General features: G+C 48.1%; 59 protein-coding genes and 1 riboswitch (2 of these 60 only partly in view). Of the genes, 11 read left to right on the top strand and 48 right to left on the bottom strand.

The window, feature by feature from the left end:
- From ribD to AUL54_RS19090, 5 genes are all read right to left on the bottom strand, one after another.
- Nucleotides 1-1,015: the 5' portion of a bifunctional diaminohydroxyphosphoribosylaminopyrimidine deaminase/5-amino-6-(5-phosphoribosylamino)uracil reductase RibD gene (gene ribD / locus AUL54_RS19110; protein ID WP_060964864.1), read on the bottom strand. Its footprint begins 101 nt before the window's first position; only the first 1,015 of its 1,116 coding nucleotides appear in the window; it begins with the start codon at nucleotides 1,013-1,015; its stop codon lies beyond the left edge, outside the window.
- Nucleotides 1,016-1,146: 131 nt separating this feature from the next.
- Nucleotides 1,147-1,293: riboswitch (FMN riboswitch) on the bottom strand.
- A gap of 119 nt (nucleotides 1,294-1,412) precedes the next feature.
- Entirely contained in the window at nucleotides 1,413-1,757 is a 345-nt protein-coding gene (locus AUL54_RS19105; protein ID WP_060964863.1) for a hypothetical protein, read from the bottom strand.
- 246 nt (nucleotides 1,758-2,003) lie between these two features.
- Entirely contained in the window at nucleotides 2,004-2,579 is a 576-nt protein-coding gene (gene lepB / locus AUL54_RS19100) for a signal peptidase I (RefSeq protein WP_045925495.1), read from the bottom strand.
- Between the two features lie 80 nt (nucleotides 2,580-2,659).
- Entirely contained in the window at nucleotides 2,660-3,151 is a 492-nt protein-coding gene (locus AUL54_RS19095; protein WP_060964862.1) for a CcdC protein domain-containing protein, read from the bottom strand.
- 150 nt (nucleotides 3,152-3,301) lie between these two features.
- Nucleotides 3,302-3,733, bottom strand: coding sequence for a peptidylprolyl isomerase (locus AUL54_RS19090; protein ID WP_038463262.1), 432 nt, complete (start codon nucleotides 3,731-3,733; stop codon nucleotides 3,302-3,304).
- Between the two features lie 283 nt (nucleotides 3,734-4,016).
- Between AUL54_RS19090 and AUL54_RS19085 the strand changes: the two genes are divergently transcribed.
- Nucleotides 4,017-4,919, top strand: coding sequence for a DUF1002 domain-containing protein (locus AUL54_RS19085; protein WP_060964861.1), 903 nt, complete (start codon nucleotides 4,017-4,019; stop codon nucleotides 4,917-4,919).
- 45 nt (nucleotides 4,920-4,964) lie between these two features.
- On the opposite strand, the gene lysA is transcribed toward AUL54_RS19085, so the two are convergent.
- The 24 genes from lysA to AUL54_RS18965 form a co-directional block, all read right to left on the bottom strand.
- On the bottom strand, nucleotides 4,965-6,284 hold the full coding sequence (gene lysA / locus AUL54_RS19080; RefSeq protein ID WP_060964860.1) for a diaminopimelate decarboxylase: 1,320 nt from the start codon (nucleotides 6,282-6,284) through the stop codon (nucleotides 4,965-4,967).
- Between the two features lie 124 nt (nucleotides 6,285-6,408).
- Complete coding sequence (locus tag AUL54_RS19075) at nucleotides 6,409-7,890, bottom strand: spore germination protein (protein WP_045925497.1); 1,482 nt, start codon at nucleotides 7,888-7,890, stop codon at nucleotides 6,409-6,411.
- On the bottom strand, nucleotides 7,844-8,452 hold the full coding sequence (locus AUL54_RS19070) for a stage V sporulation protein SpoVABEA (protein WP_101605449.1): 609 nt from the start codon (nucleotides 8,450-8,452) through the stop codon (nucleotides 7,844-7,846). The genes AUL54_RS19075 and AUL54_RS19070 overlap by 47 nt, the downstream gene beginning before the upstream one ends.
- Nucleotides 8,453-8,455: 3 nt before the next feature.
- Nucleotides 8,456-8,806 (bottom strand): stage V sporulation protein AE, encoded by a 351-nt coding sequence (spoVAE, locus tag AUL54_RS19065; protein WP_045510891.1) that lies wholly within the window; start codon nucleotides 8,804-8,806, stop codon nucleotides 8,456-8,458.
- A complete protein-coding gene (spoVAD, locus tag AUL54_RS19060; RefSeq protein ID WP_016939156.1) occupies nucleotides 8,807-9,823 on the bottom strand; it encodes a stage V sporulation protein AD in 1,017 nt (338 codons plus the stop codon).
- A gap of 11 nt (nucleotides 9,824-9,834) precedes the next feature.
- Nucleotides 9,835-10,287, bottom strand: a complete 453-nt coding sequence (gene spoVAC / locus AUL54_RS19055) for a stage V sporulation protein AC (RefSeq protein WP_007612334.1) — start codon at nucleotides 10,285-10,287, stop codon at nucleotides 9,835-9,837.
- A gap of 12 nt (nucleotides 10,288-10,299) precedes the next feature.
- A complete protein-coding gene (locus tag AUL54_RS19050) occupies nucleotides 10,300-10,725 on the bottom strand; it encodes a stage V sporulation protein AB (protein ID WP_007409413.1) in 426 nt (141 codons plus the stop codon).
- Nucleotides 10,715-11,335, bottom strand: coding sequence for a stage V sporulation protein AA (locus AUL54_RS19045; RefSeq protein ID WP_016939157.1), 621 nt, complete (start codon nucleotides 11,333-11,335; stop codon nucleotides 10,715-10,717). Before AUL54_RS19045 ends, AUL54_RS19050 begins: the two co-directional genes overlap by 11 nt.
- Before the next feature lie 126 nt (nucleotides 11,336-11,461).
- Nucleotides 11,462-12,229: an RNA polymerase sporulation sigma factor SigF gene (gene sigF, locus AUL54_RS19040; RefSeq protein WP_003153348.1), complete on the bottom strand. Its 768-nt coding sequence runs from the start codon at nucleotides 12,227-12,229 to the stop codon at nucleotides 11,462-11,464.
- An 11-nt stretch (nucleotides 12,230-12,240) separates the two neighbouring features.
- Complete coding sequence (gene spoIIAB, locus AUL54_RS19035; RefSeq protein ID WP_060964858.1) at nucleotides 12,241-12,681, bottom strand: anti-sigma F factor; 441 nt, start codon at nucleotides 12,679-12,681, stop codon at nucleotides 12,241-12,243.
- The gene (gene spoIIAA, locus AUL54_RS19030; RefSeq protein ID WP_016939160.1) at nucleotides 12,678-13,031 is read right to left on the bottom strand and encodes an anti-sigma F factor antagonist; all 354 of its coding nucleotides are present in this window, start codon (nucleotides 13,029-13,031) and stop codon (nucleotides 12,678-12,680) included. Before spoIIAA ends, spoIIAB begins: the two co-directional genes overlap by 4 nt.
- 95 nt (nucleotides 13,032-13,126) lie before the next feature.
- Complete coding sequence (locus AUL54_RS19025) at nucleotides 13,127-14,296, bottom strand: D-alanyl-D-alanine carboxypeptidase family protein (RefSeq protein ID WP_045925499.1); 1,170 nt, start codon at nucleotides 14,294-14,296, stop codon at nucleotides 13,127-13,129.
- A 136-nt stretch (nucleotides 14,297-14,432) separates the two neighbouring features.
- Nucleotides 14,433-15,251, bottom strand: a complete 819-nt coding sequence (locus AUL54_RS19020; protein ID WP_060964857.1) for a purine-nucleoside phosphorylase — start codon at nucleotides 15,249-15,251, stop codon at nucleotides 14,433-14,435.
- An 11-nt stretch (nucleotides 15,252-15,262) separates the two neighbouring features.
- Nucleotides 15,263-16,447 carry a phosphopentomutase gene (gene deoB, locus AUL54_RS19015; protein WP_016939163.1) on the bottom strand — a complete coding sequence of 395 codons (1,185 nt, stop codon included), beginning with the start codon at nucleotides 16,445-16,447 and terminating at the stop codon, nucleotides 15,263-15,265.
- 169 nt (nucleotides 16,448-16,616) lie between these two features.
- Entirely contained in the window at nucleotides 16,617-17,507 is an 891-nt protein-coding gene (gene xerD, locus AUL54_RS19010; protein ID WP_045925501.1) for a site-specific tyrosine recombinase XerD, read from the bottom strand.
- A 7-nt stretch (nucleotides 17,508-17,514) separates the two neighbouring features.
- Nucleotides 17,515-17,742: a YqzK family protein gene (locus AUL54_RS19005; protein ID WP_003153331.1), complete on the bottom strand. Its 228-nt coding sequence runs from the start codon at nucleotides 17,740-17,742 to the stop codon at nucleotides 17,515-17,517.
- A 114-nt stretch (nucleotides 17,743-17,856) separates the two neighbouring features.
- Nucleotides 17,857-18,306, bottom strand: a complete 450-nt coding sequence (gene fur, locus AUL54_RS19000) for a ferric iron uptake transcriptional regulator (RefSeq protein ID WP_016939165.1) — start codon at nucleotides 18,304-18,306, stop codon at nucleotides 17,857-17,859.
- A 112-nt stretch (nucleotides 18,307-18,418) separates the two neighbouring features.
- A complete protein-coding gene (gene spoIIM, locus AUL54_RS18995; RefSeq protein WP_016939166.1) occupies nucleotides 18,419-19,063 on the bottom strand; it encodes a stage II sporulation protein M in 645 nt (214 codons plus the stop codon).
- 76 nt (nucleotides 19,064-19,139) lie between these two features.
- Nucleotides 19,140-19,367, bottom strand: coding sequence for a hypothetical protein (locus AUL54_RS18990; protein ID WP_060964856.1), 228 nt, complete (start codon nucleotides 19,365-19,367; stop codon nucleotides 19,140-19,142).
- A gap of 56 nt (nucleotides 19,368-19,423) precedes the next feature.
- Nucleotides 19,424-19,714, bottom strand: coding sequence for a hypothetical protein (locus AUL54_RS18985; protein ID WP_060964855.1), 291 nt, complete (start codon nucleotides 19,712-19,714; stop codon nucleotides 19,424-19,426).
- Between the two features lie 111 nt (nucleotides 19,715-19,825).
- Complete coding sequence (locus tag AUL54_RS18980) at nucleotides 19,826-21,139, bottom strand: NAD-dependent malic enzyme (protein WP_060964854.1); 1,314 nt, start codon at nucleotides 21,137-21,139, stop codon at nucleotides 19,826-19,828.
- Nucleotides 21,140-21,151: 12 nt separating this feature from the next.
- A complete protein-coding gene (gene nhaC / locus AUL54_RS18975; protein WP_060964853.1) occupies nucleotides 21,152-22,558 on the bottom strand; it encodes a Na+/H+ antiporter NhaC in 1,407 nt (468 codons plus the stop codon).
- A 140-nt stretch (nucleotides 22,559-22,698) separates the two neighbouring features.
- A complete protein-coding gene (gene aspA, locus AUL54_RS18970; RefSeq protein WP_003153322.1) occupies nucleotides 22,699-24,126 on the bottom strand; it encodes an aspartate ammonia-lyase in 1,428 nt (475 codons plus the stop codon).
- A gap of 36 nt (nucleotides 24,127-24,162) precedes the next feature.
- On the bottom strand, nucleotides 24,163-25,152 hold the full coding sequence (locus AUL54_RS18965) for a type I asparaginase (protein WP_016939171.1): 990 nt from the start codon (nucleotides 25,150-25,152) through the stop codon (nucleotides 24,163-24,165).
- Nucleotides 25,153-25,327: 175 nt separating this feature from the next.
- On the opposite strand from AUL54_RS18965, the gene AUL54_RS18960 reads away from it, so the two are divergent.
- Nucleotides 25,328-25,681, top strand: coding sequence for a helix-turn-helix domain-containing protein (locus tag AUL54_RS18960; RefSeq protein ID WP_016939172.1), 354 nt, complete (start codon nucleotides 25,328-25,330; stop codon nucleotides 25,679-25,681).
- An 8-nt stretch (nucleotides 25,682-25,689) separates the two neighbouring features.
- Here AUL54_RS18960 and AUL54_RS18955 read toward each other — a convergent pair whose 3' ends face one another.
- Both AUL54_RS18955 and AUL54_RS18950 read right to left on the bottom strand, forming a co-directional pair.
- Entirely contained in the window at nucleotides 25,690-26,853 is a 1,164-nt protein-coding gene (locus tag AUL54_RS18955; protein ID WP_060964852.1) for a TIGR00375 family protein, read from the bottom strand.
- Complete coding sequence (locus tag AUL54_RS18950; protein ID WP_060964851.1) at nucleotides 26,853-27,407, bottom strand: NUDIX hydrolase; 555 nt, start codon at nucleotides 27,405-27,407, stop codon at nucleotides 26,853-26,855. Before AUL54_RS18950 ends, AUL54_RS18955 begins: the two co-directional genes overlap by 1 nt.
- Nucleotides 27,408-27,485: 78 nt before the next feature.
- Between AUL54_RS18950 and mciZ the strand changes: the two genes are divergently transcribed.
- Together mciZ and AUL54_RS18940 are read left to right on the top strand one after the other, a co-directional pair.
- Complete coding sequence (mciZ, locus tag AUL54_RS18945; RefSeq protein ID WP_003153315.1) at nucleotides 27,486-27,608, top strand: Z-ring formation inhibitor MciZ; 123 nt, start codon at nucleotides 27,486-27,488, stop codon at nucleotides 27,606-27,608.
- 62 nt (nucleotides 27,609-27,670) lie between these two features.
- Nucleotides 27,671-28,591 carry an aldo/keto reductase gene (locus tag AUL54_RS18940; RefSeq protein ID WP_060964850.1) on the top strand — a complete coding sequence of 307 codons (921 nt, stop codon included), beginning with the start codon at nucleotides 27,671-27,673 and terminating at the stop codon, nucleotides 28,589-28,591.
- 32 nt (nucleotides 28,592-28,623) lie between these two features.
- Here the strand turns inward: AUL54_RS18940 and AUL54_RS18935 are convergent, their stop codons facing one another.
- The gene (locus AUL54_RS18935) at nucleotides 28,624-28,848 is read right to left on the bottom strand and encodes a YqkE family protein (RefSeq protein ID WP_016939176.1); all 225 of its coding nucleotides are present in this window, start codon (nucleotides 28,846-28,848) and stop codon (nucleotides 28,624-28,626) included.
- 109 nt (nucleotides 28,849-28,957) lie between these two features.
- Here AUL54_RS18935 and AUL54_RS18930 point away from each other — a divergent pair, with 109 nt between their 5' ends.
- The gene (locus AUL54_RS18930; RefSeq protein WP_060964849.1) at nucleotides 28,958-29,872 is read left to right on the top strand and encodes an alpha/beta hydrolase; all 915 of its coding nucleotides are present in this window, start codon (nucleotides 28,958-28,960) and stop codon (nucleotides 29,870-29,872) included.
- A 39-nt stretch (nucleotides 29,873-29,911) separates the two neighbouring features.
- Here AUL54_RS18930 and AUL54_RS18925 read toward each other — a convergent pair whose 3' ends face one another.
- From AUL54_RS18925 to AUL54_RS18905, 5 genes are all read right to left on the bottom strand, one after another.
- On the bottom strand, nucleotides 29,912-30,151 hold the full coding sequence (locus AUL54_RS18925; RefSeq protein WP_003153307.1) for a DUF2552 family protein: 240 nt from the start codon (nucleotides 30,149-30,151) through the stop codon (nucleotides 29,912-29,914).
- Nucleotides 30,126-30,488, bottom strand: a complete 363-nt coding sequence (locus AUL54_RS18920; protein WP_047475681.1) for an iron-sulfur cluster biosynthesis family protein — start codon at nucleotides 30,486-30,488, stop codon at nucleotides 30,126-30,128. The genes AUL54_RS18925 and AUL54_RS18920 overlap by 26 nt, the downstream gene beginning before the upstream one ends.
- Nucleotides 30,489-30,578: 90 nt before the next feature.
- Nucleotides 30,579-31,529 carry a GNAT family N-acetyltransferase gene (locus tag AUL54_RS18915; RefSeq protein WP_060964848.1) on the bottom strand — a complete coding sequence of 317 codons (951 nt, stop codon included), beginning with the start codon at nucleotides 31,527-31,529 and terminating at the stop codon, nucleotides 30,579-30,581.
- Nucleotides 31,526-31,786, bottom strand: coding sequence for a hypothetical protein (locus tag AUL54_RS18910; protein WP_060964847.1), 261 nt, complete (start codon nucleotides 31,784-31,786; stop codon nucleotides 31,526-31,528). Before AUL54_RS18910 ends, AUL54_RS18915 begins: the two co-directional genes overlap by 4 nt.
- Nucleotides 31,787-31,798: 12 nt before the next feature.
- A complete protein-coding gene (locus tag AUL54_RS18905; protein WP_060964846.1) occupies nucleotides 31,799-32,269 on the bottom strand; it encodes a GNAT family N-acetyltransferase in 471 nt (156 codons plus the stop codon).
- 215 nt (nucleotides 32,270-32,484) lie between these two features.
- On the opposite strand from AUL54_RS18905, the gene AUL54_RS18900 reads away from it, so the two are divergent.
- The 5 genes from AUL54_RS18900 to AUL54_RS18880 all read left to right on the top strand — a co-directional run bounded on the left by AUL54_RS18900 (nucleotide 32,485) and on the right by AUL54_RS18880 (nucleotide 35,750).
- Nucleotides 32,485-33,711 (top strand): DNA polymerase IV, encoded by a 1,227-nt coding sequence (locus AUL54_RS18900; protein ID WP_060964845.1) that lies wholly within the window; start codon nucleotides 32,485-32,487, stop codon nucleotides 33,709-33,711.
- Nucleotides 33,712-33,725: 14 nt separating this feature from the next.
- The gene (locus AUL54_RS18895; RefSeq protein WP_060964844.1) at nucleotides 33,726-34,070 is read left to right on the top strand and encodes a YolD-like family protein; all 345 of its coding nucleotides are present in this window, start codon (nucleotides 33,726-33,728) and stop codon (nucleotides 34,068-34,070) included.
- A gap of 101 nt (nucleotides 34,071-34,171) precedes the next feature.
- Nucleotides 34,172-34,378: a YqzH family protein gene (locus tag AUL54_RS18890; protein WP_003153294.1), complete on the top strand. Its 207-nt coding sequence runs from the start codon at nucleotides 34,172-34,174 to the stop codon at nucleotides 34,376-34,378.
- A 73-nt stretch (nucleotides 34,379-34,451) separates the two neighbouring features.
- On the top strand, nucleotides 34,452-35,522 hold the full coding sequence (locus AUL54_RS18885; RefSeq protein WP_060964843.1) for an AI-2E family transporter: 1,071 nt from the start codon (nucleotides 34,452-34,454) through the stop codon (nucleotides 35,520-35,522).
- Nucleotides 35,523-35,582: 60 nt separating this feature from the next.
- Entirely contained in the window at nucleotides 35,583-35,750 is a 168-nt protein-coding gene (locus AUL54_RS18880; protein ID WP_101605606.1) for a DUF4083 family protein, read from the top strand.
- Nucleotide 35,751: 1 nt separating this feature from the next.
- Here AUL54_RS18880 and AUL54_RS18875 read toward each other — a convergent pair whose 3' ends face one another.
- The 5 genes from AUL54_RS18875 to AUL54_RS18855 form a co-directional block, all read right to left on the bottom strand.
- Nucleotides 35,752-36,147 carry a VOC family protein gene (locus AUL54_RS18875; RefSeq protein WP_101605605.1) on the bottom strand — a complete coding sequence of 132 codons (396 nt, stop codon included), beginning with the start codon at nucleotides 36,145-36,147 and terminating at the stop codon, nucleotides 35,752-35,754.
- Nucleotides 36,148-36,171: 24 nt separating this feature from the next.
- Complete coding sequence (gene coaA / locus AUL54_RS18870; protein WP_060964841.1) at nucleotides 36,172-37,131, bottom strand: type I pantothenate kinase; 960 nt, start codon at nucleotides 37,129-37,131, stop codon at nucleotides 36,172-36,174.
- Between the two features lie 75 nt (nucleotides 37,132-37,206).
- Nucleotides 37,207-38,556, bottom strand: coding sequence for a D-serine ammonia-lyase (dsdA, locus tag AUL54_RS18865; RefSeq protein ID WP_060964840.1), 1,350 nt, complete (start codon nucleotides 38,554-38,556; stop codon nucleotides 37,207-37,209).
- 17 nt (nucleotides 38,557-38,573) lie between these two features.
- Complete coding sequence (locus tag AUL54_RS18860; RefSeq protein ID WP_060964839.1) at nucleotides 38,574-39,350, bottom strand: SDR family NAD(P)-dependent oxidoreductase; 777 nt, start codon at nucleotides 39,348-39,350, stop codon at nucleotides 38,574-38,576.
- A gap of 5 nt (nucleotides 39,351-39,355) precedes the next feature.
- Entirely contained in the window at nucleotides 39,356-40,315 is a 960-nt protein-coding gene (locus AUL54_RS18855; protein WP_060964838.1) for an MBL fold metallo-hydrolase, read from the bottom strand.
- A 396-nt stretch (nucleotides 40,316-40,711) separates the two neighbouring features.
- On the opposite strand from AUL54_RS18855, the gene proC reads away from it, so the two are divergent.
- The gene (gene proC / locus AUL54_RS18850; RefSeq protein ID WP_060964837.1) at nucleotides 40,712-41,554 is read left to right on the top strand and encodes a pyrroline-5-carboxylate reductase; all 843 of its coding nucleotides are present in this window, start codon (nucleotides 40,712-40,714) and stop codon (nucleotides 41,552-41,554) included.
- Between the two features lie 33 nt (nucleotides 41,555-41,587).
- Here the strand turns inward: proC and AUL54_RS18845 are convergent, their stop codons facing one another.
- From AUL54_RS18845 to AUL54_RS18820, 6 genes are all read right to left on the bottom strand, one after another.
- A complete protein-coding gene (locus tag AUL54_RS18845) occupies nucleotides 41,588-42,334 on the bottom strand; it encodes a polyketide synthase (protein WP_060964836.1) in 747 nt (248 codons plus the stop codon).
- 59 nt (nucleotides 42,335-42,393) lie between these two features.
- Nucleotides 42,394-43,641 (bottom strand): hydroxymethylglutaryl-CoA synthase family protein, encoded by a 1,248-nt coding sequence (locus tag AUL54_RS18840; protein ID WP_060964835.1) that lies wholly within the window; start codon nucleotides 43,639-43,641, stop codon nucleotides 42,394-42,396.
- Nucleotides 43,642-43,697: 56 nt separating this feature from the next.
- On the bottom strand, nucleotides 43,698-44,852 hold the full coding sequence (locus AUL54_RS18835; RefSeq protein ID WP_060964834.1) for a cytochrome P450: 1,155 nt from the start codon (nucleotides 44,850-44,852) through the stop codon (nucleotides 43,698-43,700).
- Nucleotides 44,853-44,933: 81 nt separating this feature from the next.
- On the bottom strand, nucleotides 44,934-51,149 hold the full coding sequence (locus AUL54_RS18830; RefSeq protein WP_060964833.1) for a beta-ketoacyl synthase N-terminal-like domain-containing protein: 6,216 nt from the start codon (nucleotides 51,147-51,149) through the stop codon (nucleotides 44,934-44,936).
- The gene (locus AUL54_RS18825; RefSeq protein WP_060964832.1) at nucleotides 51,146-57,301 is read right to left on the bottom strand and encodes a type I polyketide synthase; all 6,156 of its coding nucleotides are present in this window, start codon (nucleotides 57,299-57,301) and stop codon (nucleotides 51,146-51,148) included. Before AUL54_RS18825 ends, AUL54_RS18830 begins: the two co-directional genes overlap by 4 nt.
- Before the next feature lie 22 nt (nucleotides 57,302-57,323).
- Nucleotides 57,324-57,671: the 3' end of a type I polyketide synthase gene (locus AUL54_RS18820; RefSeq protein WP_060964831.1), read on the bottom strand. The gene runs 7,371 nt beyond the window's last position; 348 of the gene's 7,719 nt are visible here — the last part of the coding sequence; its start codon lies beyond the right edge, outside the window; the stop codon is at nucleotides 57,324-57,326.

Below are 57,671 nucleotides of genomic sequence, written 5' to 3'. Positions count from 1 at the left end.
GGGGGACATCTTTCATTGATTGAAAACCTTCACCGGAGATCAAGCTGGGAGCAAGCGTTCCTCCGATTAATTTAGGGGCGAAATAGAAATGAAGCTCCTCGAAACAGCCTTCCTTGACAAAACTTCCGTGTACGGATGCGCCGCCTTCCACATAAACGGACATTATGCCGTTTTCAGCGAGAATGCTGAGCACCTCAGGAATGTGAATGCGGTCTGTTTCAAGCGAAAAGACTTTTATTCCGAGTGCGGTCAGCCGCTCTTTCTTTTGCACGTCAGCGTCTTTGGCCGTAAATATCCATGTCGGCGCGGCGCCGTCAGTGACCACATTTGCCGTTTCCGGAATGGTCAGCTTTGTATCGAGAATGACTCTGACCGGCTGCTTGACCGCACCGGGCAGCCTGCAGGTCAGGCTCGGATTATCGGCTTTGACTGTGCCTGCTCCGACAAGAATGCTTTGATGCGATTTCCTGTATTGCTGGGCATCAAGCCTTGCCGCCTCTGAAGTAATCCATTTGCTGTCACCGGTTTCAGTCGCTGTTTTCCCGTCAAGGCTTGCGGCCGCTTTCAAGGTGACATACGGAAGTCCGGTCCTCATGAAGTGAAGAAACATTTTATTCAGCTCTTCTGCCTGCTGCCTGAGAATTCCGGTTTTCACTTCGATGCCCGCTGCTTCCAGCATTCTGATGCCTTTTCCGGCGACTAGCGGATTTGGATCCGTCATAGCGACAAATACCCTTTTTATCCCCGACTTTATCATCAGTTCGGCGCATGGCGGTGTTTTTCCGTAATGGCTGCAAGGCTCCAGCGTCACATACATATCTGCGTCTTTTGCATGACTGCCTGCCATATTGATCGCGTGCACTTCCGCATGGGCTTCTCCGTATTGCAAATGGGCGCCCATTCCGACGATCTGGCCGTTTTTGACGACGACAGCACCGACAAGGGGATTGGACTGCGTCTGCCCTTCACCGCGTCTGGCAAGCTCTATTGCCGTATTCATATAATATTCTTCCATCGTTATCCCTCCCTTCTTCCACGCAATTTGGCGTCAAAAAAGCCCCGAATGTTTACACAGTTCGGGGCTTTGCCAGTTTTAATCCATAGGAAATAAGACTATACAGTAAGATTATTTTTTGCATAGCTTCTCTCATCCTTCTCCCATCCAGACTTTCACTGTCGGCTTCAGCTTTTCACTGAATCCACCGTATACAAATGCATACGGGTCACGGGCTGTAAAGCGCAAAACGCCTTATTACCGCCGGTCGGGATTTTCACCCAGCCCCGAAGGATACAATCAATATTTTTTTGTCCTTATCCGCTATTATAACATCCTTTGCGGCAGGCGCAATGAATTTGCACCTGATTTTTCAGAAAAATAAAAAGCGCCCTTTTTCCAAAAAAGGCGCCTTTACTTATTCGTTTACTTTAACAACCTTCAATAAGCCGTCAATCCGGTTTGATTTGCTGAAATACGCTTTAATCTTATCTCCTTTTTTCACATCGGAGAGATCCTGCTTCAGCTTGTCGCCGTTAAAAATGATTTTTGTGCCGTTTGCTGCCGTGCCGTGGTATTCGGTTCCTTCTATTTTCGTAATTTTATATGTTTTCACTGTATATTCTTCTTTTTCCTGAGACAGGGTTTGTCCGATAGCCGTCGGCACGTCTTTCAGCTCAATATCGTTTATGACCATAAAACCGCCCGCCAATAACAGCAGCAGTACAAGTAAAATGGCTGCTTTTGTTTTAATACTTCCCATTTTTCTACCTCCAGCCCGTATCAATCTATTCATTACTATGTCATATTCCTTTTTTTCATGAATAGAAAACCGTTCTTCCCTGCGTGAGTTATTCATATAACGTTTCGTCAAGGGAAGATGTTTCATGTATCTGTAAAACTTTCTATCTATTAAATAGTTATACGAATTTATGTTCTGTTTTTGTGGGTAGGGAGATTAATTTATATAAAAAAAGCAGTTTTCTTATAAAGAAAACTGCCGTACGGTTTATTTCGTCTTGCGGATTTCGTTAAACGGGAAGAAGACGAATTTTGATGTGCCCGCGATTTGTTTTTTCGTAAAAAGACCGAGGCCGTTGCGGCTGTCCATAGATTCTCTGCGGTTATCACCCATGACGAAATATTTGTCGTCCGGCACTTTCACCGGGCCGAAGTCTTCCGTCAGCCGGTCATAGCCGTCTTGCTTCGCTTTTTTCTTATTTGCCGCTAAATACGGTTCGGACACTTTTTTGCCGTTGATGTACAGCTGGTCGTTTTTCATTTGCACCGTGTCGCCGGGAAGTCCGATAATCCGTTTGACATAGTGTTCGTTTTCTCCGTTCAGAACGACGATCTGGCCGCGTTTGAAGTCGCTTATGTATTTGACCGTCATATTAACAAAGATTCTCTCGCGGTCATGCAGCGTCGGTTCCATTGATCTTCCGTCAACGAGATAAGGAGCAAATAAAAAGTTGCGGATGAGCAATGCGAGAACGACAGCGATGATAATGGCTTTCGCCCAATCAAGTACGGCGCTTTTTTTAGAAGTTTTTTCTTTTTCTGATTTCAAGTGATTTCCTCCCATTAGCCATGGTCGTTTTTATTTTACCATGAATCCCTGCACAGAGGGCAAATAAGCCCCGCACCTCATCCATTTTTTTCATTTTATAAGCCGGATCTGCTGATTTTACGGTATTTTACGAAGCTTCCGATCCGCCAAATGCACAAATACACAAAAGCAAGCTCCATTGTTAAAACGGCAAATTCCGTCGCGTCAATGTTTTTGAAATATTGACTGAGCACGATACGGATCGCAATAATCGCGATAATGACATATTTAAAGTTTTTATTCCGCTTAGAGTACACAAAGCCGTCTTCCCGGATTTCATATGCGGTTTGCGACAGCATGATGGCGCCAAATACCGCGCCTAACAGCCCGGCGATGGCGAGCTCCCAAACAGCGGGAAGATGAAACGGCTTTCCCGGGATATTCATGAGCTGGCTGATGCTCAATGAAAAAATGACGGCGATAATCAAAAGCGGGAGAATGATGCCGAAGCCGCCGCCTTTAATCGGCCTGTTTCCCTTTTTTAATCTGAACCAAAAGATAAGTGCGATAATGATAATGACAAATAAAACGGTTGCCAATTGAACCAACGTTTTTACCTCTTTTCATTGTTGTAATCGGTCTTTTACACTATACCAGAGTGACCGCGGAAGTTCATATATGTATTTTTTCATGATTTACACATGAGAATTTTCATATACATAAAAAAACCCGCCTCCAAAAGGCGGGTTTTTCCGTCATTAACCTTCTACACGGACTTCTTTCATTTTGTCTCCGTTAGACATGTTTTTCGCATGCTCTAAACCGCTTGTCACTTTTCCGAATACAGTATGAACGCCGTTTAAATGCGGCTGCGGCTCATGTACGATGAAGAATTGGCTTGAACCCGTGTCTTTACCGGCATGCGCCATTGATAAAGAACCGGCTTCGTGCTTATGCGGATTGCCTTCTGTTTCACATTTGATCGTTTTTCCGCTTCCGCCCATGCCTGTCCCAGTCGGATCTCCGCCTTGGCTGACAAAGCCCGGAATCACGCGGTGAAAAATAACGCCGTCGTAGAAGCCTGTATTCGCCAGGTTTTCAAAGTTAGCGACTGTATTAGGCGCTTCATTCGGGTAAAGTTCAAATTCGATTCTGCTGCCGTTCTCCATTTCGATGTAACCAGTTTTCATTCTCATTCCTACTTCCATATGTTTTTTGTCAAAGCCTTCTTCAATATGAATTTCAATTGTAAGCCGGCTTTCTTTTTGATATTCTTTTGAAGGAAGATGCGTCTGCTCTTCTTTTCGCGGCTATTATACCACACCTTCAGCCGGAAAACGAATCTCCCCGCTTCCAAAGAAAGAAAATGAAACCAGAACAGCTTCACAGCCGTCTATGTAACGGAACTGCTTCACGCAGTCCCTCACAAACCGCTTCAAAACGGCATTTGTGAAAAGAAGGAGGTTAACCGCTTTGAAAAAAATGTGGATTGGATTGCTGGCGGCGGCCGCAGTATTGTGCACAATACCGAAAATCAGCCTGGCCGATGCCGCAGTCGGAGATGTTATCGTCACACTGGGGGCAGATCTGTCAAACGCAGACCGTCAGAAAGTGCTTGACGAATTAAATGTCCCTGATAACGCGACAAAGGTGACGGTCACTAATAAAGAAGAACATGAATATCTGGGAAAATATATATCGAATGCCCAAATCGGCACAAGAGCCATTTCTTCATCATCCATCACGGTGGAAAAGAAAGGGTCCGGACTTGACGTCCAAACCCATAATATTGATTCCATTACGGATGAGATGTACTTAAACGCCCTGATGACAGCAGGCGTGAAAGATGCAAAAGTATACGTGACGGCGCCGTTTGAGGTATCAGGAACCGCCGCATTGACGGGAATCATTAAAGCGTATGAAGTTTCATCAGACAAAGCGATTTCAGAAGACGTAAAACAGGTCGCCAACCAAGAGCTTGTCACAACTTCAAATCTCGGGGAAAAAATCGGAGATAAAAACGCCTCCGCGCTTATCGCAAACATTAAAGACGATTTCGCGAAAAATGGTGTGCCTGATACAAAAGAAGGAATCGGGAAAAAAGTCGATGATGCGGCATCAAACCTTAACATTACACTGACTGACGCTCAAAAAGACCAGTTAGTTTCATTGTTTAATAAAATGAAAAATGCCAAGATTGATTGGGGCCAAGTCGGCAATCAGCTCGATAAGGCAAAAGACAAAATCACAAAGTTCATTCAATCCGATGAAGGCAAAAGCTTTATTCAAAAAGTCATTGATTTCTTCGCTTCAATTTGGAATGCGATCGTGTCTGTATTTACAGGAGACAGCGGATCAGCTTCTTCAAACAGCTGAGACAAAAAAGAGACCGGACTCCATTGTCCCGGTCTCTTTTTTTATTTATTGTTTGACCCCCGTCTTAAACGGCAGATCCAGCTTTACGATGTCTTCATAGGTTTCCCTTTTAATGACAAGATGCGCTTCGCCGTCTTCCACAAATACGACGGCAGGCCGCGGAATGCGGTTGTAGTTGTTAGCCATGCTGTACCCGTATGCTCCTGTGCAGAAGACGGCGAGAAGATCGCCTTCTTTCACTTCCGGAAGTTCTATATCCCAGATGAGCATATCGCCGCTTTCACAGCACTTACCTGCGATGGACACCGTCGTGTCGTGGTGTTCTCCGATTCTGTTTGCCGAAACGGCTTCATATTTGGCCTGATAAAGCGCAGGACGGATATTGTCGCTCATTCCTCCGTCAACCGCTGCATATTTACGGGTGCCGGGGACTTCTTTTTGCGAGCCGATGGTATAAAGCGTCGTTCCGGCGTCGCCGACGAGCGAGCGCCCCGGTTCAATCCATATTTCCGGAATGTCAAAAGCATGCAGCGCTGCGTTTTCTTTTACCGCTTCGATTATTTTTTCAACGTAGACGGCAGGATGAAGAGGTTCATCCTCTTCCGTGTAGCGGATGCCGAAGCCGCCCCCTAAATTCAGCACTTCAGAAACGAAGCCGAAAGATTCTCTCCATTCACTCAGTTTTGCGAAGATTTTTTCGGCGGCCAGCACAAAGCCCGCCGTATCAAAAATTTGTGATCCGATGTGGCAGTGAACGCCGAGAAGATGGATATGGTCTGACTGCAGCACTTGCTCAATCGCCTTTTCTATTTGCCCGTTATGCAGATCAAAACCGAATTTGGAATCTTCCTGTCCGGTCGTAATATAATCATGCGTATGCGCCTCTACTCCCGGGGTGATCCGCAGAAGCACATCCATGGTGCGCCCTGATTTGCTGCACAGTTCCGCGAGTAAGGATATTTCATAAAAATTATCAACGACGATGCAGCCGATTTGATGATCGAGCGCCATTTTCAATTCTTCTCTGCTTTTGTTATTGCCGTGAAAATGAATCCGGTCAGCCGGAAAACCAGCCGAAACCGCCGTAAACAGCTCTCCGCCGGATACAACGTCCAGTGAGAGCCCCTCCTGCTCAGCAAGCTGTATCATTGCAACGGAGGAAAACGCCTTGCTCGCGTATGCGACCTGCGCTTTTAAATCCGCGTCAATGAATGCCTGTTTAAAGCTTTTAGCGCGCTCACGTATTAAAGCCACGTCATAAACATAAAGAGGCGTGCCGTAATGCTCCGCTAAATACAGGGCATCCACACCTCCGATTTCCAGATGACCTAGTTTGTTTTGTCTGCTTGTGCCATGTAAGAACAATGCTCATTCCCTCTTTCTGATCCGCATATGGGTGAAAAGGACAGCTTTTTTTGAGCTGTCCTTATACAAGTCCCGCATAAGTTAAGACATACAATATCATAATCTTCTGTCGGTTTCAATGCGATTATGAACCGCTTGGCTGTCTTTGACGGTCTTTCGGGTGAACAATGCTCGGTCTGACTTTCGCTCCCGGCACTGTCGTCCTGACAAGCACCTGCCACAGCGCCTTTCCGTTAAACGGTAAAAACGGCCATAAATACGGCGTATGAAACGAGCGGATACCCGCCATTAAAATCAGCAGCAATGTAAAGCCGATAACAAAGCCTTTTACTTTAAAAATGGCCACGAGCACCATTAAGATGAGACGTATCATTTTATTGGCGAGGCTGAGTTCATAGCTCGGCGTGGTAAATGATCCGATGGCGGCGATCGATACGTACAGAATCACTTCGGCGGAAAACAGCCCCACCGCTATGGCAATTTGTCCGATCAGCACCGCCGCTATCAGGCCCATAGCAGTCGATAAAGCGGTCGGCGTATGGATCGCGGCCATCCTGAGAAACTCAATCCCCAAATCAGCCAGAAAGATCTGCAGAATGATCGGAATGTGCGTATTTTTATTTAAGCCGATAAAATCCAATCTTTCAGGCAGAAGTGACGGGTCGAGAACAAAGAGGAACCAGATCGGAAGCAGAACAGTTGAAGCGATAATACCGAAAAACCTGATCCATCTTAAAAATGTTCCGACAGAAGGCGCCTGTCTGTATTCTTCCGCATGCTGAACGTGGTGAAAAATCGTTGTGGGCGTTATGATCACGCTCGGTGACGTATCGACGACGATAATGACGTGCCCTTCTAAAATATGATTGGCGGCCACATCAGGACGCTCCGTGTATCTGACCATCGGAAACGGGTTGTAGCCTTGTTTGACGATAAATTCTTCCACTGTTTTATCAGCCATCGTCAGTCCGTCAATGTCAATCGCATTCACTTCGTTTTCGACGATGCTGACAAGGTCCGGATCCGCGATGTCCTCTATATACACAATGGCAAGATCCGTTTTAGAACGCTCGCCGACTTTCGTAATTTTGACGCGGAGCCTTTCGTCTCTGATCCTTCTTCTGATTAACGCTGTGTTAATGACGATACTTTCGATAAATCCGTCTCTGGCCCCGCGAACGACCTTCTCTGTATCCGGTTCTTCGGGTGTGCGTCCGGGGTAATTTCTGACGTCAACGACGAAGGCGAAACCGGCGTCTTCTACGATAACGGCCACAAGTCCGGAAAGCACTTGATCCGTCGCTTCGTCGAGCGTTTTGACTTTTTGGACCTGCTGGTTCACAAGCCTGTTTTCAACAACATCAAGCGCTTCATCCGCGTTCTCGTCATAATTATTGACATCGACGAGCTGTTCTATTAAATGAATGATAAACAATGTATCGGTTAACCCATTGACAAAGTAAATCTGGACTTCCCGGTCTAATACTTGAACTTTGCGGACTCCGATATCGTAGCTCGTCCCCATACCGACGCGGTCTTTAAAAAATTGTTCATTTTTTCTAGGATCCCGGTATACCTTTATCATGTTTTCCGGTTTTTCCGGCATGATATTCGCTCCTTTCTAAAATGAATTCGACAGCCTTCATCGTGATCGGCGAGCCTTTGGATATGTCATCTTTTCTTCCCATTTTTCCTATATCGCCGATGCCCACAATGAGGGGAACGTCCAGTTTGTCAAGACAATACACCGTATCTCCGTTCATTCTGTGCTCGTCCATTTCTCTCATTCCGGTTTTATCGACGCCAAACTCCGTCACTTCTCCATCACGGTCAATGGAGACATCGACTTTTGTCCATTCAGCCTGATGGGTTTTAGAAGCGACCGCAATTACCCCAAGCACTTCAATGTCTTGATGTGAGGCGACATATTTCAGCGCCGTTTCGCCCGGCCCTTCCCCTTGCAGGCCGGAATCGTCAAACATGACAAACACCGGGTCATGCGGCGCGGCTTTAATCAGCTGAACGAGTTCCGGACCGGTTCTGGTTGACGGATTGCCTTTTGATTGGGAAATACATCGTCCGCCTGCTTTTTCCGCGGCATATTCAATCGTTTTGGCGGCGTATACGTCTCCGTCTGTCACAAGGATGACCTTCCGTTTCGTCATCAGACATTATCCTTTCGGTTTAAAAATAACGGCTACAAGAAATGCGAATAGAATCGCTGAAGATATACCGGCGGAGGTCAGTTCAAAAATCCCCATGCCGATTCCGATAAATCCATGCTCGTGAGCCTGATGCATGGCGCCGTGCAATAAGCTGTGCCCGAAGCTGACGATGGGAACCGTCGCGCCCGCGCCTGCGAATTCGATAAATTTATCATAAATTCCGAACCCGTCTAATAAGGTGCCGATGACGACAAAGGTTGTCATCACATGGGCGGGTGTCAGTTTAAAAATGTCCAGCAGCAGCTGACCGATAATGCATATGATTCCTCCGCAAACAAAAGCCCACAGATATTCCATTTATGATGCACCTCCCGCTCGCTCAAATACCACACCGTGGGCGATGGTCGGAATGGTTTCCTTCTGCTGAATCATTGTCGGACTTAAAAGCGCTCCTGTCGCGACAACGAGAACCCTGTTAAGAGAGCCCGATTTCAGTTGATTAAAGATATGTGTGTACGTAACGAGCGCGGAGCAGGCGCAGCCGCTTCCGCCCGCAAACACCTGCTGATCCGGCGTATAGATGAGAAGACCGCAGTCATCGTGTTTCGTTCCCGCGGGATAGCCTTCTTCCTTAAGCAAATCTTTTAAGATCGGCGAGCCTACGCCTGAAAGGTCTCCCGTTAAAATCAGATCGTAATCATCCGCCGTGCGGTTCAAATCCTTCAGGTGCTGTTTGATTGTATCGGCCGCAGCGGGCGCCATGGCTGAGCCCATATCAAACGGGTCTGTAATTCCGAGGTCGCTTACTTTTCCCACTGTCGCGCTTGTAATCCGGATATCAGAAGGGTTTTGGCTGATGATGACCGCCCCGCCCCCTGTGACCGTTGACGTGGCGGTATCCGGTTTTTGCCCGCCATACTCCGTCGGATTACGGAATTGTCTTTCAGCCGTCGCATTATGGCTGCTCGTCGCTGCAATCGCCCGGTTTGCAAAACCGCCGTCAATAAGCGCGGATGCGACGGCGACCGTTTCCATTGACGTCGAGCAGGCGCCGAACAGGCAGAGGAACGGAATTTTCAGATGTCTTGCGACGTAATTGGCCGTCACATTTTGATTTAAAAGATCGCCTGCGAGTAGCAAATCGATGTCGCTCTTTTTCAAATTCTGTTTTTGCAAAGCGGAGTTGATGGCATCTTCCATTAATTGACGTTCCGCCATTTCCCAGTTTTTCTGATTGCAATGCATTTCATCGTATGTTTTATCAAACAGCGAGCCGAGCGGGCCGTCTTTTTCTTTCGGTCCGGCTGCCGTTCCCGCCGCATTTATAAATAACGGGTTTTCAAACACCCAGGTTTGCTTTCCGGTCAATTTCATTTTTTCTCCTCCTATGAAAACAGTTTTTCACAAGCAAACCGTATCAGCCCTACGATATAGGCTGCCACGACGCCGAATACAATGACGTTTCCCGCCAGTTTAAACATGTTTGTCGCTACACCGAGCACAAGCCCTTCACTTCTGTGTTCCAGAGCCGCGCTTGTCATACTGTTTGCAAATCCCGTCACCGGCACGGCTGAACCCGCTCCGGCAAACTGACCGAGCCTGTCATAAATGCCGAATCCGGTCAAGAGGGCGGAAATTAAAATAAGAGTGGCGGACGTCGGGTTTCCCGCTGTTTTTTCATTAAAATTAAAAAAATGGATGTAAAAATCTTGAAGAGCCTGCCCGATCAGACAAATCAAACCGCCGATCAGAAAGGCTTTGACACAATTCCATACGTATGGCGGTTTCGGCTGATAGTCTTTCACTTTTGTTTTGTAATTTTCTTTTAAGTTTGTCACGTCTGTTCCTCCTTATGAATGATGGATAAAATACAGCCAATGAAATAATGAGCCGGCTATTTTGCCGAACACGATAGCCATCAGCAAAATGATGATTTTGCTCCCGAAACCGATCCGTTTGGCAAGAATGGGAAGCACGTTCAGCACTTCTGTAAGCGCCGCGGCCAGCATGCCGACAAACATGCCGGCCAGAAGTCCGACCGGAACGGCAAGCCATTCAGATAAAAAAAAATGATTCATATTTAAGGTTTCCCAGCCGCCGAACACCGCCCCGGAAATAACAGCTCCTTCGTAGGCCTGTACAAAGCGCATGGTTTTTGTCAGCTGCATAAGGCGGGGGATGATTCCCATAACGGTTAAAAAAGCCACAAAGCCCGCTCCCACGGTCAGCCCGCCGCCAAGCCCGACAAACATAACGAAAAGAATGCTAACGATCATGCAGATCTTTCATCGTCTCTTCGTTTTCGTGTATTGCGACATAATGATCGAGATCAAGCTGATAATTAAACATCTCGACCTCCAGCGGGCTTGGCTCTTCATTCAGGCGTTTTTTAAAGATGTGATTAAAAAAGACGATCATCCCGAGACCGAGGCCGATGCTGTACGGAATCTGAAGCAGGTACGGATACTCATTGCGCCTGCCCGTTATGATTTCATATAAGGCGATATGAACTTCTCTCATGCTGACATCTTCATGAAAATTCATAATGGCGAGACATGAACCGATAAAAAGCAGCAGCCAGACACCGACGAACAAAACGGCTGACAGCTGCTTTTTCTGGTAATGGATTTCCACTATCGTTTCAGCGCCGCCGACGGTCTGCACATCAAGAGCGGGAAAAGCGGTATGAATGGCCTTCAGCACTTTTATGATGTCCAGCACGACGATATTTTTGTCTTTTTTCGTGATCTGATACAGCGGCAGTGCCGACAGTTTTTTTTTCAGCTTTTGCTGCCCTGCGATCTGGGCGGCGTCACCGACTGTAATGATATCTCCGGTATGAGCCTTCACGCGGTGGCGAAGTCTGAGAAATATTCGTCTTTCCATCTTGCATCACCATCTTTCGGGTGGTTATATATGTAGTATGTGGTTCACTTTTGTTCTCATTCATCAGCGGCAAAAGACCATAAATTACCATTCAGGCGCAAATAAAAAAAGCCGGCCTGTAAAAGGTCAGCTTTCCGTATGATCCATCTGCACTTTAATCTGCTTCAATATTTTTTTCTCCAGCCTCGATACCTGAACTTGTGAAATCCCGAGCCGTTCGGCTACTTCCGACTGCGTCTGATCCTTGTAATACCTCAGATAGACAATGAGCTTTTCCCGTTCTTCCAAATCACTGATCGCTTCCTTGAGAGCGATTTTGTCAAACCATTTCTCTTCTGAATGATCGGCGATCTGATCGAGCAGGGTGATCGGGTCTCCGTCATTTTCATACACCGTTTCATGAATGGACGAAGGCGCCCGCACCGCTTCCTGCGCAAGCACCACGTCCTCCGCGTCAATCTCCAGGTGGTCAGCGATTTCCTGGACGGTCGGCACTCTTCCGTATGTTTTTGACAGTTCATCTTTCGCCCGGCGGATTTTATTGCCGAGCTCTTTTAAAGATCTTGATACTTTGACGGTTCCGTCATCCCGGATGAAGCGCTGGATTTCTCCGATAATCATCGGCACGGCATAAGTTGAAAAACGGACATCATAGGACAAATCGAATTTATCAACGGATTTTAACAACCCGATACAGCCGATCTGAAACAGATCGTCCGGCTCATAGCCCCTGTTTAAGAACCTTTGCACGACGGACCATACAAGACGCATGTTTTTTTCTATGAGGAGGTCTCTTGCCTGCTGGTCGCCCTCTTGGCTCTTTTTGATCAATTCTTTGACTTCATGGTCCTTGAGCTGCGCGTTTTTGCTGTTTTTCTTAACCTCCACATCCATAACAAATCTCCTTAATTACAAAGCGCTTTGCTTTTTGATAGGTGTTTTGTTAAGCGTATCGTCGTCCCCATCTCCGGCGAGGAATCAATCGAGACATCATCCATGAAGTTTTCCATAATGGTAAAGCCCATTCCGGAGCGCTCAAGCTCGGGTTTTGTCGTAAAGAGCGGCTGGCGCGCTTCCTCAAGATCCGTGATCCCGAGGCCTTCGTCACGTATGGTCAGATAGACGACATGATCCTTTAGGGTAACGGAGATGTACACCTTTCCGTCGCAGTTTTCTTCATAGCCGTGGATGATTGCGTTTGTTACCGCTTCTGATACGACGGTTTTGATTTCTGTCAGCTCGTCCATCGTCGGGTCGAGCTGCGCGATAAAAGAAGCAACCGCTACACGCGCAAACGATTCATTCTGACTGAGGGCTGAAAATTCAAGATGCATCTCGTTTTTCATGATGCCACCCCCAGCGTTAAAAGCGCTTTTTGTTCTGATTGTTCGAACCTGATGATTTTAAACAGGCCCGACATGTCAAACAGACGTCTCACCGCAGGCGAAATCGCGCACACGACCATTTCTCCGCCGAGCTGTTTAATTTGTTTATAACGTCCTAAAATCACGCCGAGGCCGGAGCTGTCCATGAAGGAAAGATCTTCAAGGTTCAGCACGATGTGACGGATGCCGTCAGCCTCCAGCGATTCAGCAACCTTTTGTTTTAATGATTCTGCCGTATGGTGATCGAGTTCACCAGTTAATCGAATACAAAGCACGGATTCTTTGACATGCAAGTCAATTCCAAGGCTCATGCTCATTCCTCCTTGATATGATCGGATAATGAGTGTTTCGATTTTCGGGAAAGCAATTCCTTCACTATGACAAAACTAGTGACCGTTCGCCACGATTATTTAAATTTTGTCCAATCTCCCATCGTCCGCTTCAGAAAAGTGAGAAAACCCGCTTTTTCCATGTCGTCTTTTGCCGTAACCGGGCTTTCAACGAGCACTTTTCCGTCTTTTTTCAGCACGAGGCTGCCTAGCACCTCCCCTTTTTTAACCGGGGCCGTTATATTGCTGTTGATTTTCACTTCTTTTTTTACTTTGTCCATGTTCTCTCCCTTTTTGGCTAGGAGGGAAATCGGTTCAGATGTGGTCAGCTTGATCAATTTCTGTTTTCCTTTTTTCACTTTTACCGTTCCGATGATTTGATTCCGTTTATACAGCGGGTGTGTTTTGAACTGGCTGAAGGCATAATCAAGCATTTTTGTCACTTGGGCATTTCTTTCTTTCGGAGTGCTGGCTCCGAAAACGACTGCGATGACCCTCATATTTCCTTTTTTAGCGGTGGCGGTTAAACAATACTTTGCTTCGCCTGTAAAACCCGTTTTCACGCCGTCAACACCCGGATAAAATTTGATCAGCCGGTTTGTATTGACGAGCCAGAACTTTTTGTCTGTGTTTTCTCTTAAATAATCTTCATACGTTCCCGTAAATTGAGTGATTTTATCATACTTCAATAATTCCTTCGCCATTTTCGCCATGTCATAAGCAGAGCTGTAGTGGCCTTTTTCAGGCAATCCCGTCGGGTTTTTGAAGGAGGTATCTTTCAATCCCAATTCTTTTGCTTTTTTGTTCATCTGATTGACGAAATCCTCTTCCGAACCGGCGATATACTCTGCCATCGCGACGGATGCGTCATTTCCGGAAGCTATCGCAATTCCTTTGAGCATTTCTTTTACCGTCATTTCCTCACCGGGTTCGAGGAAAATCTGCGATCCGCCCATGGATGCGGCATGCTCACTCGTCCTGACTTTATCGCTCATCTTAATGTTTCCTTTGTCAAGCGCTTCCATAATTAAAAGCATGGTCATGATTTTTGTCATGCTCGCCGGCGCCAGACGCTCCCGGCTGTTCTTGTTGTAAAGAATGTTTCCCGTATCGCGTTCAATCAGCACGGCGCTTTTGGCTTCATGAGCGAGCTCCGATGTATGTTTTCCGTCCGGCTTTGCAAAAGCGGACGGTGCTGATGCGGTTATTAAAATGCCAATCAACAAAGTGGATATAAGACGTTTCATCTCCAAAGCCCTCCATTTCATAATCCTTTTTATTTTTTCCAAGCCCGGTGGTTTTATACGCCTCATATGGAAAATGTTTCGTTTTGAGGACATAAAAAAACAGCTGCTTCCGAAGAAACAGCTGATCTATGCTGATTTAGTTTTGAGATCGTGCGACTACGGCTTTTACAAGCTTCAAAAAGCCGCCTTTTACTTTTTCCGTCATTTCCATTACTTCATCATGGGATAACGGCTGGTCAAGAATGCCGGCTGCCGCGTTGGAAATGCACGAGATGCCGAGCACGCGCATTCCCGCGTGGTTGGCGACGATGACTTCCGGCACGGTCGACATTCCGACAGCGTCAGACCCCATCGTTCTTAAAAACCGGACTTCAGCCGGCGTTTCGTAAGATGGCCCCGTAACAGCCGTGTACACACCTTTTTGAACAGCGATGCCAAGCTCAGCCGCCGTTTTTTCAGCCAAGCCTGAAAGCTCTTTGTCATAGGCTTCTGACATGTCCGGGAATCTGGCTCCGAATTCCGCTTCGTTCGGACCGATTAGCGGGTTGGTGCCCGTAAAGTTGATATGGTCGGTAATAATCATCAGATCACCGGCGCGGAAGTCAGTGTTGATACCGCCCGCTGCGTTCGTCACGATGAGAGATTCAATGCCGAGCGCCTTCATCACGCGGACCGGGAACGTTACCTGATCCATTGAGTAGCCTTCATAATAATGAAAGCGGCCCTGCATCGCGATGACCTGCACACCTTCAAGCGTTCCCATCACAAGCTGGCCGGCATGGCCTTCTACCGTTGAGACCGGAAAATCAGGGATCGTTTCATATGTAAGCTTGACAGCTCCTTCAATTTCATCAGCCAATACGCCGAGCCCTGAACCTAAAATCAGACCGATCTTCGGTGTTTCTTTCACGTGTTCTTTAATAAATGCAGCAGCACGTTCGATCTTTTGTTTCAAAAAAAGTCCCCCTACTGTAATCTTGATAAAAAGCTTTTTCCGTATTCCGGCTTTTCCGTTTTGAAATTATCCGCAATGGTGGCGCCGATATCGGCAAATGTATCCGCAAGCGGCAGCTGTTCAGTGTGTTTATGCTTTTTGCTGTAGACAAGAAGCGGCACATACTCCCGCGTGTGGTCCGTCCCGTGATGGACAGGATCATTGCCGTGATCCGCCGTGATGATGAGCAGATCGTCCTCTTTCATTTTTTCAAACACTTCCGGAAGCCTTGCGTCGAATTCCTCAAGCGCTTTTCCGTACCCTTCCGGATCACGGCGGTGTCCGTACAGCGCATCAAAATCAACGAGGTTGGCAAAGCTCAGGCCCGTAAAATCTTCACCGAGCGTTTCAATCACTTTGTCCATGCCATCCATGTTAGATACCGTGCGGCGGGAAGATGTGATGCCTTCTCCGTCGTAAATATCAGAAATTTTACCGATGGAAATGACGTCTAATCCGCTGTCTTTCATTCCGTTCATTACCGTGCGGCCGAACGGTTTGAGCGCATAATCATGGCGGTTCGGCGTGCGTTTGAAGCTGCCCGGTTCTCCGATGAACGGTCTTGCGATAATCCGGCCGACCATGTACTTCGGATCAAGCGTCAGTTCTCTGGCTGTTTCACAGATGCTGTACAGCTCGTCAAGCGGAACGACATCTTCGTGAGCCGCAATCTGCAAAACGGAATCTGCTGATGTATAAACGATCAGTGCACCCGTTTCCATATGTTCTTTTCCAAGCTCGTCCAGAATCGCCGTCCCTGAAGCCGGCTTATTCCCGATGATTTTGCGTCCGGAACGCTTTTCAAGTTCCTGAAGAAGCTCATCCGGAAATCCTTCCGGGAATACTTTAAACGGTTTTTCAATGTAGAGGCCCATAATCTCCCAGTGCCCCGTCATCGTATCTTTTCCGTTTGACGCCTCCTGCATTTTACCGTAGTACGCCAGAGGCTGCTCCGTTTTTTCCACACCCTTAATGTCTCCGATTAGTCCGAGACCGAGCTGTGCCATATGGGGCATATGTAAACCGTTCATGTGCTCTGCGATATGTCCGAGCGTATTTGCGCCTATATCATTAAAATCGGCGGCGTCCGGCGCTTCACCGATTCCGACCGAATCCATTACGATCAAAAACACACGTTTATATTTGTATTCAGACATCATAAAAGCCTCCTTTTCTTCCATCTGTCCATTTTAGCTTACAGAGGTCAGACAACTCAAGTATAAACCGTTTACATTCTTGTTGACAATGCCTATTCAAATAATAAGAACCTTCTCTGTATTCCGCCAATCGGACAGAAAAAAGCCGCGGCACCTTTGCCAGCGGCTCCTAGGCGCGCGGATGATACTGCTTGTACACGTCCTTCAGCCTTGTTTTCGTCACATGCGTGTAAATTTGCGTCGTGGAAATATCGGCATGTCCGAGCATCTCCTGCACGGCGCGCAGATCCGCCCCGTTTTCAAGCAGGTGCGTTGCAAAAGAGTGCCGGAGCGTGTGCGGTGTTAGTTCTTTTTTAATGCCTGCCTCAAGGGCGATTTTCTTCAGGTTTTTCCAAAATCCCTGACGGCTGATCTGCCTGCCGTGATGATTCAGAAAAAGCGCTTCGGTCACATTTTTCTTTAATAATTTCCCTCTGGCTTTTTCGATGTATGCTTCGATCGCATGGGAGGCGGCTTCACCGATCGGCACAATCCGCTCTTTCCGGCCTTTTCCGAAGCAGCGGACAAATCCCATCGTCAAATGAACGTCAGATAATTTCAGCTCAATCATCTCGCTGACCCTGATGCCGGTTGCATACAGCAATTCGAGCATGGCTTTATCCCTGAGACCGAACGGGCTGTCAAGCTTAGGCGTGTCCAATAACCGCTCTACTTCGTTCAGCGCCAGCACTTTTGGGAGGGCCCGCTCTGTTTTTTGTGTTTCAATATGTACCGAAGGATCTTTATCCGCGGCTTTCTCCCTTAACAGAAATTGATGAAAAGACCGGATTGACGCCAAATGCCTGGCAGACGTCTTCCCTGATTTCCCCGAATCCTTCAAATGCTTTAAATATTGAATAATATGAAGACGGGTCACATCATTCCAAGAAGTGATCTGAAGGGTTTCAGTTAAGAATAGAGAATAACTTTTCAGATCACGCTCATAGGACATCATCGTATTTTGGGACAGCCCTCTTTCAACCCTCACATAATGGATGAAATCCTTAATTTGATCCTTCACTCTTGATCTACTCCCCGTTTTGGTAAAAAAAGATCAACCGGCCGAACCAGCCGTCCTTCTCCTCATGTTCCGTTTTGGCCACTTTGACGGCGGAGCCTTCCGGTTTATCGTACCGATGATAGTTTTCATACTCTGAATTCACCCATATCATAGCATAATAGAACAGCGCGGTAAAACCTGTGAACAGAATAAACACTTTGATCGTATCCGCGGCTGTTTTTAGGAATCTGCCCATCTTTCGATCGATCCTTTCTTTGGCGGCTGTTAGTACACCTTATGCCAATTTCAAAGGCTTTTATACATAAAAACAGCAAAAAACCCTTTCCTGGCAGAAAAGGTTCATAGGCTTTTATTCTGTTTCATTCCCGCCGCAGCGGTGGCAGATTCCGTGAAAAGTCAATCTATGATCTTTAATTTTAAATTTCCAATCACGTTCAATCACTTCTTCAACGTCTTCAAGCAGATCTTCTTCAATTTCATCGACGGCTCCGCACTCCATGCACACCAGATGATGATGGAAGTGGGCCGCGCCCTCTTTGCGAAGGTCGTAGCGGGATACGCCGTCCCCGAAGTTAATTTTATCAACGACTTTTAATTCTGTTAATAATTCTAATGTACGATATACTGTAGCGAGACCAATTTCAGGAGATTTCTCTTTTACGAGGAGGTATACATCTTCTGCGCTTAAATGGTCTTCTTCATTTTCAAGCAGCACTCTTACCGTTGCTTCACGCTGTGGCGTAAGCTTGTAGCTTGACGAGTGCAGCTGCTTTTTAATTCGATCAATACGGTTTTCCATGTCTTTCCCTCCTACGCCGCATTCCATGACCCATTATAACAAAATACGCGCAGAGTTCCAACTATAATTATTACAAACTGATAAATAAAAGTATTATTTTGTGATAATTATTCTAAAAGATCCGTGATGAAAGCTTTTCCATAAACAGCGGAGACACATATGCTTCCAGCAGTGAAGCGATGACCGAGAAGAAAATGATGAGAATCAGCACGAAGGCGTAGCGTCCGAACCATTGGATCGGCGTGTCGTGGAGGCTTCGTTTGACAAACAGCTGCCGGATCAGTTTCAGCGAAAAAGCGATAGAGCATGTCCCCATGATAAGGTATGCCGGAATGAGAACGATGTTTTGCGGCAGCACCGAGATGAAGGACAGGAAAAATCCGTTCATCCCCATTTGATTCACTAAAAATCCGACCGTAAAACCGACGACGATTCCTTTCAAAAACACCATGATGAAAATCACCGGGAGACCGATTACGGAAATACCCAGAATCCACATCAGTCCCAAATATTTCACATCATGAAAGACGGCCTGCCAAAACATGTCTGAGGCGCCGGCATGTTTTCCGTCAGACAGCTGTCCGAAAAATTTGCTTAAATAATAATACAAATCTTCTTTCTGCGTGATTGTCATGCTGTTGACAATGATCGCGCCGAAAATGACACCCATTAAAAACAAGACAAACACAAATATATAAAGTGACAGATGATCCTTCATATGGCGAAAAAACAGTTCTTTGTACGATTGTTTCCTCATACCGCTTTCCTCCCGCTAATCTATTGACTTGATTTAGTAGATTGTATGAAAGAAAAGAGAAAACATGACAGAGAAATCATAGAAAGGCTCCGAGATTCCGGCAAAAAAAAGAATCCCCGCCATCACTCCGGTGATCATGGGGATTCCTTTTTTTATGCTTTATTCTCTCCAGCCTGTCTTTTTTGGTTTTTGTCACTCTTTCATGCGTGCTGAAGGACGGCGCCGCCCCCCTTGATAAGACTGCGTCACGCATCCCGTTTCTTCTGAGATGCTCCCGCAATTTTTTCGCTTTGCTTTTCGCCATGTGCCAATCGCTCCTTTTCGCCTTTTCTCTATCATAACAAAAAAAGCCAGATGTGTTCATGAATACGGCTCATGTTTCGACCGGTAAGCGCGCAGAGATGTTTTGGCAGATGAAAAACTCCCCATTGCGGCGTATCCGTAAAAGAATCCCATAAAACTCCCCTCATACACGTGTTCGTGGTGACCGAAAACGATAGACACAATATTTCCGACAACAAGGGCAATCGTGGGAACGAATATGCCTGGAACCCTGCAGAACACTTTGATCAGCTGTGTGACGCATAAGACGACCGGCACGCCGATCACAGCATCCCAAATATTTGTATGGATCAGCGGAAAATAATCCACATTGACACCTCTTTATTCCGTCTTTTGCTATTTGTTAGCCTGCCAAAGAATTCCGCTTCCTATTCATGATAAAAAAAGCACCGGATACATATCCGGTGCTGTGAGCGTTATTTATTTTCCCGCCGCGGCCCGCTCTACAGCTGCCGATACGGCCTGATGCACGTCCGCGTCCAAAGGCTGAGGCACAAGATCACCGTGTTTCGTACAAGAAGCGATGGCTTCAGCGGCCGCCACAAGCATTCCATGGTCAATTTTCTTGCTTTTGGCGTTCAGCGCGCCGCGGAAAATACCCGGGAAGCCGAGAACATTATTGACTGAACGGCCGTCGGCTGCATAAGCGGCTCCGGCCTGCAGCGCCTCTTCCGGTTCAATCTCCGGCTTCGGATTAGATAAAGCCAGAATGACTTGTCCTTTTCTGACATCCTCTTTTTTAATGAGCCCCGGAACTCCTGTGGTGCTGATCACAATGTCACACGTGTCCATTAAATCTTTAATGCTTTCAAGCGGCTGACCTCCGTATTGAGCGAGGCGGTTCATTGCTTCTTCTGACTTGTCCGTTCCGCAGACCGCTTTGACTCCGTATGCCATAAACATGCGGCAGATGGCGACGCCCGCCGCGCCAAGACCGATCTGGCCGACTTTCGCTTCTTTTAAATCAAGACCTGCGCTTTTACAAGCGGAAATGGCGGCGGCGAGAGTGACGACCGCCGTGCCGTGCTGGTCGTCGTGCATAACCGGAATGTCCAATTCTTCCTTCAGGCGGTCTTCAATGTCAAAGCAGTGAGGCGAACCGATATCTTCAAGCAGAATTCCGCTGAATCCCGGAGAAATATGTTTTACCGTGCGGATGATTTCTTCCGGATCAGAGGTGTCAAGCAAAATCGGAATACCGCTGATGCCTGCCAGCTGGTCAAAAAGCGCTGCCTTCCCTTCCATTACGGGCATTCCGGCGACAGAGCCGATGTTGCCGAGACCGAGAATCGCCGTTCCGTCGGTGACAATGGCGACAGAATTGCTGATGGTCGTATAGATGGATGCTTTTTCAGGCTCGCTTTCGATCAGTCTGCACACATCGGCCACGCCCGGCGTATAAACACGGCCAAGCTCAGCCAGTGTCCGGATCGGCATTTTGCTTTTCATCTGAATTTTTCCGCCTTCATGAGCAGAGAGCACTTCATCTGAGACGGTATGAAGGCGGATGCCTTCACCGAGAGCTTCAATGGCTTGAATGATTTCCTGCAGCTGCTCATCATTTTCAGCCTGCACCGTAATGTTGCGCATGGTGTAGTTCGGGCCGACTTTAACGGTTTCAACTTCTCCGATATCTCCGCCCATCACTCCGATGGCCGTTGCCACTTTTCCCAGATTTCCGGGAACAGTCGGCGTTTCTATCATTAACGTCCGAATCATATGCTTTGTAATCATAAAATAACCCCCCTAACCCAGTTTTTGAGATTGCAAGGATTTTTCTTTCGTGTACCAAATGAATTTACCCGTGTATCCGTACAATATGGCCAGTCCGATAGATACAAAACTGAGCCACATGAACGGCAGATAAGAAAACGTTGAGACGCCGAGAATGCCGGCCATATAGATGCCGTTGTCAGACCATGGCACCATCCCTGAAGTAAGCGTGCCGCCCACCTCGGCATTCCGGGATAAAATTCTTCTGTCAAGTTTCAGTTTATCATAACTGTTCTCCATAATTTTCGGCGTCAGTATCAATGACACATACATCGCACAGCCGAAAATGTTTGCTAAAAGGGCGACGATCAGCGTCGAAAGCGTTACATTTCCCGGTGTGGTCAGTTTTTTCTCAAAAGTTGAGACAATCACTTTTAATACGCCGAGCTTCTCGAGAATTCCTCCAAAACCGAGACCGAAAAGAATAACGACCAACGTATCCAGCATGCCGGTGATGCCTCCGCGGTTTAACAGGCCATTTAAAAATTCGACGTCCGTTTTAATGGAAAAACCATTGTAAGCAGTCGCGAGGGCACTGGCAAAATTCATTCCCTGAAAAACAGAAGCCCAGATGGCGCCAAGCAAGGCACCGATGACGATGACGGGCATAGACGGCTTTTTCAAAATCAGAAGGACGACGACGACAACCGCCGGGATAAGCATCCATATATGAATATCAAACGTTTTCTGCAATGCAGACTTTAAAAATTCCACTTTATCAAGATCAATATTTTTTCCGCCGTATATAAATCCCGTTACGGTAAAAAGAATGGCCGTAATGATATAGGACGGAATGGACAGATACATCATCGCTCTGACGTGTGACAGCACATCCACCTTAGAAAGCGTGGAGGCAAGCACCGTACTGTCAGACAGCGGTGAAAGCTTGTCCCCGAAGTAAGCGCCGGACAAAACGGCCCCCGCTACGATTGGAAGCGGTATGCCCATTCCCTCTCCGATGGCAATCATGGCGATTCCCGCCGTTCCCACGGTTCCCCAGGACGTCCCGGTCGCAACGGACATAACGGAACAAATAACCAATGTAGCAAGCAGGAACACATGAGGATTAATAAACTCTAAACCATAATAAATTAACGTCGGCACAACGCCGCCGGCAATCCATGTCCCGATAAGGGCACCAACTGAAACTAGGATCAGAACGGCTTCAAGACCGTTTGATATCCCGGTGACAATGGATGACTGCAAGTCTTTATATGAATGTCCCAGCCTGATTCCGAGAATAATAGCGATAAACCAGGATATAAAGAGAGCAAGCTGGATCGGCAGGTCTAAAAACACTGTGAATGACAAAACAAGCGCTAAAAACCCGAATAATAAGATAATAATTTCCAATAAATTTGGCAATCTGACCTCTTTCACAAAAAAATCCCCCTAGAAGAAAAAGCTAAAACGCTTTCATCAAATGATATAACAAATTATACTATACTTCCTCATCCCTTTGTATGGCAACCGCCTATTCACTGAAAAACGTGAAAAGGCGGCTGTTGTTGCTTCAAAATTTATTTTTCTAAAAGATCTTTTCCGGCAATCCCCGGTTTTGTCATTTCATACGGATTCAAAATGATATCCAATTCTTCTTCTGTCAGTACATCGTTTTGGAGACAGAGATCTCTTACAGATTGCCCCGTCATGATTGCTTCACGGGCAATTCGCGCAGCTGCCTCATATCCAAGGTGCGGGTTGACCGCTGTAATAACGCCGACGCTTTTTTCCACGTATTGCTTCAGGCGTTTTTCGTTGGCTTCAATCCCCGCCAGACAATGATCGGTAAATGATCGGAAACCGTTGTTCATAATACTGATAGATTGAAGCAGGTTAAATACGAGCACCGGCTCCATTACGTTAAGCTCCAGCTGGCCCGCTTCTGAAGCGAGGCAGATTGTATTGTCATTCCCAATGACCTGGAAGGCGATTTGGTTAATCAGCTCTGCCATTACAGGGTTGACTTTCCCCGGCATAATGGATGATCCCGGCTGACGGGCGGGCAGTGAAATTTCCGCAAGTCCCGCGCGCGGACCTGAGGCCATTAAGCGCAGATCGTTGGCGATTTTAGACATATTCATCATGCATACCTTCAACGCGGCTGAAACTTCCGTATAAGCATCAGTGTTTTGAGTGGCATCAACCAAATGGCCGGCGCCGACAAGAGGCAGTCCGCTGATGTCAGCCAGGTGCTTTACAACCTGTTCTATGTAGCGCGGATCAGCGTTAAGTCCCGTACCTACAGCCGTTGCTCCCATGTTTACTTCATACAGATGCTGGCGGGATTGTTTAATTCGCTTTATATCACGCTCAAGCACGCGGCTGTATGCTTCAAATTCCTGTCCGAGACGGATCGGCACAGCGTCCTGAAGGTGTGTGCGTCCCATTTTAATGACAGAATCAAATTGTTTCGCTTTATCTTTAAAGACACTCAGCATATGCGCCATTGTATCAAGGAGCTTATCCAGAAGTTTTAAGGTAGAAATATGAATCGCCGTCGGAAACACATCGTTTGTCGATTGTGACATATTGACATGTGTGTTTGGGCTGAGATGAATGTATTCACCTTTTTTATGTCCCATGATTTCAAGCGCTCTGTTGCCGATTACTTCGTTGGCATTCATGTTCATGGACGTTCCGGCTCCCCCTTGGATCGGATCGACGATGAATTGGTCATGCCATTTACCCTCAAGAATCTCGTCTGCGGCCTGGACAATCGCGTTGCCGATTCCTTCATAGAGGCGCTTTACATCCATATTGGCAAGCGCCGCCGCTTTTTTGACGATTGCGAGCGCATTAATCATTTCTTCATGGATGCGGTAGCCGGTAATCGGAAAGTTTTCTTTCGCGCGCAGCGTTTGGATTCCGTAATACACATCAGCTTCAATTTGTTTTTCTCCGAGGAAATCTTTTTCCTGACGATATTCTTTTTGCGCGTTTGTCATGCTAAAACCCTACTTTCTCTTTGATGGTGGTCTTTTTTACAGTACAACGTCGTCTGCGATCGGTGTCTCCATTATGTTTTTGACTTCGGCCAAATTGTGAGACTGGCCGAGCGCCCACATTAATTTCGGCACGATGGCTTCTGTGTTCATATTTCTTGAACGGATGATGAGATCTTGATTGACTCTCCGTCCGACTTCATAGACACTCATGTCTTCTCCTTCTTCAAGACATTGTGTCGTAATGACAACGACAATGCCGCTTTCAATCATTTCATTGACTTTGGCGAGAATGTCTCTTCCTTCAAACGGCACGCCGCCGCTGCCGTAGCTTTCAATGACGATTCCTTTGTACATACCCTTTAACGCGTCAAACATTTCCGGTTTAAGCCCCGGATGAAGCTTGAGCAGGCACACGTCCGTGCAAAGTGAAGTGTTCACCGTAAAGGCGTCGTCCTTTGGCATGTGCACGTGTTTGTTGTATTCAATTCCGTTTTCGGTAATAAACGCGATATACGGGTAGTTAATGCTCTCAAATGCGTCATAGCTTTTCGTTCTTAATTTAATGGCGCGGGTGCCTTGAATGACTCTGCCGTCAAATACGACGTATACGCCGCCCACCCCTTCACATGCGAAGCGGATCGCGTCCGTAATATTTTTTTTGGCATCGGTTTTTTGAAATGTAATCGGGATTTGCGAACCCGTAATGACGATCGGTTTATCGGCATGCTGAAGCATATAAGACAGCGCCGCTGATGTATAAGCCATTGTGTCTGTGCCGTGCGTGATGACGAACCCGTCGTACGCGTCATATTTTTCTTTGACAGCATCAGCTATTTGGACCCAGTATTCAGGCTGCATATTGGTGCTGTCGATGTTCATTAACGAATGGGTCTCCATCGTGTAATCGTTATCAAGTTTTGATACGTAGGTTAACAATTCGTCTGCTTTTACCCCGGGTGCAAGCCCGTTTTCTCCTTCGACTGAGGCAATCGTTCCTCCGGTTGTTAACAGCAATAATTTTTTCATACCCTGCACCTCTTCATCATTTCTCAAGATGTTTAAGCATTCGCTTTTCGCATACTTTTAATCAAATTATAGACAGACGAATGAAATTAATCAAGTGATTATTATTCAATTCGCGTACACTTTTACACATCGATATGATATAATTTTGCTCAAGTGAAAAGGAGCGGTTTTGAATATGAATTTAGATCGTTTAACTGAACTGAGAAAAAAGAAAAATTGGTCTCTTCAATATACGGCTGACCGGCTCGGCATCGCAAAAAGCACATACGCCGGGTATGAATCAGGCTACCGGCGCCCGTCATTCGAAGCGCTGGGCACGCTTGCCGATCTGTTTGACACGACGTGCGACGATTTACTGGGGCGCACTGAAAAAAAGGCGGAGCCGTTTGCCCAGACCATCGAATTAACAAAAGCCGCACAAGGCCGCGGCACACTCACCGTTGACGGGGAGCCGCTTAATCAGGATGAAATCATCGAATTGATTGCGTTTGTCCGCACGAAAAAAAAGGTACAGGAGGAGCTCCGCTAAAACCGGCTTTACGGCTTGATTCGGCCGTATGTTCCTCCGCCTCCGGCCTCAAGGGCGAGCTGCCCGGTGCGCGCTTTATGAATGACAGCCGCTATTTTAGGCTGCACGACGCGTGCCAAGTCCTCTTCTTCTGCCTGATGAAGAATCGCCATTTCCGTCCCGAAAGTCCGCTTTAGTTTTTCCAATGTTTTCGGCCCGACTCCGGGAATGAACTGCAGAGGGATTTGATGAATATACGGAGGCCGCGGCACGCGGCTTTTTTTCGGTCCGCTCAGTTCCTCCAGCCGTTCACTGACCCCTTTTGTCATTGTTTTCCCGCCGCATTCCGTACATTTTAAAGCTCCTTTTTCAGCCGGGCTGCCGCAGCGGTCGCAAGCCGTCCTGTAATACTTCCCGAGCTTCGGGTTCAGTCCGTAATTCGCCGTGATTTTTCTTCCGCCCTTCCCTTTTAGAGCCAGCGAAAATTCCGTAAAGTTCGCTTCCTTCAGAAGCATTTCATTATATTCTCTGCCGATTTTTCCTAAGGAATGCGCATCAGAATTTGTTAAAAATGTATACGGATCAAGTTCCGTTACCCGTGAAGCCATGTCAGTGTCGCAGCTTAATCCGAGTTCCGCCGCGTCAATAAGCGCCGGGTCGAAAACTTCTGTCAAAGAAGATCTGACCCCTTTTCCGTACAGGCTTTTATGCGGGGTGAACATATGGGCGGGGATAAACAGCCCGCCCAATTCCTTTGTTTTCTTTTGAAGATTCAAACCGGTCTCGTAAATGCGCTGGGAACTGAGATGGATATTTTTAAGCCTTTTTGCGAGCCACTCAGAAAACATCTTCATTTCGGCAAGAGCCGGCATAAAGACGAGAACGTGAATCGGCCCGCGGCATGTGTGATCATAAATTTCAAGCTCACTGCCCAACAGAAGCGTCGTATTCCGATACCGGATGCCGCCTTCTTTCAGCTCACGGTATCTGCCTTCATCAATTCCGTGCTCGATTTCTTCCATGACTTCCGGGGAATGGCAGTCGATGATGCCCAATAGTTCAATTCCCTTCCCCTCGCTTGCTTCTTCCAAAATCCGCTGCAGCGTCAATGTTTTAGCCCCGGTGATTTTGACCGGTCTCCCCGTATAGGTGCGCCCGATATGAATATGCAGATCCGCATAAACGGTTTTCATCATTTTTCCTTCAGCGCTTCTTTCAGCTGAAGATACTGAATCGCGTATGCCGTTTTAGCGTCATACACCTGGCGGGATTCAACCAGCTTCACGGCCTCTTCAAGCGTGACCTGCATCACTTCGACAAATTCATCCTCATCCAGTTCGCGCTTTTCTTCAAGCAACGAAAGCCCTTCAGCAAGAAAGAGGTGCACAATTTCATCAGCAAATCCGGGTGATGTATAAAAAGCGGTGATTTTCGTCAAGGTTTCCGCCGTATATCCCGTTTCTTCTTCGAGCTCTCTTAATGCGGTATGTTCGGGCTCTTCTCCTTTTTCCAGCTTGCCGGCCGGAATTTCAACGATTGTCCGTTCCAGCGGCTTTCTGAACTGATTCACCAAAATGATTTTTCCTTCTTCGGTCACCGCAAGCACAGCCACCGCTCCCGGATGTTTGACGATTTCCCGCTTGCTTGTTTTTCCGTTCGGGAGCTCTACATCCTCTAAGTAAAGATCTATGACTTTCCCGTCATACAGCTTTTTCTTCGCAAGTGTTTTTTCTTCTAAATGTTTCATCATGTCATCTCCCGTTCTGTCTCTCTATTATGCCTCATATATTTTATCATACATGCATAAGAGGGAGGTGCTTTTCGATTGAAGGTGTACCGGAAGGATAAGAGCATCGTATTGGTCGGAAAGGCTTGGGAAGTGCGGGCTAAATTGAAAGAGTACGGACGGACATTCCGCTATGTCGGAGATTGGATCACCGGGCCTTAACAGTTGAAAACTTCGCGCCTTTATATTACGGTCAATAAAAGACCATAAAAAGGAGCAAAATGATGAGAAAACGCAAATTGGGACGTTCTGATTTAGAAATAAGCGAAATCGGGCTCGGCTGTATGTCGCTCGGCACGGATAAAGCTAAGGCGCTGTCTATTTTGGATGAAGCGATCGAGCTTGGAATCAATTATTTAGATACCGCTGATCTTTATGATTTCGGCAGAAATGAGGAAATCGTCGGGGAGGCCGTCAAAAACCGCAGACACGACATCATTTTAGCCACGAAAGCCGGAAACCGCTGGAATGATGAGAAAGACGGCTGGCATTGGGACGCTTCCAAAGGATACATAAAAGAAGCGGTCAAAAACAGTCTGCGCCGGCTGAAAACGGACTATATCGACCTTTATCAGCTGCATGGCGGCACGATGGAGGATCAGATTGATGAAACGATCGAAGCGTTCGAGGACTTAAAACAGGAAGGTGTCATCCGGTATTACGGCATTTCCTCGATTCGTCCGAATGTCATTAAAGAATATGTGAAAAAATCAAATATCACAAGCGTTATGATGCAATACAGCCTGCTGGACCGGCGTCCCGAGGAGTGGCTTCCCCTTTTAGAGGAGAACGGAATCAGCGTCGTTGCCAGAGGGCCTGTCGCTAAAGGGCTTCTTACGGAAAAACCGCTTGATCAAGCGGCCGCAAGCGTAAAAGAGAACGGCTATTTAACATATTCTTTCGAAGAACTGGCAGAAACCAAAAAAGCGATTAACGCTGCCGTGCCTGATCTGAGCATGACGGAGCTTTCTCTTCAATACTTGCTTTCACAGCCGGCCGTCGCTTCTGTCATCACCGGAGCAAGCTCGCCTGAGCAGCTGAGAGAAAACTGTTCGGCTCTAGAGGCCCGGCGTTTAAGCAGTCAGGAAATCAAAGCCCTGCAATACCATACAAAACAGGACGTATACGAAGCCCATCGTTCTTAAACAATAAAACCGGCACCTTGTCAGATGCCGGTTTATTTATATTTGTGCCAATCGAGACTGCTTTCATTCAGCAGCTCTTCAAAGCTTTTATTTTTTTCTTTTTCTTTTCGTTTTCTGATTTGTTCCGCCTTTTGCTGCGCTTGTTTTTTCTCGTCTTCTTCCTTCAGCTCACTTTTCATTTGCAAAAGCCTGGCCTTCAGATCTTCCTCCAGATTGTCTTTTAAGCTGTGTTTTTCTTTAGGCAGCTGCTTTTTCATCAATTATGCCCCCCGTATCTGAATAATGGTGAAGCAAGTGTACCATGGAGCGCCGGAGGCCGGCAACGTTCATAGGGAAGGATTTTTCATATTAAAGGAGGGTGCCTGCGTGAAAAAATGGCTGGCGGTGTTCGGTTCGGCTTGTGCGGTCTTTTTGGCCGCCGGATTTGCTTTTACGAATCTGATCATGTTTATGAAGAAAAAGACGGATGAAGACATCATAAAAAGAGAAACGGCAGACTGGCGTGGGGTATTTGATTCCTTTCAGGCGATGGAAAAAGAAGAGGCCGTCATCTTGTCACGCCACGGGTATGAGATCAAAGGCTTTTACATTGCCCCGCATCGTACGGCAAACACGATGATTATTTGTCACGGTGTTACCGTCAATTTGTTTAATTCATTGAAATACATGGATTTGTTTCTGGATTTAGGCTGGAATGTGCTCGTGTATGACCACCGCCGGCACGGAAAAAGCGGCGGCCGAACAACGAGCTACGGTTATTTTGAAAAAGATGATTTGGAAGAAGCCGTGAATTGGGTGAGAAACAAAACCGGGGACGGTGGTCAAATCGGTGTCCACGGCGAATCAATGGGAGCGGTGACGGCCTTATTATACGCGGGAGATCATCAGAATGGAGACGGCGCTGATTTTTATATTGCGGACTGTCCGTTCGCAAGTTTTCACGATCAGTTAGCCTACAGACTGAAGCGGGAATTCCGGCTGCCTCGGTGGCCGCTGCTGCCTTTGGCTGATTTCTTTTTGCTGGTGAGAGAAGGATACCGCATCCGTGATGTCTCGCCTTTATCGGTTATCAGCCGCATCCGGCAGCCCATTCTGTTTATCCACAGTAAGGAGGATGATTATATACCTCCCGCTTCCTCCGAAATGCTGCACCGCAGAAAACGCGGCCCGAAGATGCTGTATCTGGCCGAATCGGGCGGGCATGCCATGTCGTACACCAAAAATCCGGAGAGCTACCGGCAAGCCTTGCAAACCTTTTTAGATACCGTAACGCAAACGTAAAAAAGCGAAAGAACGTATACTGGTTCTTTCGCTTTCCCGTCATAAAACGTCGGTAATCCCGTCCATATTTTCTCCGATCCAGTCAATGGCGAGGTCGATTGTCGTAAACTCCTGCGCTTTGAAGGTCATCTCATCCTGAAGCAGCCAGACATCCTTTTGTACGGATTCAGCGCCCCCGATGGACCAGTGCAGCAGACTGTACGGATGATTGTTGTTCAAAAAGGATACCCACGTTTTATGCTGTGCCGTCTGTTTAATGGCTTTCAGCTTTTGATTCACTTTCAGTTTCTCCCTGCTTTACTAATATGCTCATTCTCGGGCTCAGCATTTCTGCCGGGCTCTTTAAGACGAGCGTTTTTGCCTTTTCATTGTAATCGATTGTCATTTCCTCGTCAAAAAACACTTTTTGAGAGGTCTGGATGTAAAGCGGAAGTCCGTTGGTTTCAATGCGTTCGCATTGTCCCGTTAATTCGTCCGCCAGCCAGATGGCCGGCACGCCGCTGACCGCGCACCCGCAGCCTTCTGCGTCATAGCGGAGCTGCGCTTTTTTCTCCGGGTTGGCGTCCATTGCCTGCAAAAGCGTGTGTTTCGCCGCATCCGTCACATGTATTTGCATAGGTGATCCTCCGTTTTTCATTTTCGCCATTGTAGCATACCGGACCGCTGTATGCATTGTTTCTGCTTTCTTTACAGCAGCCCGCTCTCCTTAGTCCTTTGCCTCTTGTTCAGCCGCCTTGATCCAGTCCTTTTTCCCTTCAGTATACTTTGCCATATCGTACGGGTATGTCTCAGCGAGCCGCTTTTTCAGCTTCATGTATTGAGCCGCTTTTTCAGGCTTTGCGGTGAGGTAATCCCGGAACAGCAGATGACGCCCCGCGTCCGGATGGCCTGTTTCGTATATGTGAACGTGGTGTGTGCGCCTGTTGCCGCCTTTTTGAAAGAAACGCCGGCCTTCTATCCCGTTTTCCCCTTTCGCCTCATAGCCGAGTGCTTCCAGCTGCGGACTGAATCGGTCAGCATCCGAAATATCATTAACCTCCGCCAGTATATCAATGACGGGTTTTGCGGCCATCCCGGGGATGGAGGTGCTGCCGATGTGGCTGACCGAATGGAGTGCGCGGCCGAAGATTCGGATCAAATTCGCCTTTTCTCTTTCAAACATCTCTTTCCATTCCGGCTGGTGCGGAATTACTTCCGCTTTTCTCTTCGGATAAAGATGAAAAAATGAGAGAGTCAGCCCTTCCGGCGTCTCAGTCTGTCCGGCTTCCGTGAACCCTGCTTTTAAATAGAGAGAGACTGCCGGAACGTTTTGGCTGGCGGTAGCCGTCTCTATTTTTTGGGCGTCCCGGTTCTCGTCTAACACAAATTGAATGAGCGCCCGTCCGATTCCTTTCCGAAAGCCGGACGGGTGCACCGTCAGCCGGCATATAACGAGATCATATCCCTTTTTTTCATACGAAATGACGCCTGCGAGCCGATCTTTTACTCTGAAACCGGCAAACGTCTCCTGGGACCGCTGTATGTCTTCGGCTGTTTCATGCAGCCCGGGAATGCCGAAAAAGCCGATCAGCTCGGCTTCTTTTTGATAAGAGCAGCGCTGAACCGCCGCAATTTCCCGCGCCGTCTGTTCTTCTTTATGCTGTAAAAATGCAATCAATCTTCCGCTCCTTTTGACACAAACATCCGCTGCGGCTCCGTCCTCGTCATGCGGACCGCGTACGCTTCATTCCAGGCGCTTTTTCCTTTTTGTTTTGCCGCCCGGTCTTTCCACCGTTTAATCGCATCCATGCTGTCCCAGCAGGAAACCGTGATGCGCTCTGCCGTTTGTTCATATTCCTCATCATATTCTCTCTTGATTGATGAAAAAATGACCGCATCATAAGGCGGTTTGGGCGTGTCAGCTAAAAAGCCCATTTTCAGCCTCCTCTATATGTATTTCACAAACAGAATCCGATCCTGGCCCGGACCGTCATAATTCGCAAAAACAGGGATTCCGTTTACGGTTTTGGTTCCTTTTTCAGCTTCAAAGCCTAACTTTGTATGATAGGCGATTGATACTTTATTGACAGGCGCCGTCACGCAATTGACTTTTGTGCAGCCCCTTTCTTTCACCGTCTCCATAAATCGGTCATAGAGCTGTTTTCCAATTTGCATTTTTCTGAAATCCGGATGCACACCGGAAAAATGAATATATGCCGTCTCAGGGTCTGATTGTGACTGAAACCCGATTAAAAAACCGGTCATTCCCTCCGGCCCGAACGTAATAAAGCTTGTGTCCTGAAAATGTTCAAAAAACAAGCGCGGCAGTTTGTCTTTCATCTGCCTGCCGCCCCACCATTCATTCAAAACAGACGTAACCATTTCATAGTCTTCAGAGGTAATTGTTCGAATATCCATAATCGATTGACTCTCCTTTTCGTCCGGCAAAATGAATGTCAGCTTCTTTCATTGGAATATAAAAAATTATATGTGGGTTGTTTGCAATTGTAAATGATTTCTTTTCAAGCGGACGAATCAGCCCGTCTTCCAACCGGGGAATGATTTACCAGTATAAACGCGGTCATTGTTCGGGTAAAATGAAAAACAGAACAAACGTTCCCGGAGGTTTTTTTATGGCTGATATTCTTCTTGTTGATATGCAATCGTTTTATGCGTCTGTGGAAAAAGCGGAAGCGCCTCATCTTAAAAACCGGCCCGTCATTGTCTCGGGAGATCCCGAAAGACGCAGCGGCGTCGTGCTTGCGGCTTGTCCGCTCGCCAAACGATACGGCGTAAAAAACGCTGAACGGCTGGGGGAAGCGCAGGCCAAATGTCCAGACGCCGTTATCGTCCGTCCGCGGATGCAGCGGTATATTGATGTCTCCGTTATGATTACCGAGCTGTTCGAGCGGTATACCGATCTTGTAGAACCCTACTCCATCGATGAGCAGTTTCTCGACGTGACCGGGAGCAGGCGGCTGTTCGGTGATCCTTTTACAATCGCCAAAAACATTCAACAAGCGATTATGCGTGAATTCGGTATTTATGCCCGTGTCGGCATCGGGCCGAATAAGGCGCTTGCGAAAATGGCTTGCGACCATTTTGCCAAAAAAAACGCATCCGGCATTCACAGATTGGATATGTCAAATATCAGGCAGGATCTGTGGCCGCTGCCGGTCGGAAAATTATTCGGCATCGGAAAACGGATGGAGCATCATTTAAGGCGGATGGGCATCAGCACAATCGGCGGGCTTGCCGCACATCCTCCCGAACTGCTGAAAAAGCGCTGGGGCATTAACGGCGAATTGCTTCAGCGGACAGCCCGCGGCATCGATCCCTCTCCGGTCACCGTCAACACGCACAGCCGGCAAAAAGCGATCGGCCATAACATGACCCTTCCGAGAGACTACAGCCGCTTTGAGGATATCAAAGTCGTATTGCTGGAGTTAAGCGAAGAAGTGGCCCGCCGCGCCCGTTTTAAACAATACATCGGCCATACGGTTTCAGTCAGCATCAGGGGCGCCGATTTTGATTTCCCTTCAGGTTTTCACAGACAGAGAAAGCTCGTCTCTCCGACCAATTTCGGAATGGATATTTTTAAAACGGCGGTCAAGCTCTTTAAAGAGCATTGGAACGGGGAGCCCGTCCGCAGCGCCGGCGTCTCCCTTTCCCAGCTGGAGCCCTGTGATTATGTTCAGCTGAGCCTGTTCGATGCCCAGGAAAAAAAGATCAGTCTCGGCAAAGTATTGGATGATATCCATGAACGGTACGGCCCGGCGTCGCTCCTCCATGCCGCGTCGCTGACAGAGGCCGGCCAAGCCTTTCACCGGGCTGAAAAAATCGGCGGGCATTACAAATAATTGAGGTGATATACATGAATCCGAACAAATTAACACCCGGGTATAATGTCATGTGGGAATCAAGCCGGATGATGCTCCCCGAACATCGGGAGCAGCTGCTTGCAAAGAAACGAAAAGAACGGGAATTCCGGCCGCCGGAACTGAGCGAAGAGCAAATGAACGACATGAACCGCATCATTGCGGCGTCGATTGAAGAAGACAGGGCCATCTCAGTCACCTACGCTTCCGCACACGGCCCCCGCCGGTTTTGGGGATGGGTAAAACAAGTGAAGCATGACGAAAAACGTTTAAAAATCATAAACGATGAAGATGCGTTAACGCTGCCGTTTCATCTTATTCTCTCAGCTGAACTGGAATAAAAGAGCCTAAATCGTCCTGACAGAAAATATGATAGAAGAGTGGGAGGATCACATGATATTTAGTAGAATAAAGATGAATGATAAGAATAGGAGAATATACGATGGATCAATTTATAGAAAAAATGCTGGGACAGGCCCTCCGCCAGTATGGACGGAATGTGTCGACAGATCCGCTGAGCCCCTATGAAAAACAGAGTTTAAAAAAAGCTTTGGAAGAAAGAAGGAACGAAGAACCCGATGAGGACCTCCATGCCCATGTAGAAGATATTATCTACGATTATGTCACCAATCAGGGGCAGTTCTCCTGACAGGGACGTTTATGCGCCGGGCGATAAGGGAAACGATCGAGAGTAAACCCTTAAAGATTGCGTGGTGCAGAATATGCCTGTCGGGCCTTATTTCAAGATCGGCTATGCCGTTCTTCTGTTATTTCTCATCATTTATCTCGGAACATTAATAGACTTTTTGTTCCAGCCTGTTGTGATTACGGTTAAAACCTTGTTTCCGCCCATTGTATTATCGGGCGTCCTTTACTATTTGTGCCGCCCGCTCGTCAAAGTGCTGCATGCGAAATTAAAGTTGCCCGAAGGAATCGCGATTTTAGCGATTTATGCGGGAACAGCCGGCCTTTTTGTCCTCTTCCTTTACACGGCGGGCCCTGCCGTTCAAAAACAGTTTACAGCCTTCACAGATCACATTCCCGAGCTTTCCGAAAAAGCTGAAAATTGGATCGGGCATCTCCAGGACAGTAAATGGTTTTCCCGGCTTCAGCATGAGGATTCCTTCAAAAAATTAGCAGACAAAGCCGCAAATTATTCCGGTTCAATCGCTGATTCTCTCAGCAGCCTGGCCGGTGCGGCTGCCAATGCCGCCATCACCGCCGCCATTATTCCGTTTGCGCTGTATTATATGTTAAAAGAAGGAAATAAAGCGCCCCGGCGGCTGCTCCGGCTTCTTCCGGAAAAACATCAAAAGGAAGGAAAACAAATCCTTCAGGACATGGATGAGGCTCTCAGTTCATACATACAAGGGCAGCTGCTCGTCAGTTTCTGTGTCGGCGTTCTCGTCACGATCGGCTATTTCATAATCGGGCTCGATTATCCGCTCGTTCTGGGCGCGTTCGCCATGGTGACAAACCTGATTCCGTTTATCGGGCCTTGGATCGGCACATTTCCCGGAGTCATTGTCGGATTGTTCGACTCACCGACGCAGGCAGTGCTTGTGATTACGGTTGTCGTCATTGTCCAGCAGCTTGAAAGCCAGCTGATTTCCCCGCAAATTATGGGCCGGAAGCTGGACATTCACCCGCTGACCATTATTTTTCTTCTGCTTGCCGCCGGCAAATTCTCAGGTATTGCCGGCATGCTGCTGGCCATTCCGGGATATGCGGTTGCAAAGGTGATCATAAGCCACATGCAGAAACTGTTCATACTCAGAAAAAAACAAGGCTAGAGAGACACTAAAATGAAAAACGACGGGCTGAGGAAGCCCGCCGCACACGGAGGTAAAAAGATGAACATCGGTGATGTCATTTTTCAATTGATTTCATTCGCCGCAGCCGCGGTTTTCCTGTTTGCCGTGATATATGTATTCAGAAGCTTGAACAAGCGCCGCATACAATTGGACAGAATCGAAAAGAAACTCGACGCGCTGCGCGAAGAAAAAAACGAAAAGGCATAGTTCATTCAGAATCAGAGGCAGGAGCAGCCAGCTCTACCTTTATCCGATCCGGGTCTTCCGTGAATACGGCGTAATGCGTGCTTCCGCCTGCATATGGATGGCGGTCTCTGTAAAGCACGGGGCATCCTCTGGCAAGCAGCTTTTCTGTCATCTCGTCAACCTGCTCTCTTGATGCGGCATGAAAAGCCAGATGGTTCAGCCCGACCCGGCATCTGTGGTACTCCGGTGTTAAAAAACGCTCCTTTGTCTGGACAAGCACAACATAAAATCCTGCGTTTTTCCAGCTGATGCCGGAGTCCCAATTTTGAAATTCCGTATAACCGAGCTCACCTAAAAACCATCCCCAAAACCGGGCGGAGGCTTTCAAGTCAGATACATACAATTCAATATGATGCATCATCATATTCGCTTCCTCCTCACATCACACACGCCTTACCAGCACCTCTTCAACTTTATGGCCGTCACCTTTTCTCAAAATCAAATCCGACCTGAATTTTGTCGGCAGAATATTTTCATACAGATTCGGACGGTTGACGCTCTCCCAAATGGAGGCGGCCATGGTATCCGCTTCTGCATCAGATAAATCCTTAAATTTATGAAAATAAGAGGCCGGGTCCTGAAAAGCGGTTTCCCTCAAAAGACGGAAACGCTCCAAATACCACGTAAAAATCCGGCTTTCTTCGGCATCCACATAAATTGAAAAATCAAAGAAATCCGATACAAAAATCCGCGGATCTTCCCTGTCGTCCTCTAAGGTCGGCGACTGCAAGACGTTGATTCCTTCGATAATAACGATATCCGCACCTTCGACCACTTCGACGGCGCCCTCTTCCCTGTCATAGGTAAGATGGGAATATACGGGCGCCTCCACTCTCTCTTTCCCTGATTTTATATCATTCAGAAACTCAAGCAGCGCCTTCACGTCGTAACTTTCCGGGAATCCCTTTCTGGACAGAAGGTTTTTCCTTTTTAATTCCGCCGTCGGATACAAGAAACCGTCCGTTGTCACCAGGCTCACATTCGGCCTGTCAGGCAGACGGGAAAGAAGCTTTTGCAAAATTCTTGCGGTGGTGCTTTTGCCGACGGCGACGCTGCCCGCGATTCCGATGATAAACGGGATTTTCGCTGAATGCGGATGCTTCAAAAACACGTTGACATGCTGATTCCGTCTTGCAGCAGACGTGACATGAAGATGGAGCAGGCGCACAAGCGGAATATAAATCGTTTCTACTTCTTCCACCGATAGGTAGTCATTCAGCCCCTCTACGGCCTTGGCTTCTTCTTCTGAAACGGCAATGGAAAGATGACCGCCGAATCCGGCCCAAGACTCGCGGCTGTGCTGCGTGTACAATGTATGTAAGTTCAATTCTTTACTTTTCACAATTCACACCAATCTCTCTGTATGGCTTTCCGGTAAAAAAACAAACGCTTACAAAGATTGTAACGGAAAACCGCTTCACTGTCTGCCCATTTTTTTCGCAAATGAGGAACCGAGCTTGCTGTACTCTTCCATTTCCTTCTCCGGAACCATGCTCCCGCCAGTGCTCCACACAAGGTGCACGGCATTTTCCATCTCAAGCCCCCGCTCTTTTATGTAACGGTTTCCCGCTTCAGTCTGAACGAACTTGACAGCTCCTGCCATGCCGGCGAGGGCAGAAGGCTCAAGGCTCTTATTCTCGGCGGCTCTTAATTGATAGAGCAGCGAAAAAAGCGTGCCGTCATCGGCGGTATAACAGCCGCTGAGTATAGGTTCCATCAGAGGGCCGGCCAGTCCGGACGGCCTTCCCACCGCAAGTCCGTCGGCGGCCGTTTGATTATCAAGACCGATATCCTGCACGCTGATTCCGTCATGCAAGCCGGAAAACAGGCCTAACAGCATACACGGTGAATGCGTCGGCTCACCGAAAAAAATATGGACATGCTCGCCATAGATCAGCTTTAGGGCAAGCGCGACGCCGCCCGGTCCTCCTCCGACCCCGCAGGGCAGATAGACGAAAAGCGGCTCATCTGCAGCAGGCTTAATGTTCATTTGATCCAGCTGCTTTTTTACACGGCTTCCCGCAACTGCATACCCTAAAAACAGATCCCGGGAATGCTCATCATCAATAAAATAACAATAAGGGTCCTGCTCCGCCTGAATGCGCCCTTCTTTGACAGCCAGACTGTAGTCTGCTTCGTATTCGATGACCCGAACCCCTTTTTCCCGGAGCAGCTCTTTTTTCCACTGCTTGGCGTCACTCGACATATGCACGGTCACACAAAAACCGAGCTTCGCGCCGATTATGCCGATACTCAAACCTAAATTGCCCGTAGAACCCACGGCTATAGAATATTTCGAGAAAAAAGCGGTAAACCGTTCCTCAGTCAATATGCTGTAATCGTCGTCTGCTGAGAGCATTCCCGCTTTTACCGCGAGATCTTCGGCATGCTTCAGCACTTCGTAAATCCCGCCGCGCGCTTTAATGGAACCGGAAATCGGAAGTTCATGGTCGCACTTCAAAAGCAGGCGTCCGGGAAAAGCCTGAGCGGCGCTGTGTTCCAGACGCTTCTTCATTTCATTAATCAAGACAAGCGGAGATTCAATGAGACCCCCCGCCTCTTCCGTCTCCGGAAAAGCCGATGCGATATAAGGCGCAAACCGGCGCAGCCTTTCTTCCGCTTCGGCAATCTCCTTTTCCCATTCAGCGCCATGTTTTACGGGATCATCGGTTTTATGCGGGTTGATCCAAAATACTTCCCGCGCCTCCGCCATTTGTCTGACTAAAGGCTCTTCCATCAATGCCGTGCGTATATCCCGATCGGACATTTGCTGTCTCCCCCTTGTTACTTTTTCTTTAATGCGCGGCCGGCCAGTTTTTCTGTAAACGATGGGAAAAGCTGATACAGCTTCGTCCCGAAACTCATCCATCGCGGAAGATTCATTTCCCGTTTATCCGTCAAAATCACGGACGTAATGCGCTCTGCCACATGGTCGGCATCAAGCATCCATCTGCCGACGCTTTTCACATAACCGCCCTCTTTATCTGCAATTGTAAAGAAGTCTGTTTTGATCGGGCCGGGATTAACCGTTGTCACAGCTACACCCGAACCGGCCAGCTCGAGCCGCAGCGCATTGGAATACCCTAAAACGGCGTGTTTCGTAGCGGAATAAAGGCTTGATTTCGGCGTCGCCAGTTTGCCGGCCTGTGAAGCGATATTGATAATATGGCCGCTTTTGGCGTGAAGCATCACCGGAAGACAGGCTTTCGTACAGGCAATTAATCCGAATACATTGACTTCAAACATCGCCTTCATATCATTCAAAGATGCATCAGCGGCAGTTTCAAAAATGCCGAACCCGGCGTTATTGATTAATACGTCAACATGACCGATCAAACGCCTTACGTTTTCAGCCTCTTCTGCATGCCGGACGTCAAACGGAATGACATCACACTGTCCGCCCCGCGAAGTAATCGTTTTTTTTACTTCCTGCAAGCGGTCCTCCCGCCTTGCGGATAAAAAAACATGAGCCCCTTCTGCCGCGCAGGAATATGCAAGCCGTTCTCCGAGTCCGCCGGATGCCCCGGTGATCCAAATCCGCTTATCCGTTAATCTGCCCATTACCTTCACCCCTTCACAGCTTTAAACATCAGAGTATTTCCCGACTGAAAGGATTCGGCCTTCCCTTTTGCAGCCAGCACGTCAAGATGGCCGATCGTTTCTGACATCGTTAAAAACAATTCATTTTCGTACACAGCCGGAAACAGCCGCCGGCATACTTGGAAAGCCGTCAGCGTTTCCTCTGACAGCAGGTGCAGCACATATTCCGCCCGGTTTCGCTGTTTTTCGAGCCGCCTGTCAGCAGCAGACCTAACGTCTTTCAGCAGCTCGCCGTGTCCCGGATATAAAAGGGACGGGTTGATATCATACAGCCGCTTCATTGATTTCAAATAGTCCAGCATCGGAGACGTGCGCACGCTCCCCTTTTCCGGAGCCTCCAAAATCGGATTTGTGGAGCTGTTGGACAAAAGCAGATCGCCGCTGAACATTTCACCGTTTTTTTCATGATAAAGCGCAATGTGAGACGCGGCATGCCCCGGGATTTCGAGCACCGTCCAGCCGTCCAGCCCGTCAATTTTTCCGCCTTCGCCCACTGTTTTTGTTAACGGACGGTTTGCAGAAAATAAGTATGACAGCTTAACTGTTTTATGTATGTCTTCATATGTCAGAGGAACGCCCATCTCTGTCATAAGCGACAGAAAAAAATCCTCCTGCCGGGCGATATACGACTGGTTCTGAGTAATATACCTGTCATTCAGCGGATGCCCGATTACTTCCGTATCATCGGAAAAAAGGTGCAGCAAACCTGAATGATCTGCGTGATGATGAGTGAGCACCACCTGATCTATATCCGCCGCAGAAACACCGTGTTCTTTAAGCTGCATGAAGAGCGATTCAGCCGCTTCCTTTGTATTCGGGCCGCAATCAATGAGGGTTAAGGCTTCATCTTTTACTAAATAAACGATAACGTCGCCGACTGCAAACGGAGTCGGTACACGTATCGGAATGATCTTTCTCGCTGCCATATTTACGCTCCTTCGTTCTTTTCATTCCTGAATACTCATATTTTAGCCTTTTCTCTTCCCTGTGTCATTATTGCCGTATATCAGAAAAAAAGATTGACATCCCGCTCTGCCGCATAGCATAATGAACAACAAACTAGAAAACACGGAACGCGATGACGAGGAACTAGTATATAAACAACGGCAGCAGAGAGCAATGTCCCCGGCTGAAAGACATTGCGGCCCTCTTGTTTACAGAACCTGCCCTCAGAGCGGTTAGGAAAACCTAAACGTATCCCCTCGTTACGGGATTTGAGCTGAGCACGGCTGATTCGTGCTAATGTAAGGTGGTACCGCGAAACCTTTTCGTCCTTTTTGACGGGAAGGTTTTTTTGTGTTTTGGAAAGAAGGAGGATTTATATGAAGAAAATCGGGTTTATCGGAGCCGGATCAATGGCGGAAGCAATGGTGAACGGACTGCTGCAAAGCGGACTGACGGCCCCCGGGCATATATACATGACAAACCGGTCAAATGACAGCCGGCTTGAAGAGCTCCATAAAACGTACGGAGTGAAACCGTGCCGGGATAAAGAAGAGTTTTTCAGCAAGACCGACATTATCGTTCTCGCCTTTAAACCGAAAGATGCGGCAGAAAGCATTGAAAACATTCGCGAATACGTGAAAGATCAGCTTGTGATTTCTGTCATCGCAGGGCTGACGATTCACACCATTCAGCAATATTTCGGCAGAAAGCTCACCATCATCCGCGCGATGCCGAATACATCAGCGGCCATTCAGCAATCGGCGACCGGTTTTTCCGCAAGCTCTGAGGCGAGTGAGGCAGAAATCCGGACGGCAAAAGAGCTGCTGGAAACAATCGGAGAAGCGACGCTCTTTGAAGAAAAACACCTTGATGCCGTCACAGCCATCGCCGGAAGCGGCCCCGCCTATGTGTACCGGTATGTCGAAGCGATGGAAAAAGCCGCCCTTCAAGTCGGTCTGCCGGAAGAAAAGGCAAAAGAGCTGATTTTACAAACCATGGCCGGGGCGACGGAAATGCTCAGAAAAAGCAGCAAACGCCCTGAGCGCCTGCGCAAGGAAATCACAAGCCCTGGCGGCACAACCGAGGCAGGCCTTCGCGCATTAAACGAGCGCCGCTTTGAAGAAGCCATCATTCACTGCATTACAGAAACCGCAGCCCGAAGCGCCGAAATTAAAGAACAATTCACAGGCTCCGTGCTGCAAAAGACGGACCAATCATAAAGCATGGGGCTTCCCATGCTTTTTTCATTCTGTTTAACTGCCGTATAAGCGGCTGATTCTCTCTTTTACTTCAGGAAGATGGAATGTGGCTTCGTGCATGTTCACCTCTTCCTCAACCGCTTTTGTCAGCTCTCTTTTGATCCGTGCGGTCACATTGGATTTCAGCGCAACCAGTGAGGCTCTCGGTTTATCCGCCAGCAGCCGGGCCAATTCGCGGCCTCTTTGAAGGACGTCTTTTTTCGGCAGCACTTCAAACGGAACTCCCCTTTTTTCCAGAGCAGCGCCGCTGAAATTCGCGGCCGTAAACAGCATTTCTTCCCCGAGGACAATTCCCAGTTTTTCAGGCACAATATACGTCGCGCCCATTCCCGGTGTAAATCCGTACTTCATATAATTACAAGAATAAAAACTCTCTCTGCTTAAAATCACGAAATCCGAGCTCAGACCGATCGTAAAGCCGGCTCCGATCGCATGCCCCTGCATGACGGAAATCACGGGAATCCTGCAATCCAATAAAAGACTGTGAAGCTTTAAATCTGTAAATTGGAGCTTTCCGCTCTGAATGGTCAAAAGCCCCTCCTGCGTTCCTCCCGTGCAGAAATAATTTCCGTAACCCGTCAGAAGGACGGTTTTATAGGACGGATGGGCATTGATGTCTTGGAATACCCGGTGCAGCTCTCTTACAAACTCTTCTGACAGCCCGTTTTTCCCGGCCGTATTCTGCATTGTGACCTGCACAATGCCCGGTTCTGTTTCCTGTACATCGATCATTGGATTCATGTTTATTCTCCGCTTCTTTAAAAATATTCAAGCCTTTCCGGCTCTGAGTGTTTCTGATATTAGGTCGCCCATTCATACTTTCTGTGAAACTCTTTTATTTCAGTCAGCACCAATCGCGTTTTTCCTTGATGCGCATTCGGGATGTCTGCTGCGGGCGCGGCATTTCTTGTGCCGAATTTTACGATGCCGCTGTCTTGGAGCAGCCGATCATAATCAGCCATCGATAAACGGACGCGTTCATCCAAATGCCGGCTGATCTGAAATCGATTCTGCCGCGTCCGGCTTTGCGGCATAACGACACCGCTGTAAAATTCAGAGCAGCAGCCCGAACCGTATGAAAAACAGCCGACGCGTTTCGGCGCTTCAAAAGAGCCGTTATCAATCGTGCTGGCAAGAGATAAAAATACGGTGGCTCCCATGATGTTGCCTACGCGCTGACAGTATTGAATCCCAGGCAGCACGCGTTGCTGAAAATCCGCTTCAATGTCTTGCGGCTTAGTCTTTGCCAATTTTCTCATCATCGTCCGATGCGCTCCTTTTACCATTCCGCCAAACGGAGTATGAAAAGAAAGGTATTGAAATGTACTCTTATAATCCGCCCCGCTCACACGCTTTCGGTATTCCTGAAATGATTTTTCACAGCAGTCCAAATAAGACATGAGCGACAGATCAGCATCCCCCGCTTCACTATCCGGAATCGGGCGGCAGGTATCCATGACTTCATACCCGTAATACCCGCTTGCGCCTTGATCAAGCAAAAAGACATGAGGGGTGCTGCTGACTAAAAGCGCCACAGCTCCCGCCCCCGCACTCGGTTCGGCATAGGACCATACCTCCGTCAACGCGTCACCGCCTTCAGCCACTAAAAAACGGGAAATATCCGTGCCGATGATGAGCGCTTTCGCTCCCGGTGATGTTTGCGATAAGATGAAATTCACGCCCATTTGAAACCCGGCCGTTAAAGAATAGCAAGCCTGTTTCACCTCAAATAACCGGCAATTCCGCTTCAGCTGCAAATAATCATGGACGTATGTACTGATGGATTTGCCAAAATCAATCCCGGATTCCGTACAGGTAATGACCATTTCAATCTGATTCCGTTCCTCTTCTGACAGAGAGTCGATAATCGGTTTTGCGGCATTTACGGCGAACGTAATCGGATCTTCAAACGGAAGCGCCACCACTTTTTCTTTCATCAGCAGGTTCTCAAACCTTTTTTTATCCAGATTCCGATGTTCCGCAAGCTCCATGACGTCTACATACGCGGTTCCGCCAAACACGTTCATTGCTTCGATTCCTACATTCATTTCTCCAAGCCCCCAGAGTAAAGAGGCTTCCCGTGAAGCCTCTTTTATTTTTTCGCTCAAAACTCAACAAGCAGCCTGTCAACGCCGTGAAATACAGGGCTCGGAACCAGATTCGGCTCTTGATCCTCAGTAAAACGCCATGCGGGCATCTGTTCAAAAAAGTGGGAGAGCGCGATTTTCGCTTCAAGCCGGGCCAGCGGCGCTCCTAAACAATAATGGCTGCCCTGGCCGAATGACAAATGCTGATTTGGCTTTCGTCCCAAATCAATTTGATCGGCATTTTCAAACTTCTTTTCATCTCTGTTCGCCGATCCAATCCACGCATACACTTTTTCTCCGGCCGGAATCGTTTTTCCGCCAATCTCGCTCTCAATCGCAGTATAGCGGGTTACCCGCTGAATGGAAGGTCTGAGACGGATGACTTCCTCAATAAAGTCAGGGAGGAACGCCTTATTTTCAAGCAGCCGGGGCAGAATATGCGGAAACTCCTTGAGACTGAGAAATGAATTTCCGATCACATTTTCCGTCGTTACGTGCCCCGCGACGATCAACAAGCCGCAAAAACCGATTAATTGCTTGTCTGACAGCGGCTCTCCGTCTAAATCAGCTGAAATTAAATGGCTGATTAAATCATTTTCCGGCTGTTTTCTCCGCTGTAAAATAAACTGCATGAAGTATCCGATCATCTGCTTTTGCACTTCATTCATTTTCTTTTCATCTTTTACATTCTGGCTTTGGTCGACCCAGCTTTTAAAGATATCCCTGTCTTTCGGAGGAAATCCTAAAAGCTCTGCGATCACGATAATCGGAAGCGGAAATGCGTAATCTTCAATAATGTCCATCCTGCCTTTTGAACGGACGGCCTGAAGCAGGTCATCAGCGATAGCGGCTATACGCGGTGTAAGAGTCTCAACCGATTTCGGCATGAACGGCTGATTGACCAATTTTCTGAAGACGGTGTGTTCAGGCGGGTCCATTTTCAAAAGGCTGTCTTTGTTAATATGCCGGATCATTTTTTCCTGCTTGTCCGCACTTAAGTATTTATGATCGGAAGAAAAATGACTGTAGTCAGAAATCACCCGCTTCACTTCATCATAGGTGAAGATTTCCCAGCAATCTTCCTTTTCATTGTAATGAACGGGAGAGGTTTCTCTCATCGTTTGGTACCACTTGTACGGCTGCTGCTGCCTGATTTTTGTTAAACTGGTCATTTTCATTCCTCCAAGATGTGATCAAGATTTGAAAAGACCCGCCAAAGCTTACGAGTAAACCCGGCGGGCGGATATGTGAATTTACGGTCTTGTTTTGGCGGGCTGCTTTTGCATCTCACCATGCACGTTCATTATCTTTTCCTGCAGCTGCAGGAAGCTGTGTTCTGTCATTCCGTCTGCCGAATATAAAACGACGCAAAATTCAGAAATCGTTTCGGCTGCGCTGTCTTCAGCCAATAACGTCATATGGTTGGATACCGCCACATCCATTATGGCAATATTTGTCATATACTCTTCCCACTGGCTCCAATAGTTGACGAAATCAGCAGATAAAATATCGGCCCTGATCGTAAAATACGGATCAAGCTCACCCAAGAAAATACCGTTTTTATTTCGGAAATAATAGCATGTCACCCCGTTCGGATCCGGAAGCGGCAGGAGTTCGTAATCAGTGATTTCGTAAGCGTCCTGAACGTTTATATTCTGCCTGATCAGATTTTTCACCAACGCGTCCGTCTTCGTTAACCCCCGCTGTTTGGCTTTTGCTATTAATTGCTCTAAAAATATGTCTTCATGAAGATCGGCATCTAGTTCATCACGGTGAATCAAGGTTTCAGAAATGCGTTCCGGATGTTGATAAATTAGTGCAAATAAAGCCATGTTCACCGTCTGCAGCATCATATTTTTATCAAATAATTCATCAGGAATGTTTATTTCCCGCGCACCCGCCGAGTCAAAGGAGTCGAGCATGACGATTGATTCAACGGTTTCTCCAGCCAGCTGCAATTGCCGGGTGACTTCATAAGCGAGCATACCCCCTAATGAATAGCCGCCTACATCGTAAGGACCCCGGGGCTGCACGGTACGTATGAGCTTAACGTAATATTCCGCCATGTGTTTAATGCCGCGGATCGGTTCCCGGTCTGTCATCCATCCTCTTGCCTGAATTCCGTAAAAAGGACGCCCGGTCCGTTCGGCAACAGGCTGGTACAGCTCCACTGCCCCCAGCGCGGAATGAAACCAGAAAATCGGTCTTCCCTTTCCTTCCGGGTTAAGACAGATCAGCTCGGGCGGCTCTTGATCATCTGTCTCTTCTGATATATCGTTTTGTTTCGTATGTTCCCCATGTGCTTCCTCAGTGTCTTTTTGGACAGAACCGGTCAGATACCCGGCTAATTTTGCGATTGTCGGATATTCATAGACCAGATTTGCCGTAATAGACGCTTGATAGGTTTTATTAATGGACTGAACCCATTCCACACCGATAATAGAATCCAGCCCCATATCAATGAATGCCTCATGCTCATCAATATCTTCCGGCTTCAGAAACAGGATGTCCGCAAGGCTTTCTTTGAGCTCTTTGCGCAAAGTGCCGTCAGAGATGCCGGCAAGGGGAGTTTCTGCTTCCGGGATTTGCGGACGTACCGCTGTTTCCTCCGCTTCAGCATACTCGGGTTTCTTTATTTGCCCTGATATATATTCCGCAAGCTCCTCAAGCGTCGGGTGTTCATACACCTTATTGGCTGTAATCTCAGTGTGGTACGTTTTATTTACTGTTTGTATCCATTCAACCCCGATAATGGAGTCAAGCCCCATATCGATGAAAGGCTCTTCAGCATCAATATCTTCCGGTGACAAAAATAAAATATCTGCCAGGCTTATCCTCAATTCTTCAAGCAATGTTCTATTGTCTTCGGAAACGGCTTTTTCTGGCTGCTGGACAGAACCAGTACAATCCAAAGGCTGTAGCACGATCGGTTTTTGCAATGTCTCCGGTTCAAACGCTGTCATTTCGATCTCAGTTAAAGGACTCAGAGAAATCAGTCCTTCATGTTCAGGCTGTGGCGAAGACGGGAGAACGGTTTGCGTTTCAGACTTTTTCATGGCTTGACCTGATAAAGAACTGTTTATATCAGCCGCCCAATACCTTTCTTTTAAAAACGGGTAGGCAGGCAGCGGCGTTTTATAATATTGCCCTCCGTCAAAAAGCCGTGTAAAAGGAAGGTCATATCCTCTGCAAAAAAGGTCAGCGATATGTGCCAGGCTTTCTCTGTACTGTGCGGGTGAAGCCGCCGAGCGGCACTGTTCAATGCACTCCATTCCGAATGTTTTCATTCCGGCTTCCTCTGCCGGCTTCTGATTCTTCAAATTGGACACAAACACACTCGGAAGCTCTCTTTTTACAAGCCACTCCGATAATACCCGCTTCAGTTCGTCCGCGCTGCTTATGATACAGGCAAACCGGTGATGCAGATGCTTTCTGCCGAGGAGGAGGGTATAACTTATATTTCCCAGATCGCTATCTTTGTTCTTGCTGAGTACATCCAGCAGGCGTTCTGCCTGAATTTCCAGCTGACGCTCCGTCCGCGCAGATAAAGGAATGAGGCAGGCCGGTTTTGCCGGTGACCGGCGCACGGTTTGCGGCGCCTCTTCAATAACAAGATGGGCATTTGTTCCGCTGAATCCGAATGAACTGATGGCGGCTCTGCGCGGTGCATCCGGATTCCGTTCCCACGGTATCAGCTTTTCATTAACAAAAAACGGACTGTCCGCAATTTGAATATGCTGATTGGCTTGATGAAAATGCAGGGATGCCGGAATCTGCCGATGCTTCAGCGACAGCAGGATTTTAAACAGTCCGGCCATCCCCGCGGCCGCAGCGGCATGTCCGAGATTGGTTTTCACAGAGCCGATGGCGCAATATCCTTTTTTATCCGTATAGCGGCGGAAAGCGCGCGTTAAGGCGCCGAATTCGATCGGGTCGCCCAATGCAGTGCCCGTTCCGTGAGCTTCCACCATTTGAATGGTTTCCGGATCAATGTGAAAAGTATCATAGACATGCCGCTCCAATCGTTCTTGAGAAAGCGCGCTTGGAGCGGTTATTCCGTTTGTAGTGCCGTCCTGATTCATTGCAGAGCCTTTTATGACGCCGTACACATGATCTCCGTCACTAGCGGCGTCGCTAAGACGTTTCAGCACCACGGCTCCCACGCCTTCACCCGGCACGAAGCCGTCCGCGCTTTGATCAAACGTATGGCAGCGCCCGGTCGGTGACAGCATATTCGCCTTATTTGACGACTGATAAAAAGCGGGAGTGGATTGAATGAAAACCCCGCCCGCCACCGCCATTTCCGTTTCTTTCGTCCAGAGCCCCTGACATGCCAAATGAATGGCTGTCAGCGAACTGGAACATGCTGTATCAACAGTGATCGCCGGACCTTGTAAATTAAGGTGATAGGCGATCCTTGCCGGAGTGACAGAATTATGATTGCCCCAAAAAGCCTGCGCGGGCCCCTGCTGTTTAAAAATGGCCTGGTAATCTCCGCCGCAGGAGCCTGCATACACGCCGCATTCCCTGCCTCTTACCGAGTCTCCCGCATATCCCGCATCTTCAAGCGCTTTCCATGTTTCTTCCAAAAACAGCCTCTGCTGAGGGTCCATATAGGTCGCTTCACGTCCCGATATATTAAAGAAAACGGGGTCAAAACATTCAATGCCCTCTATAAAACTGCCATACTGGCATTGGCTGTCAGAGAGATCCCATCTGTCTGCTTTTTTAATCAGGTCCCGTCCGGCGGCTAAGTTTTCCCAAAACTCATGGACATTCTCCGATTCAGCAAACCGCCCGCTCATCCCGATAATCGCGATCGGTTCTTTTTCAGGTAACACAGCTGCTGATTTTACTGTATCGGCCGGATCCTTTTGTTTGGGGCGGTACGTCCTTTGATACGGTTCAGAAACGCTGATGACGATTTTCCCGATATTTCCGCGGTCATCCAGACAGTGATACGCTTCTTTTATATCTTCAAAGGAAAAGATTTTTGAGATGACAGGCTGAATGACTCCCTCTTCCGCCAGCCGCTGCAGTTCCAATTGATAGTCCTTGACCTGATCCGGATTTTGAAGGGACAGCTTCCGCAAATCCACGCTGTGAAACGATTGATTGTTATGAAGGACGGACAAGTCGACTGATTTAGCGGATTTCAGCGCAGTCATGGCAATTTCGATATATCTTCCGCCCGGCGCCAGGCAATTCATTCCTTTTTGCATGGCATCACCGGCCAGGGTATTAATGACTACGTCCACCCCACGGCCGCCGGTCATTCGCATGATTTCCGTTTCAAAGTCTTCTTCTAAATAGCAAATGGTATTGCGGATCCCGAGCGAATGCAAATACTCAATTTTTTTCTGTGATCCGGCCGTGGCATATATTTCCGCGCCGATATGCCGGGCCATTTGCACCGCGATCAGCCCCGTTCCTCCCGTCGCGGTCTGAATTAATATTTTTTCGCCTTTTTTAAGTCCGGCTTTCCGGAAGGCGTCTATCATTGTCACCGCCACGGTGGGAAGAGCGCATGCTTCTTCAAAGGTCAGCCGGGCCGGTTTATGATAGACTTGATGTTCTTTACATGTGATGAGATTCGCCTGAGATCCAAATTCCTCTCCCATGCCGACAATCACTTCATCACCTGGAATGACGGATGTTACATGCCTCCCTGTCTTGATCACGACGCCGCTTGCTTCAAATCCCGGAGTGAACGGATAAGGCGGCATCGTCGGGTACAGCCCTCTGACACAAAGCAAGTCTCCGAAGTTTAAAGAAAAGGCGCGGACGGCTATTTGAACTTCGTCACCTTTTGTCTCGGGCACTTCACTGCGGGCAATCGCCAGATCTTCAATGCCGCCCGGACTGTCAATCACAACCCGGAACATTCCCGAGTCATCGGGCTTTGCGAAAGAAGGCGGCATACGTTCTTGTTTCGGTTTCTGATAACCGTTTTCCTTTCTTTCCGTCTGCAAAGGTTTTTCAGCAGGCCGTTCTTCCTGAAGCGCCGGGCGGATTTTCTCTCTTTCGGTCTCCAGAGATGAGGCTATGGTGGTTTCATATTCTGCCGAGATATAACCGGTCAGCAGTTTCACATGATAGTAATCAAATAAAATCGTTGTCTGCAGTGTAAGATTCAATCGCTTATTAATCTCGTTAATCACATTGACGGCTAAAATGGAATCAATGCCGTATTCAGAGAAATTCAGTTCTTCCTGAATATCCTCTTCTTTCATTTTTAATACATCGGCAATACTTGTTTTGATGACAGAGCGGACATGGGAAGCGACCGATTCCCCATCAGCCTTAACAGCTTGATGCTCCTCTGGCGCGCGGCTGCGGGAAACAGGCTGTGCGGGCTTTCGGAAAACTTCGGACGGGGCGGCGTATGGCTTTCTGCCGTCTCTGATCCCTTGCATCCGGACGAGTCCGTCACTCTCAGCTGCGATAATCTGCTGACCTAAATCATGAGCCGTTTCAGCAGGGAAACAAACCGCTCTGTATCCTTCCGAATGCAGCACACGCTCCCACGATTTTGGATATAAGCCGGGACTTCCCGGAATCCGAAGCTCAGCATCCTCATAGGACCACCAGCCGTCAAGCAGCCCGAAGGTTAAATGGGTAAAAACAGAACGATCGCTGATTTCGTTTATCAGAATCATCCCGTTGTATTTCAGGAGCGCTTTCAGACGGCGCAGTGTCAAACCGATATTTTTTGTGGCGTGAAGCACATTGGCGGCGATGACAATATCGTAAACACCCGTTTTGATATTTTGTGATTCGCAAGGCTCCTCCGCATTAAACAAGGCTGTTGTCAAATACGGCACATCAGGTCCGTATTCCTGTTCGGCATGCATTAAAAAAGCTTTAGAAACGTCCGTATAACAATATTCCGCAATTTGTCTTGCAAATGGTTGCAGTTTTGTAAACAGCATGGCGCTCGTTCCGCCCGTCCCGGCCCCTACTTCTATCAGCCTGATGCCGGCATCGGGGTGTTCTGTAAGATAGGCTTTCAGGTAAGCGGCCGCGGAATCTGCTAACACTTCATTAAAATAATCCGCAACGGGATTATGCTTATAAACACCTTCAACGAGCCGCATTGATGAATCGGGAAATACGATATCCGTAGCCGGACGTTCCCCTTTTAAAATTGAAGGCATCGCTTTTATCGTCGCCTCGGCCAATTCAGCTTGCGCAAGCTCCCCATTTGGAAGCAGGCGTTTATGGGCATTCCACTCGTTCCAGACTGTGTGGCCGTCCGGACGCTGATCCGTGAGAAGAGTGATCGTGTATCCGTCATACGCGATATATCCGTTTTCTTTTAATAGATTCAGGCTTTCTTCCAGCCATTTGCCGTATGTTCCGATCACGCCGGCGTTCCGCATGGATGCTGCAGCTGTGGTGACAGGCTCGCTGAAAAAACCGAGTGATTGTAATTGGTAAAATAGCAGTTTGCAAAGAAGGCTGTTCATATGCGCAACTCCATTTCTCGTTTTAAAGTCTCAAGCCGTTCATTCCGATCCGGATTTTGCCGCTTAACGCTTTCCATAAATGAAGGCTCCGGGCCGGATACAACCGTTATTGCATCTTGATTCGTCAGTGCGGCTAAGCCATGCGGAGCAGCTTTGATGAATGCCGCTTGGCTGAACGGTTCTGATAGTAAGACTTCCAGCGCCTCCATTGCTTCATCGGGTTCAATAGAACCGATCCCTGACGCCTCCATCCGTTTTCTGTAAGATGGGTCTGAGACAACGCCCAGACTGCCCCAATATCCCCAATTCATGACTTTCACTTCACAATCAACAAAGGAAGCGATATGGCGGGCAAAGGCGTCTTGAAATGTACACCCTGCCGCATAGTTGCTTTGCCCGGCATTTTTTGTGAAAGAATTAACGGATGAGAAAAACAGCACAAAATCAAGCGGTTCTCCCTTAAAAGCTTCGATCATTCGGACGCTCGTATTCACCTTAGCTGAAAAAGCGTTTCTGAAAGAAGCTTCATCCATATTCGCCATACTTTTGTCGGCAAGCGTTATCGCGGAATGGATGACTCCCGTTATATTGCCGTACTGCTCTCTTACGGAACGGACGGCCGCTTTAAGCGCGGCCGCATCTTGAGCATCAGCCTGTATATAATGCGGCGCGGGGCCTGATAGCGCCAGCCTGTCTATTTTGCTCTGAATCTCCTGATCCTTCGGCCGCCTGCCGATCCATATAATCCGTGCCTTGTAACGGGTGATCATGTATTTGCTCCATGCTTCTCCGATGCCGCCCGCTCCGCCGATGACAGCATAAACGCCGCCTTCTCTGTACGACATACGCGGAGCGGAACTTGTCAGCACCCGGACTGTTTTTTGCTTGTGCCAAGCTCCGTTACGGTACGCGGCAGCATTTCCGTCCGGATCTGGAGGAAGGCTCCAGATGTTTTTCATCTCAGACGAATCACTGCCTTCTTCTGCATCAATCAGCCTGATGTCCCAGTTCGGATATTCTTTTGCCAATGAACCGATCAAACCGTGTACGCCTGCATGCTCAGGCTGCGGCAGATCACCCAGATACACGGACTGTGTCTGCCGGGTGACCGCCGTAAAGCTGATGTTTCGGTTTCCATACCCGAGTGACAGCAGCGCTTTGATGAAACGGAAACATTGAATCACCCCATTCTCCTGCTCATCAAGCATTTCCTGACTGACGGATGCGGGTGCGAAACGATCGGGCGCAATCCATAAGAAATGGCGGATATCCTGATACCCGGCTGTCAATTCACGTAATGTTTGCTCGCTTGAATGATCCGGCGTCTCCTCCAGATGGGCGCGGGGCCACATTGTTGCCGCAGCCTTTATGGTATTTCCCGGCTTTCCGATGATCAGCAATTGTTCCTGATCAACCGCTCGATTTTCTTCCAGAGAAAAGAAAGTTTTGTCCCAAACAGGGGCAAGCATCGCCGTCTGAACTTCCTGCCGTTTGCTTTCGGTTTGGTTTGTCTGCCGGACAGCCCGGCAGGAGAAGCCTGTCAATCTCATACAAACAGCGCCGTTTTCATCACATAAATCAATATCCAGCGTCAACGCTTCGTTATCTGACCGATCGCTCTGTTTGCGGACAAGCGCCCACATCGTTTTCTGAGTCGGCTGAAATATTTCTGCCTGCCGCAGGGAAAACGGCAGCATCGGAGTCTCTCCGGCAGTATCTGAACCGGCACCCAGTGACGCCTGAAACGCGGCATCTAGAAGGCTCGGATGGATGACAAACTGATCGGCGGTACTGTCTGCCGTTTCCGGCAGCGACAGCCGGGCTGCAGCACCCCTTTCTCCGATCATCAGCTGGTCAATTCCTTGATGGCTCGGCCCGTATATCATACCCGCATGCCGGAAAGCCTGATAAACCTCATCAGACGTCATAACCGATTGGCTGCAGCCGGACAGCCAGCCCTCTAAGTGAACTGACGGAACCGCTGCTATCTCTCCTGATACCGCGGTGCCTTTACTGTATAAAATCCGTTCTCCCCCAGGTTTTTCCGATAGGCTGTAAATCGTAAATTCAATGTCTTCATTTTCCTTAAGGATAAGGCTGATATGGACTTCTACATCTGTCCCCTTATGAACAACAGGCCTCATCCATATGAGATCTTTCAAATACATTCCTTTACGTCCGTCCGGCACAGCGTATGCGGCACGCTCAACGGCCGCCCTGACCATTTCGATCACGGCGGCTCCCGGGAGCACCTTCTGCCCATTGACTGTGTGATCAGTGAAAAAGAATTCCCGTCCGGTAAAAACAGAGGTGAATTTCAGCTCCCAAAGATCGGATGTGTTTTCATGAAGCAGCGGATGGATCACCGTTTTGCCGTCATCCCTTTTTGGAACCGCCTCGGCTTCATCTTGAATCCAGCATCTGACCTTTGCAAACGGATAGGCGGGAAGACTGATTCTCCGGGGTTTTTGTCCCGAATATAACAAGTTCCAGTCCACATCGACTCCCTGCACCCACATGTTCAGCAAATGACCGTACTTTCTCTTTTTCAACCATTTGACCATGGCTTCCTGCAAATCTTCATCAGATTCAAACACAGCCACTGTCTCATGATTTCGCTTCGCCCGCCCCCTGTAAAGATGCGGTGCGTTTTCATTTTCCAAGTACGATCTGAGCTTGTCCTCCAGTTCCTTAAGGGAGTCCGCAATGAAAGCCAGCCGCTCATCCATCGCTTCCCGCCCCGCTTGTAAAGTGTATGCGACATCAAATAAGTCCGGCTTATCCGTATGCTTCTTTTGAAGAAAAGCAAGAAGGCGCTCCGCATATTCTGTCAGACGCTCCCCATTTTTTGCAGACAGCAGAATGACAGCCGGCTCTTGGCTGCTGATCGCTTGTTTTACAGGAGCCTCATATTCTTCAATAATGATATGCGCGTTAGAACCGCCCGCACCAAAGCTGCTGATCCCCGCCCTGAGCGGCTGTTCTGCTCCGTCTGCTGAAATCCGTTTCCAATCTGTTAATTCACGGCAGACGGAAAACGGTCCTTCATCAAATTGGATATTCGGATTTAAAATATCTGCATGCAAAGATGGGGCGATTTGTTTGTGCTTCATCTGCAGCAGCACTTTTGTGACAGCAGCGATGCCTGCTGCCGATTCCCCATGTCCGATATTTGATTTGACAGACCCGATGAGACATGTTTCAGGAACATCACCGAATGCATCGGTTAAAGCCCGGATTTCAATCGGATCGCCTAATTTCGTCCCTGTCCCGTGCGCTTCCACATAGCTGATCTGGCCCGGGGATACCCCCGCTTCCTGTAAAGCTTGAGAAATGACTTCGCTTTGCGCCTTGGGGTTCGGTACGGTGTAACCGCTCGCTCTCCCGCCATGATTGATGGCAGCTCCTTTAATGACGCCGTAAATCCGATCTCCGTCTTGTACGGCGTCTTCTAAACGTTTAAGAAGCAGCACCCCGACCCCTTCTGCCGGAATATAGCCGTCACCCCCGGCGCCGAAACTCCCGCAGTGTCCTTTAGATGAGATGAACTGCCCTTGGCTCAGCATGAAGTACTTGTTAGGATGAACGGTGAGATTCACTCCGCCGGCAAGCGCCGCGCGAATCCGATGATCCCGCAGATCCCGGCACGCCATGTACAAAGAAGTCAGCGAACCTGAACACATCGTATCGACCGAAATGCTCGGCCCTTGAAAATCACAAAAATAGGAGACACGGTTAGCAATGGATGAAATCCCGCCTGGGAGCCCGATATGCCGTCCTTTCACTCCCGCTTCAGCCGCGAATAGCGGGTATTCCTGATACATGACACCGGCATACACACCTACCTGACGGCCCAGTTCGGGTGATGTCCTCGTATATCCCGCATCCTCCATGGCCATCCACGCATGCATTAAAAACAGCCGTTCCTGAGGATCAAGGTGTTCCGCTTCACGTGGGGAAATCTTAAAGAACTCAGGATCAAAATCGGCGATCCCGTCAATGAATCCGCCCCATTTGCTGTAGATCGCTCCCGGCGCCGTCCGGTCCTCGGAAAAGTAATGTTCCCATTTCCAGCGGTCTTTCGGAATTTCGGCAATACAATCCTTTCCTTGTTTGAGATTATCCCAAAACGCATCGATATCATCTGCCTGCGGATACTTGCCGGAAATTCCGACAACGGCAATATCCAGCGGGTTTCCTTTCGTTTTCTGACGGCTTTGATTCCCGGACGGGGCAAAAGACGCATTTTCAAGCCGATTTGGCTGAAGCACTTCTTTCACAGACGCATTTTTCAATTCCGCCAGCTGTTCCCCTGTATGACTGAGGACTGCGGCATCAAATGAGAGAAACCCGTCTTTTTTATGTTTGATTGTATTCACCACATAGACGGTATCAGACATGACAGGTCCGTAAAGCGTCAGCCTCTCAATCATGAGCGGGACGTGAATCCGCTTTTTCAGCTGCAACTCTTCTTCACCGAGCGACATATAACAAGAATTCAATATAAGCGGGTCAAATGCAAAGTGATGCAGATCGCCTTTTTCTTTTTTTCCTGATAAGTCCAGCTGCAATAAAAAAGAGCTCTCACTCATTTTGTATCCCGCCGTTACCGTTTTCAGCATCGAGCCTATCGTGAAGTCGGCAACCGAATCGTACAGACGGGAAATGACATCCGGCGCCACCTTTTGTGCATGCGACTTCATTTGTTCAACGTCATATGATTTTTTTATGAGTGCCTCTGTATATCTGCTTATTTCTCCTTCGGCACATGTCTTCCGGCTTTCTTTACCGGAGACAGTGCAGCTTGCGGTAAAGCGTTCGGCACTCTTTTCTGCCGTAAATGAAATGTCAATCTGTGCGGCCTCTCCCGGCTCCAGGGTGACGGGCCCTCCCGTAAAACGGATATCTTTCAGCTCGGCGGGATACGTGCCGGAATGAGACGCTCCGGATGCTTCAAGCACCAGACACGGATACACTGCACCCATCAGTGCCGGTTTGCCGAAAACCAGATGATCCTGAAGGAATGCTTCATGTTCATAGAAGGTAAATGTCTGACTGCCCGATTGCGTTTCAGAAACCGGTGCTGCATCCGCGACAAGGCCGGAAGATTCATCTGTTCCTTTTGTTTTTATGTCTTCAAGCAGTTCGGATATGCTGCTGCACTCAAATAACAGAGTCGGATTCAGCCGCAGATCAAACGCCCCTTCGATGTCTTTAATAATGGCCAGAAGCTGTGACGATTCAAGCCCTAATTCAAAAAACACGGTGTGCGCATCATTTCTTGTGACAGGACGGCCTGCGTATGTCGAGAAAATGCGGTATAAGGTTTCCTCCATCTGCTGAACGCCTGGTATCAGCTGCCGGTCTGTCCGCACCTTTTTGGCTGTCAGGCCGAGCAGTGAAGCAATATGCACACCGCTGGGGTTGTAAAAATCAATATCCATTTTCACCATTTCTGAAGGTGTGCCGGATTTTTTCGAAATCACCGCGTAACAGCGCTCCGTAACGGTCTCAGCGGCAATAAACGACTCATAATAAATCGGTAAAAACAAACCGGCGCCTGCAGCTGTCTGCAATACGCCGGAGGCCATGGCGGCACCGTCCATCAGCGCGGGGTGAAAGAGAGCGCCGGGGAGATTTTCCTGGCATGAATCAGACTGCCGAATATCAAGGAAACATTCCTCTTCATTTGCATAGATCTCTCCCTCCGATTTCATCAGCCCGTCATGCGACAGTCCGCGGCTTCTCGCGGCTTCGTAAACTGTATGCAAAGAGACTGACGGAAGTGCGGCTTGTTGTTTTTTCTCCCCTGCGTCAAGGCGCCTATCTGATGAGAAGACTCCTTCATGCACCTCCGCTGATAAGAAAACCGTCCCGGAATCCGCCCCGCAAATCGAGGCTGTCCAGAACTCCTTTTCTTTACTGAATATGACACTCACATCAAGCGGCTCTGACCGTTTCACTGATAAAGGATGATAAATGGTCACCCTTTTCAGACAGATGGAACGGAATGAAAGATCAAGGCATTGCTTTGCCAGCTGATACAGCATATCAATATAGGCCAGACCGGGCATGACAGATTCTCCGTGAACAAGATGGTTTTTCATAATGGGATGTTCTGCCGTCAGGCGCAGATTCACTGTTTTTTTCATGGTTAGTCCCCTTTTAAAAACGTCACGTTGTCACCTGCCAAAACGAGTCTGCAGGTGCAGTGCTTGTCTCTGCTTTTTTCTCATATCTCTTTAAAAGATCCGCAATATCCGTTTTTTCATTACTTGTTTTTTCCGCTTCATTCTCCGTGCTGTTCCAGCCGCCCAAAAGCGGGTAGTGTTTTTTTCTGAATTCCGGCGGCTGGGGCGTTCGGTGATGTTCCCGCTGCCTTTCACCTCTGTATTCTTCAACGAGGATATGAGCATTTGTCCCGCCGTCAGGAAATGAACTCTGAGCTGCGACGCGGGGTTTCTTCTCTGAATGCCAATCAACGGGTTCACGATTAAAATGAATACGCGACGCTTCAAAGTC

The organism is Bacillus sp. SDLI1 (assembly GCF_001553895.1).
Taxonomy (GTDB): domain Bacteria; phylum Bacillota; class Bacilli; order Bacillales; family Bacillaceae; genus Bacillus; species Bacillus siamensis.
This window is presented reverse-complemented; position numbering and strand designations above follow the sequence as displayed.

Bases quoted from the DNA above. Each gene is read 5' to 3' on its own strand.
- AUL54_RS18880 (WP_101605606.1), top strand. From the start codon at position 35,583: ATGAACATCGGTGATGTCATTTTTCAATTGATTTCATTCGCCGCAGCC.
- AUL54_RS18965 (WP_016939171.1), bottom strand. From the start codon at position 25,152: ATGAAAAAATTATTGCTGTTAACAACCGGAGGAACGATTGCCTCAGTC.
- AUL54_RS18825 (WP_060964832.1), bottom strand. From the start codon at position 57,301: ATGAAAAAAACAGTGAATCTGCGCCTGACGGCAGAACATCCCATTATG.
- spoVAD (WP_016939156.1), bottom strand. From the start codon at position 9,823: ATGAAATTGACCGGAAAGCAAACCTGGGTGTTTGAAAACCCGTTATTT.
- dsdA (WP_060964840.1), bottom strand. From the start codon at position 38,556: ATGTCCGATCGGGATATACGCACGGCATTGATGGAAGAGCCTTTAGTC.
- AUL54_RS18955 (WP_060964852.1), bottom strand. From the start codon at position 26,853: ATGAAAACCGTTTATGCGGATCTGCATATTCATATCGGGCGCACCTAT.
- AUL54_RS19105 (WP_060964863.1), bottom strand. From the start codon at position 1,757: ATGGGAAGTATTAAAACAAAAGCAGCCATTTTACTTGTACTGCTGCTG.
- spoIIM (WP_016939166.1), bottom strand. From the start codon at position 19,063: ATGAGGAAACAATCGTACAAAGAACTGTTTTTTCGCCATATGAAGGAT.
- fur (WP_016939165.1), bottom strand. From the start codon at position 18,306: ATGGAAAACCGTATTGATCGAATTAAAAAGCAGCTGCACTCGTCAAGC.
- AUL54_RS18860 (WP_060964839.1), bottom strand. From the start codon at position 39,350: ATGGGCAGATTAACGGATAAGCGGATTTGGATCACCGGGGCATCCGGC.
- AUL54_RS18905 (WP_060964846.1), bottom strand. From the start codon at position 32,269: ATGGATATTCGAACAATTACCTCTGAAGACTATGAAATGGTTACGTCT.
- AUL54_RS18855 (WP_060964838.1), bottom strand. From the start codon at position 40,315: ATGGCAGCGAGAAAGATCATTCCGATACGTGTACCGACTCCGTTTGCA.
- AUL54_RS18830 (WP_060964833.1), bottom strand. From the start codon at position 51,149: ATGAACAGCCTTCTTTGCAAACTGCTATTTTACCAATTACAATCACTC.
- AUL54_RS18900 (WP_060964845.1), top strand. From the start codon at position 32,485: ATGGCTGATATTCTTCTTGTTGATATGCAATCGTTTTATGCGTCTGTG.
- AUL54_RS19025 (WP_045925499.1), bottom strand. From the start codon at position 14,296: ATGAAACGTCTTATATCCACTTTGTTGATTGGCATTTTAATAACCGCA.
- spoIIAB (WP_060964858.1), bottom strand. From the start codon at position 12,681: ATGAAAAACGAGATGCATCTTGAATTTTCAGCCCTCAGTCAGAATGAA.
- AUL54_RS19090 (WP_038463262.1), bottom strand. From the start codon at position 3,733: ATGAAAACTGGTTACATCGAAATGGAGAACGGCAGCAGAATCGAATTT.
- sigF (WP_003153348.1), bottom strand. From the start codon at position 12,229: ATGGATGTGGAGGTTAAGAAAAACAGCAAAAACGCGCAGCTCAAGGAC.
- deoB (WP_016939163.1), bottom strand. From the start codon at position 16,447: ATGTCTGAATACAAATATAAACGTGTGTTTTTGATCGTAATGGATTCG.
- AUL54_RS18940 (WP_060964850.1), top strand. From the start codon at position 27,671: ATGAGAAAACGCAAATTGGGACGTTCTGATTTAGAAATAAGCGAAATC.
- AUL54_RS18980 (WP_060964854.1), bottom strand. From the start codon at position 21,139: ATGATTACAAAGCATATGATTCGGACGTTAATGATAGAAACGCCGACT.
- AUL54_RS19005 (WP_003153331.1), bottom strand. From the start codon at position 17,742: ATGGGCAGATTCCTAAAAACAGCCGCGGATACGATCAAAGTGTTTATT.
- proC (WP_060964837.1), top strand. From the start codon at position 40,712: ATGAAGAAAATCGGGTTTATCGGAGCCGGATCAATGGCGGAAGCAATG.
- AUL54_RS18960 (WP_016939172.1), top strand. From the start codon at position 25,328: ATGAATTTAGATCGTTTAACTGAACTGAGAAAAAAGAAAAATTGGTCT.
- AUL54_RS18920 (WP_047475681.1), bottom strand. From the start codon at position 30,488: ATGCAAATACATGTGACGGATGCGGCGAAACACACGCTTTTGCAGGCA.
- AUL54_RS18885 (WP_060964843.1), top strand. From the start codon at position 34,452: ATGCCTGTCGGGCCTTATTTCAAGATCGGCTATGCCGTTCTTCTGTTA.
- spoVAE (WP_045510891.1), bottom strand. From the start codon at position 8,806: ATGGAATATCTGTGGGCTTTTGTTTGCGGAGGAATCATATGCATTATC.
- AUL54_RS19075 (WP_045925497.1), bottom strand. From the start codon at position 7,890: ATGCCGGAAAAACCGGAAAACATGATAAAGGTATACCGGGATCCTAGA.
- AUL54_RS18935 (WP_016939176.1), bottom strand. From the start codon at position 28,848: ATGAAAAAGCAGCTGCCTAAAGAAAAACACAGCTTAAAAGACAATCTG.
- spoIIAA (WP_016939160.1), bottom strand. From the start codon at position 13,031: ATGAGCCTTGGAATTGACTTGCATGTCAAAGAATCCGTGCTTTGTATT.
- AUL54_RS18910 (WP_060964847.1), bottom strand. From the start codon at position 31,786: ATGGGCTTTTTAGCTGACACGCCCAAACCGCCTTATGATGCGGTCATT.
- AUL54_RS18845 (WP_060964836.1), bottom strand. From the start codon at position 42,334: ATGAATCCAATGATCGATGTACAGGAAACAGAACCGGGCATTGTGCAG.
- lepB (WP_045925495.1), bottom strand. From the start codon at position 2,579: ATGGGAGGAAATCACTTGAAATCAGAAAAAGAAAAAACTTCTAAAAAA.
- AUL54_RS19045 (WP_016939157.1), bottom strand. From the start codon at position 11,335: ATGGAAAGACGAATATTTCTCAGACTTCGCCACCGCGTGAAGGCTCAT.
- AUL54_RS18990 (WP_060964856.1), bottom strand. From the start codon at position 19,367: ATGGCGAAAAGCAAAGCGAAAAAATTGCGGGAGCATCTCAGAAGAAAC.
- AUL54_RS18835 (WP_060964834.1), bottom strand. From the start codon at position 44,852: ATGACCAGTTTAACAAAAATCAGGCAGCAGCAGCCGTACAAGTGGTAC.
- AUL54_RS18895 (WP_060964844.1), top strand. From the start codon at position 33,726: ATGAATCCGAACAAATTAACACCCGGGTATAATGTCATGTGGGAATCA.
- AUL54_RS19050 (WP_007409413.1), bottom strand. From the start codon at position 10,725: ATGATCGTTAGCATTCTTTTCGTTATGTTTGTCGGGCTTGGCGGCGGG.
- AUL54_RS18890 (WP_003153294.1), top strand. From the start codon at position 34,172: ATGGATCAATTTATAGAAAAAATGCTGGGACAGGCCCTCCGCCAGTAT.
- AUL54_RS18840 (WP_060964835.1), bottom strand. From the start codon at position 43,641: ATGAATGTAGGAATCGAAGCAATGAACGTGTTTGGCGGAACCGCGTAT.
- AUL54_RS18875 (WP_101605605.1), bottom strand. From the start codon at position 36,147: ATGCATCATATTGAATTGTATGTATCTGACTTGAAAGCCTCCGCCCGG.
- AUL54_RS18950 (WP_060964851.1), bottom strand. From the start codon at position 27,407: ATGAAACATTTAGAAGAAAAAACACTTGCGAAGAAAAAGCTGTATGAC.
- aspA (WP_003153322.1), bottom strand. From the start codon at position 24,126: ATGACAAACGCGCAAAAAGAATATCGTCAGGAAAAAGATTTCCTCGGA.